The sequence below is a fragment of the Paenibacillus antri genome, assembly GCF_005765165.1.
GTDB lineage: Bacteria > Bacillota > Bacilli > Paenibacillales > YIM-B00363 > Paenibacillus_AE > Paenibacillus_AE antri.
Genome location: NZ_VCIW01000002.1, coordinates 228235 through 285905, shown reverse-complemented (window position 1 = coordinate 285905; position 57671 = coordinate 228235). Strand labels below are relative to the sequence as shown.

52 protein-coding genes and 1 tRNA gene (1 of these 53 running past the window's edge) are annotated in these 57671 nt (G+C 60.9%); 13 read left to right on the top strand and 40 right to left on the bottom strand.

The features are described from left to right. The 7 genes from FE782_RS04470 to FE782_RS04440 form a co-directional block, all read right to left on the bottom strand. On the bottom strand, window positions 1-319 hold the 5' portion of the coding sequence (locus FE782_RS04470; RefSeq protein ID WP_138192849.1) for a septum site-determining protein MinC. The gene continues 338 nt to the left of window position 1, outside the view; 319 of the gene's 657 nt are visible here — the first part of the coding sequence; the start codon lies at window positions 317-319; its stop codon lies off the left edge, out of view. Between the two features lie 70 nt (window positions 320-389). Beyond that, on the bottom strand, window positions 390-935 hold the full coding sequence (gene mreD, locus FE782_RS04465; protein WP_158299253.1) for a rod shape-determining protein MreD: 546 nt from the start codon (window positions 933-935) through the stop codon (window positions 390-392). Further along, on the bottom strand, window positions 928-1791 hold the full coding sequence (mreC, locus tag FE782_RS04460) for a rod shape-determining protein MreC (RefSeq protein WP_138192847.1): 864 nt from the start codon (window positions 1789-1791) through the stop codon (window positions 928-930). The genes mreD and mreC overlap by 8 nt, the downstream gene beginning before the upstream one ends. Window positions 1792-1849: 58 nt before the next feature. Then, complete coding sequence (locus FE782_RS04455) at window positions 1850-2887, bottom strand: rod shape-determining protein (protein ID WP_138192846.1); 1038 nt, start codon at window positions 2885-2887, stop codon at window positions 1850-1852. Between the two features lie 760 nt (window positions 2888-3647). After that, complete coding sequence (radC, locus tag FE782_RS04450) at window positions 3648-4331, bottom strand: RadC family protein (RefSeq protein WP_138192845.1); 684 nt, start codon at window positions 4329-4331, stop codon at window positions 3648-3650. Between the two features lie 123 nt (window positions 4332-4454). After that, complete coding sequence (locus tag FE782_RS04445; RefSeq protein WP_138192844.1) at window positions 4455-5051, bottom strand: Maf family protein; 597 nt, start codon at window positions 5049-5051, stop codon at window positions 4455-4457. Between the two features lie 19 nt (window positions 5052-5070). Next, a complete protein-coding gene (locus tag FE782_RS04440; protein WP_138192843.1) occupies window positions 5071-5313 on the bottom strand; it encodes a DUF4321 domain-containing protein in 243 nt (80 codons plus the stop codon). 156 nt (window positions 5314-5469) lie between these two features. Between FE782_RS04440 and FE782_RS04435 the strand changes: the two genes are divergently transcribed. Further along, the gene (locus tag FE782_RS04435; RefSeq protein ID WP_138192842.1) at window positions 5470-6777 is read left to right on the top strand and encodes an N-acetylmuramoyl-L-alanine amidase; all 1308 of its coding nucleotides are present in this window, start codon (window positions 5470-5472) and stop codon (window positions 6775-6777) included. 426 nt (window positions 6778-7203) lie between these two features. On the opposite strand, the gene FE782_RS04425 is transcribed toward FE782_RS04435, so the two are convergent. From FE782_RS04425 to FE782_RS04410, 4 genes are all read right to left on the bottom strand, one after another. Continuing rightward, window positions 7204-8679 carry an SPOR domain-containing protein gene (locus tag FE782_RS04425; RefSeq protein ID WP_138192841.1) on the bottom strand — a complete coding sequence of 492 codons (1476 nt, stop codon included), beginning with the start codon at window positions 8677-8679 and terminating at the stop codon, window positions 7204-7206. Between the two features lie 88 nt (window positions 8680-8767). Continuing rightward, on the bottom strand, window positions 8768-10156 hold the full coding sequence (gene murC / locus FE782_RS04420) for a UDP-N-acetylmuramate--L-alanine ligase (RefSeq protein ID WP_138192840.1): 1389 nt from the start codon (window positions 10154-10156) through the stop codon (window positions 8768-8770). Between the two features lie 5 nt (window positions 10157-10161). Continuing rightward, window positions 10162-11505 carry a bifunctional folylpolyglutamate synthase/dihydrofolate synthase gene (locus FE782_RS04415; RefSeq protein ID WP_138192839.1) on the bottom strand — a complete coding sequence of 448 codons (1344 nt, stop codon included), beginning with the start codon at window positions 11503-11505 and terminating at the stop codon, window positions 10162-10164. Between the two features lie 5 nt (window positions 11506-11510). Next, window positions 11511-14186 (bottom strand): valine--tRNA ligase, encoded by a 2676-nt coding sequence (locus FE782_RS04410; RefSeq protein ID WP_138192838.1) that lies wholly within the window; start codon window positions 14184-14186, stop codon window positions 11511-11513. Between the two features lie 465 nt (window positions 14187-14651). On the opposite strand from FE782_RS04410, the gene FE782_RS32540 reads away from it, so the two are divergent. After that, a complete protein-coding gene (locus FE782_RS32540) occupies window positions 14652-14816 on the top strand; it encodes a YszA family small membrane protein (RefSeq protein ID WP_202914473.1) in 165 nt (54 codons plus the stop codon). A gap of 84 nt (window positions 14817-14900) precedes the next feature. Here the strand turns inward: FE782_RS32540 and FE782_RS04405 are convergent, their stop codons facing one another. Continuing rightward, entirely contained in the window at window positions 14901-16037 is a 1137-nt protein-coding gene (locus tag FE782_RS04405) for a LysM peptidoglycan-binding domain-containing protein (protein WP_138192837.1), read from the bottom strand. A gap of 454 nt (window positions 16038-16491) precedes the next feature. Continuing rightward, complete coding sequence (gene hemL / locus FE782_RS04400; RefSeq protein WP_138192836.1) at window positions 16492-17790, bottom strand: glutamate-1-semialdehyde 2,1-aminomutase; 1299 nt, start codon at window positions 17788-17790, stop codon at window positions 16492-16494. 77 nt (window positions 17791-17867) lie between these two features. Between hemL and FE782_RS04395 the strand changes: the two genes are divergently transcribed. Continuing rightward, window positions 17868-18539, top strand: coding sequence for a Crp/Fnr family transcriptional regulator (locus FE782_RS04395; protein ID WP_138192835.1), 672 nt, complete (start codon window positions 17868-17870; stop codon window positions 18537-18539). On the opposite strand, the gene hemG is transcribed toward FE782_RS04395, so the two are convergent. The 12 genes from hemG to FE782_RS04335 all read right to left on the bottom strand — a co-directional run bounded on the left by hemG (window position 18514) and on the right by FE782_RS04335 (window position 30553). Next, entirely contained in the window at window positions 18514-19983 is a 1470-nt protein-coding gene (gene hemG / locus FE782_RS04390) for a protoporphyrinogen oxidase (protein ID WP_138192834.1), read from the bottom strand. The two genes, FE782_RS04395 and hemG, sit on opposite strands and share 26 nt — an antisense overlap. Further along, window positions 19983-20948, bottom strand: coding sequence for a ferrochelatase (gene hemH / locus FE782_RS04385; RefSeq protein ID WP_138192833.1), 966 nt, complete (start codon window positions 20946-20948; stop codon window positions 19983-19985). The genes hemG and hemH overlap by 1 nt, the downstream gene beginning before the upstream one ends. A gap of 2 nt (window positions 20949-20950) precedes the next feature. Next, window positions 20951-21997: a uroporphyrinogen decarboxylase gene (gene hemE, locus FE782_RS04380; RefSeq protein ID WP_138192832.1), complete on the bottom strand. Its 1047-nt coding sequence runs from the start codon at window positions 21995-21997 to the stop codon at window positions 20951-20953. A gap of 4 nt (window positions 21998-22001) precedes the next feature. Beyond that, the gene (gene hemB / locus FE782_RS04375) at window positions 22002-22997 is read right to left on the bottom strand and encodes a porphobilinogen synthase (protein WP_138192831.1); all 996 of its coding nucleotides are present in this window, start codon (window positions 22995-22997) and stop codon (window positions 22002-22004) included. Further along, window positions 22998-24548 carry a uroporphyrinogen-III C-methyltransferase gene (cobA, locus tag FE782_RS04370; RefSeq protein ID WP_138192830.1) on the bottom strand — a complete coding sequence of 517 codons (1551 nt, stop codon included), beginning with the start codon at window positions 24546-24548 and terminating at the stop codon, window positions 22998-23000. 4 nt (window positions 24549-24552) lie between these two features. Continuing rightward, the gene (gene hemC / locus FE782_RS04365; RefSeq protein ID WP_138192829.1) at window positions 24553-25494 is read right to left on the bottom strand and encodes a hydroxymethylbilane synthase; all 942 of its coding nucleotides are present in this window, start codon (window positions 25492-25494) and stop codon (window positions 24553-24555) included. A gap of 24 nt (window positions 25495-25518) precedes the next feature. Beyond that, window positions 25519-26178 (bottom strand): precorrin-2 dehydrogenase/sirohydrochlorin ferrochelatase family protein, encoded by a 660-nt coding sequence (locus FE782_RS04360; protein ID WP_138192828.1) that lies wholly within the window; start codon window positions 26176-26178, stop codon window positions 25519-25521. 15 nt (window positions 26179-26193) lie between these two features. After that, window positions 26194-27015: a cytochrome c biogenesis protein CcsA gene (gene ccsA / locus FE782_RS04355; RefSeq protein WP_138192827.1), complete on the bottom strand. Its 822-nt coding sequence runs from the start codon at window positions 27013-27015 to the stop codon at window positions 26194-26196. Window positions 27016-27057: 42 nt separating this feature from the next. Continuing rightward, the gene (gene hemA / locus FE782_RS04350; protein ID WP_138192826.1) at window positions 27058-28419 is read right to left on the bottom strand and encodes a glutamyl-tRNA reductase; all 1362 of its coding nucleotides are present in this window, start codon (window positions 28417-28419) and stop codon (window positions 27058-27060) included. Between the two features lie 165 nt (window positions 28420-28584). After that, entirely contained in the window at window positions 28585-29109 is a 525-nt protein-coding gene (locus FE782_RS04345) for an S-adenosylmethionine decarboxylase (protein ID WP_138192825.1), read from the bottom strand. 127 nt (window positions 29110-29236) lie between these two features. After that, on the bottom strand, window positions 29237-29638 hold the full coding sequence (gene speD, locus FE782_RS04340; RefSeq protein ID WP_138192824.1) for an adenosylmethionine decarboxylase: 402 nt from the start codon (window positions 29636-29638) through the stop codon (window positions 29237-29239). A 324-nt stretch (window positions 29639-29962) separates the two neighbouring features. Next, entirely contained in the window at window positions 29963-30553 is a 591-nt protein-coding gene (locus tag FE782_RS04335) for a non-ribosomal peptide synthetase module (RefSeq protein WP_138192823.1), read from the bottom strand. A gap of 313 nt (window positions 30554-30866) precedes the next feature. Here FE782_RS04335 and FE782_RS04330 point away from each other — a divergent pair, with 313 nt between their 5' ends. The 5 genes from FE782_RS04330 (at window position 30867) to FE782_RS04310 (ending at window position 36971) form a co-directional block, all read left to right on the top strand. Continuing rightward, window positions 30867-31223: a hypothetical protein gene (locus tag FE782_RS04330; protein ID WP_138192822.1), complete on the top strand. Its 357-nt coding sequence runs from the start codon at window positions 30867-30869 to the stop codon at window positions 31221-31223. After that, window positions 31171-33192, top strand: coding sequence for a helix-turn-helix transcriptional regulator (locus FE782_RS04325; protein ID WP_138192821.1), 2022 nt, complete (start codon window positions 31171-31173; stop codon window positions 33190-33192). The genes FE782_RS04330 and FE782_RS04325 overlap by 53 nt, the downstream gene beginning before the upstream one ends. Before the next feature lie 189 nt (window positions 33193-33381). Further along, a complete protein-coding gene (locus FE782_RS04320) occupies window positions 33382-34374 on the top strand; it encodes an ABC transporter permease (protein WP_138192820.1) in 993 nt (330 codons plus the stop codon). A 19-nt stretch (window positions 34375-34393) separates the two neighbouring features. Next, window positions 34394-35281 carry a carbohydrate ABC transporter permease gene (locus FE782_RS04315; RefSeq protein ID WP_138192819.1) on the top strand — a complete coding sequence of 296 codons (888 nt, stop codon included), beginning with the start codon at window positions 34394-34396 and terminating at the stop codon, window positions 35279-35281. A gap of 127 nt (window positions 35282-35408) precedes the next feature. Continuing rightward, entirely contained in the window at window positions 35409-36971 is a 1563-nt protein-coding gene (locus tag FE782_RS04310) for an ABC transporter substrate-binding protein (protein WP_138192818.1), read from the top strand. 58 nt (window positions 36972-37029) lie between these two features. On the opposite strand, the gene yihA is transcribed toward FE782_RS04310, so the two are convergent. The 8 genes from yihA to FE782_RS04270 form a co-directional block, all read right to left on the bottom strand. Continuing rightward, window positions 37030-37614, bottom strand: a complete 585-nt coding sequence (gene yihA, locus FE782_RS04305) for a ribosome biogenesis GTP-binding protein YihA/YsxC (protein WP_138192817.1) — start codon at window positions 37612-37614, stop codon at window positions 37030-37032. Window positions 37615-37645: 31 nt separating this feature from the next. Beyond that, a complete protein-coding gene (gene lon / locus FE782_RS04300; RefSeq protein WP_138192816.1) occupies window positions 37646-40030 on the bottom strand; it encodes an endopeptidase La in 2385 nt (794 codons plus the stop codon). Between the two features lie 161 nt (window positions 40031-40191). Beyond that, on the bottom strand, window positions 40192-41907 hold the full coding sequence (gene lonB / locus FE782_RS04295) for an ATP-dependent protease LonB (protein ID WP_138192815.1): 1716 nt from the start codon (window positions 41905-41907) through the stop codon (window positions 40192-40194). 136 nt (window positions 41908-42043) lie between these two features. After that, window positions 42044-43156 carry a flavodoxin-dependent (E)-4-hydroxy-3-methylbut-2-enyl-diphosphate synthase gene (gene ispG, locus FE782_RS04290; RefSeq protein ID WP_138192814.1) on the bottom strand — a complete coding sequence of 371 codons (1113 nt, stop codon included), beginning with the start codon at window positions 43154-43156 and terminating at the stop codon, window positions 42044-42046. 90 nt (window positions 43157-43246) lie between these two features. Beyond that, entirely contained in the window at window positions 43247-44512 is a 1266-nt protein-coding gene (gene clpX / locus FE782_RS04285) for an ATP-dependent protease ATP-binding subunit ClpX (RefSeq protein ID WP_138192813.1), read from the bottom strand. A gap of 13 nt (window positions 44513-44525) precedes the next feature. After that, window positions 44526-45116: an ATP-dependent Clp endopeptidase proteolytic subunit ClpP gene (clpP, locus tag FE782_RS04280; RefSeq protein WP_138192812.1), complete on the bottom strand. Its 591-nt coding sequence runs from the start codon at window positions 45114-45116 to the stop codon at window positions 44526-44528. A 167-nt stretch (window positions 45117-45283) separates the two neighbouring features. Continuing rightward, window positions 45284-46573 carry a trigger factor gene (gene tig, locus FE782_RS04275; RefSeq protein WP_138192811.1) on the bottom strand — a complete coding sequence of 430 codons (1290 nt, stop codon included), beginning with the start codon at window positions 46571-46573 and terminating at the stop codon, window positions 45284-45286. 68 nt (window positions 46574-46641) lie between these two features. Beyond that, window positions 46642-47553 carry a hypothetical protein gene (locus tag FE782_RS04270; protein WP_138192810.1) on the bottom strand — a complete coding sequence of 304 codons (912 nt, stop codon included), beginning with the start codon at window positions 47551-47553 and terminating at the stop codon, window positions 46642-46644. A gap of 139 nt (window positions 47554-47692) precedes the next feature. Here FE782_RS04270 and FE782_RS04265 point away from each other — a divergent pair. The 3 genes from FE782_RS04265 to FE782_RS04255 all read left to right on the top strand — a co-directional run bounded on the left by FE782_RS04265 (window position 47693) and on the right by FE782_RS04255 (window position 49407). Beyond that, window positions 47693-47766 (top strand) — tRNA-Arg (locus tag FE782_RS04265). A gap of 466 nt (window positions 47767-48232) precedes the next feature. Beyond that, window positions 48233-48904, top strand: a complete 672-nt coding sequence (locus FE782_RS04260) for a hypothetical protein (protein WP_138192809.1) — start codon at window positions 48233-48235, stop codon at window positions 48902-48904. Between the two features lie 74 nt (window positions 48905-48978). After that, window positions 48979-49407, top strand: coding sequence for an EamA family transporter (locus tag FE782_RS04255; protein ID WP_138192808.1), 429 nt, complete (start codon window positions 48979-48981; stop codon window positions 49405-49407). Here the strand turns inward: FE782_RS04255 and FE782_RS04250 are convergent, their stop codons facing one another. Then, window positions 49408-50262 (bottom strand): S1C family serine protease, encoded by an 855-nt coding sequence (locus FE782_RS04250; protein WP_158299252.1) that lies wholly within the window; start codon window positions 50260-50262, stop codon window positions 49408-49410. A gap of 162 nt (window positions 50263-50424) precedes the next feature. Then, window positions 50425-50769, bottom strand: a complete 345-nt coding sequence (locus FE782_RS04245; RefSeq protein ID WP_138192806.1) for a hypothetical protein — start codon at window positions 50767-50769, stop codon at window positions 50425-50427. Window positions 50770-51033: 264 nt separating this feature from the next. Between FE782_RS04245 and asnB the strand changes: the two genes are divergently transcribed. Continuing rightward, complete coding sequence (gene asnB / locus FE782_RS04240; protein ID WP_138193084.1) at window positions 51034-52881, top strand: asparagine synthase (glutamine-hydrolyzing); 1848 nt, start codon at window positions 51034-51036, stop codon at window positions 52879-52881. Window positions 52882-52930: 49 nt separating this feature from the next. Here the strand turns inward: asnB and FE782_RS04235 are convergent, their stop codons facing one another. The 3 genes from FE782_RS04235 to FE782_RS04225 all read right to left on the bottom strand — a co-directional run bounded on the left by FE782_RS04235 (window position 52931) and on the right by FE782_RS04225 (window position 55528). Next, window positions 52931-53560, bottom strand: a complete 630-nt coding sequence (locus FE782_RS04235; RefSeq protein ID WP_138192805.1) for an XTP/dITP diphosphatase — start codon at window positions 53558-53560, stop codon at window positions 52931-52933. Beyond that, complete coding sequence (rph, locus tag FE782_RS04230; RefSeq protein ID WP_274388704.1) at window positions 53553-54323, bottom strand: ribonuclease PH; 771 nt, start codon at window positions 54321-54323, stop codon at window positions 53553-53555. Before rph ends, FE782_RS04235 begins: the two co-directional genes overlap by 8 nt. A gap of 161 nt (window positions 54324-54484) precedes the next feature. Beyond that, a complete protein-coding gene (locus tag FE782_RS04225; RefSeq protein WP_138192804.1) occupies window positions 54485-55528 on the bottom strand; it encodes a GerMN domain-containing protein in 1044 nt (347 codons plus the stop codon). Between the two features lie 157 nt (window positions 55529-55685). Between FE782_RS04225 and FE782_RS04220 the strand changes: the two genes are divergently transcribed. Continuing rightward, a complete protein-coding gene (locus FE782_RS04220) occupies window positions 55686-56219 on the top strand; it encodes a phosphatidylglycerophosphatase A family protein (RefSeq protein WP_138192803.1) in 534 nt (177 codons plus the stop codon). Between the two features lie 9 nt (window positions 56220-56228). Here FE782_RS04220 and FE782_RS04215 read toward each other — a convergent pair whose 3' ends face one another. Further along, on the bottom strand, window positions 56229-57221 hold the full coding sequence (locus FE782_RS04215; RefSeq protein WP_138192802.1) for an MBL fold metallo-hydrolase: 993 nt from the start codon (window positions 57219-57221) through the stop codon (window positions 56229-56231). 165 nt (window positions 57222-57386) lie between these two features. Continuing rightward, window positions 57387-57611 (bottom strand): helix-turn-helix domain-containing protein, encoded by a 225-nt coding sequence (locus FE782_RS04210; RefSeq protein WP_138192801.1) that lies wholly within the window; start codon window positions 57609-57611, stop codon window positions 57387-57389. Window positions 57612-57671: the final 60 nt, after the last annotated feature.

The following is a 57671-nucleotide window of genomic DNA, read 5'->3' as shown; positions in this document are numbered from 1 at the left end:
CCGTAATCGTCTTCATCGCCGGCAAAAGCGGCAGAGCCGCGGACGATTCCTGCGAATCGCTTACGATCGACTGAACGAGTAAATTGCCGCGGAAGGCGAACGCCTCCTTCAACGCGGCTTTCGTCTCGTCGGTCGACGGGCGCTTGCCGAGCCTGACATGCACATGCACGATCGGGCCCGTTAAAAATTGGCTGTGCGTATGCTCCAGCTTATGACTTAAGTCCGACAACACGTCCGGTAACGGAGCCGCGTCGTCGAGCACGAAAAGCAGGCCTTCTTTAACCCCTTTGATCGTAACGAGCGATTTTGTCGTGGACATATGAGACGGCGAGCCTCCCTTTCAACCTATACCATTTCTGCTTTTGTTCGCGAAACTCCTGCCCGGCTCGCTATTCTTCGTCGGAATCCCGTTCCGACCTCGGAGCTTCGAGCCACTTTCGCGCAGGAATGTAGAGCGCTAAAGCGAGAAACAGGCTGATTAAGATGCTAGGGAGCATCCCGTGAATGAACGTCCAACCGAAATCGCTGTCCGTCACGCTGAAGAGCCGATATATGGCGTACGTCGAAGTCTCGTATAGCAGCAAAGCGGATAATTGAATGAGAAATACGGAAAACAAGCTTACGAGATTCGGCCGAATCAAGAGGCCGGCCACGTAAGCCGCGAGCCCGTAAGCGAAGGCGTTCACGCCGATCATATGCCCGTAAAACTGAACGTCCTGCAGCAAGCCGAACGCAAGACCGTACGCCAAGCCGATATGGCGGTTCGTAAAGACGGATATATACACGGCCGATATAAGCACCAGCTTCGGATAAATCGACAGTTCGCTGCGCCACTCTAACGGCGTAATCCAAGGCAGCAGCGAACTCTCGAGCAGAAAGAAGACCAGCAGCGTCAACGTCAGCAGCACCCACTTGAGCGTCGAAGCGTTACTCAAGGCCCGGCACCTCGACGACGAACACTTCCCGAAGATGGCTGAATTGCGCGGCCGGCTCGATCGTAGCGGTGTGCGTCAATCCGAAATCGCCGACCTTCCGGTCGATGACGGTGCCGATGACGATGCCTTCCGGGAACAGCTCCCCGAGGCCGGACGTCACGATCACGTCGCCTTCCTTCAGCTCGTCGTTCTGATCGATCTTCGTCATGAGCAGCGTCCCCTCCTCGGCATTGTAGTTTTCCACGATGCCGAACGATTCGCTCTCCCTGCCTTGCACGGTCGCGGCGAAGCCCCTGACGCCGCCCTCTTCTCCGTTCAGATCGGTGATGAGCTGCACGTTCGAGGTGAACGGCGTGACGCGGACGATGCGTCCGATCAGTCCGTCGACCGTCATGACCGCCATGTCCATCCGAATGCCGTCGCGCTCGCCGAGATTGATGCGGACGACGCGATTATACCGATCCGGACTTTCCGAGATGACCTCGGCGATCCGGTATGTATACTCATGCGACCGCTTCTGCCGTTCCGTGAATTCGAGCGCTTCCTTCAAGCGTGCGTTCTGCGCCTCGAGGTCGTTCAGCCTTGCGGTGTCGCGGGCGTATTGCGAAAGCGTCAGTCGCAGCGCCTGATTTTCTTCGTACACGGTCTTGAGGCGCCGAACGTCTTCGAAGAAGCCGGCGACCGAACGAACCGGTTTATACACGAGGCCTTGCCCGAACGCCACCGTGTCGGCGACGAACTTCTCTGGCCAGGTGGCGCCCCCTCTCACGCTGAGACTGAACCCCATTATCGCGATGAAAAACATAATCGCGGCAAGCAGCAAGAACAGCCGCTTATTCCCCATAAATTTAAACATCGTTCCCCATGCATCCCCTCACCGCTTGGCCGTGCGTCGCCAAGGAACGGCCGACGCCCTATCTGCGCGAACGGGAAGTCGGCCCCGACCTTGTTTTGAATAGATGAATGTTTTCGAGCGCCTTCCCGGTGCCGATCGCGACGCAATCGAGCGGATTCTCCGCGACGACGACCGGCATGCCCGTCTCCCTGGCGAGCAGCTTGTCGAGATTGCGAAGAAGCGCTCCGCCGCCCGTAAGCACGATGCCGCGGTCCATAATGTCGGCCGACAGCTCCGGCGGACACTTCTCGAGCGTTACCTTGACCGCGTCGACGATCGCCCCGACCGTGTCCGCCAGCGCTTCCGTCACCTCGTCGGCGGAGACGCTGATCGTCTTCGGCAAGCCCGTCACGAGATCGCGGCCGCGAATTTCGATCGTCGGCGGCGGCTGCATCGGCAGCGCCGAGCCGATCTCCATCTTCATCTGTTCGGACGTCCGCTCCCCGATCATCAAGTTATAAGTTCGCTTAATGTACTGGATAATCGCGTCGTCCATCTCGTCGCCGGCGACGCGGATCGACCGGGACGTGACGATGCCGCCGAGCGAGATGACGGCGACCTCCGTCGTCCCCCCGCCGATGTCCACGACCATGCTCCCCGTCGGCTCCCATACCGGCAGGTTGGCGCCGATCGCCGCCGCGAACGGCTCCTCGATCGTGTACGCTTCCTTCGCGCCGGCTTGCCGCGTCGCGTCCTCCACTGCGCGCTTCTCCACCGCCGTAATGCCGGACGGCACGCAAACCATGACGGACGGATGGCGCGGGAACAGCGAGCGCTGCTTCTGCGCCTGACGGATGAAATATTTAATCATCGTAGCCGTCGTGTCGAAGTCGGCGATGACGCCGTCCTTCATCGGACGCACCGCGCGAATGTTGCCGGGCGTCCGGCCGATCATGCGCTTCGCTTGCTCGCCGACGGCTTCGATCGTTTTCGTATCGGTGCGCAGGGCGACCACGGAGGGTTCCCTAACGACGATTCCTTTGCCTTTCACGTACACGAGCGTGTTCGCTGTCCCGAGATCGATCCCGAGATCCTTCGTGCTCAAACCGCCGAACATGTAGGTAACTCCCTTCTACTCCACCCGAAGTAAGACAATCTTTTTAATTATAACATTAGGGTGCCTAGGCTTTGCAAATGGCCGAAGCCGCACCTTCGCTCCCTGCACGTCCAGTCGGACTTTCTCCGACGATTTCGCCATCGAGGCGCCCACGCTGACGTTTAGTCGGACTTTCTCCGACTATCCCGCTTCCTGGGCGCCCGTGTTACCGTCCAGTCGGACTTACTCCGTCTATTTCGCTGCCGAAGGCGCCCACTCTGCCGTCCAGTCGGACTTTCTCCGACTATTTCGCCGCCGAGGCGCCCACGCTGACGTCCAGTCGGACTTTCTCCGACTATCCCGCCTCCTGGGCGCCCGTGCTGCCGTCCAGTCGGACTTTCTCCGACTATCCCGCCTCCTGGGCGCCCGTGCTGCCGTCCAGTCGGACTTTCTCCGACTATCCCGCCTCCTGGGTGCCCGTGCTACCGTCCAGTCGGACTTACTCCGTCTATTTCGCCATCGAGGCGCCCACGCTGACGTTTAGTCGGACTTTCTCCGACTATTTCGCCGCCGAGGCACCCACTCTGCCGTCCAGTCGGACTTTCTCCGACTATCCCGCCTCCTGGGCGCCCGTGCTACCGTCCAGTCGGACTTTCTACGACTATTTCGCCGCCGAGGCACCCCCGTTGCCGTTTAGTCGGACTTTCTCCGACTATCCTGCCGCCGGGGCGTTCCAGCGCGCATGCAACAGCCCCCCGATTTCCCTCGCGATGCCTCCTCCCTACAGATCGCCTCGCTCTTTCATACTGACGTACCGACGGTCTCCGATGATCACATGGTCCAAGACTTCGATACCTATAATATGACCCGCCTCGGACAACCGATTCGTCAATTGAACATCTTCGGGGCTCGGCGTCGGGTCGCCGCTAGGGTGGTTATGCACGCAGATGACCGAAGCGGCGCTTCGCTTCACCGCCGCGCGGAACACCTCGCGCGGGTGGACGATCGCCGCGTTCAGGCTGCCGACCGACAGCGTCTCCCGTCCGACGACGCGGTTCTTCGTGTTCAGGAACAACACGACGAAGTGCTCCTGCTGCAAGTACCGCAAGTCTTCCATGACCAGCGTCGACACGTCCTCCGGCGACCGAATGATCGGCGAAGCCTCCAGCTCCGTGCGCGCCATGCGCCTCCCCAGCTCCAACGCCGCGAGCAGCTGCAGCGCTTTGGCGGGTCCGACGCCGCGCCGCTCGCACAACTGCTCGACGGTGCGGTCGGCCAGCCCCCGGAGGCCTCCCGATTCGATCAAGAGCCGCTGCGCCAACGTCACGGCGGACTCGCTGCGCGTACCCGTCCGCAGCAATATCGCGAGCAGCTCGCTGTTGCTCATGCCCGACGCTCCGTTCCGCAGCATTCTCTCCCGCGGCCGCTCGTCTTCCGGCACCTCCCGCAGCATCATCGTCTCCATGATCCGCATCCCCTTCCCTCGCAAAAAAGTACCCAAATTATAAGAGAGGGAACGCCGAAGAACAATGGCGCGCGACGGTTAACGGAAAAACTTTCCGTTATCCGCGCGCGCCGACGAAGCGCCTTACAATACGCGCCACCCGAAGTCGCGCTCCAACAGATCCGCCGCGAGCGACACCGGCAAGCCGACGACCGTAAAGTAGTCTCCGTCCATCCGTTCGACGAGCGAAGCGCCGAAACCTTGGATGGCGTACGCCCCCGCCTTATCGCTCGGCTCGCCGGTAGCGATATAATTCCGGATGCGCCGCTCGTCCATCGGCTTCATCCAGACGCGCGTCATCCTATGCGCCACGGACCGGCCGCCCGTCGTCGCATCCACCAGCGCCAACCCGCTATACACTTCATGCGGCCGCCCTTGCAGCGATCTCAGCATGTCCGCCGCGTCTTCTTCGTCCCGAGGCTTCCCCAGCGCGCGTCCGTTCGAAACGACGATCGTATCCGAGCCGACGACGATGCCGCCGGCTCCGTCAGGAAGACGTTCCAACACGGCCAACGCCTTGCGAAGCGACAGCTCCTCCACGATTTCCGCCGGCGTCCACCCGTCTTCGACGCTTTCGTCGGCGTCGCTCGGCACGACCTCCACCGGATAGCCGAGCAGCCGGATCAATTCTTGCCGTCTCGGCGAGGAGGAGGCCAAAATCAACGTTTTCCGCTCCGTCATAACTCCGTTCCGCCTCTCCTTATACTTTTCGATAAATCCAAAACGCGCCGGCCAATCCGAGAATGCTCGCCAAGTTTAGTGTAACCGCAAATTTCAAGTCGTATCGAACGACTTGCAAATCGGCCTTCGGCTCCCAGCGAATTTCCGCGGACTTCGTCAGGAACGACAGCCACGGCACGTCCGCGAGCAGCCGAGCCAAAATCGTGCCGGCCAACAAACCGACGATCAAAAACACGATCAAGGTGAGGTTATTCTTTTTCATGCGTCCACCGTACCCTCCGTCTCTATAGCGTCTATTATATCTTGATCGGGCGGCGCAAGAGAACAAAAAGCGACGAAGTATCGAGATAAATAGTACATCTTACCTGATTACAACCGATACTTAACCTATTAAAATAATGGGCGGGAGGGATTTTACTTGAAAAGATTCATAGCCGCCGTGGCGGTCGCCGCCAGCCTCTTCGCCTCTCCGTACATAGGACAGGCCGCCAAAGTCGTCGTCGATCCCGGCCATGGGGGAAGCGATCCCGGCGCCGTCGGTATTAACGGATTATACGAGAAATCGGTCAATAACGAAATCGCCTACCGATTGAGAGACATATTGATAGAAAAAGGGTACGAGGTCGTCATGACGCGCAACACGGACAAGACGCTGTCGCTGCAAGCGCGCGTCGAGATCGCCCGCGCCGCCGACGCCGATCTGTTCGTCTCGGTTCACGCGAACGCGCACCCGTCCAAGGACGTCCGCGGCACGATGGTGCTCTATCACGACGCCGCGAAGCCGAACCCGGATTATCCGGCCAGCGACGAAATGAAGGCGCTCAGCCCGCAGAGCCGCCACCTCGCGCAGCTCGTCCTGTCGTCCGTGCTCGAACAGGTGCCGAACACGGACCGCGGCCTGCTGCAGAGCTCCGCTTACGTCGTGCGCATGGGCAACGTCCCGAGCGTGCTCGTCGAGACGGCGTTCCTCTCGAACGCGCAGGACGCAAAGCTGCTGTCCTCGTCCTCCATCCGGGCGAAATACGCTTCAGGCATCGCGAACGGCATTCTGAAGTTCTTGCCGCCGACGTTCAGCGACATCGGCAAGCATTGGGCGAAGGATTCGATCATTCGCCTCAACGAACAAGGCATCGCCGACGGCTATAACGGAAAATTCAACCCGGACCAGCCGCTGACCCGCGCCGAGCTGATGGCGTTCGCGGAGCGCGCGTTCGGATTCGCCGGAGCGAAATCCGAGGTGACGCTGGCCGAGTTCGACGGTTCGGTCACGGTGACCGAATCGGTCTACGACGAAGAAGGCTCGTCCGATCTGCCGGCGACCGGCTCGCCGGACACGCCGGCGGTTCCGGAAGAGACGACGCCCTCGTTCGGCGACCTGCCGGATTGGCATTGGTCGTACGCCGTCATGAAGGAGGCGGCGAAGAGCGGCATCCTCCGCGGCTACCCGGACGGAACGATCCGCCCGGACGCCCCGGTGTCCCGCGCGGAGGTCGCCGTCGTGCTCGATCGGCTGATCGGCGCGTCGCAAGCCGGCGGAAGCCCGAGTTCCTCGTTCAAGGACGTCACTTCGAAAAACTGGGCGTATTCGTCCATCATGCGCCTCAGCGGCCTCGGCATCGTGAACGGCGTCGCCGAGCGGATGTACGGTCCCGACCGGAACGTGACCCGGGCCGAGATGGCGACGATGGTCGACCGCCAGCTGTCGCGCGGCCATCTCGAAGAATAAGAAAACCATCCCCCTATGAAAAACTTGAAAACGGTCGGTCAGGATTGGTCTATTCCTGACCGACCGTTTTCACTTTTTGGCTTATTGCTGTTCGCTTAAGGAGGTTATGGGCGAGTGAAAGCCACCCGACCTTCAAGCTCACTTTCGGCAAGCTTCGAAGCAGGAAACGCCGGAATCCCCGGTTATTTTTCATTTGCCCAAAGTTGGTCCATGTTATATTGGATGTACAAAGAAATCGCTGTTTTTCTCACATTTTCTTGCTGTTCCAATTGGGTGTAATGACGACAGGCGGCTCATTCGGTTTTACAGAAGCGCGAGCCGGAACCCGTACCCTCCCGCTAAGAGCATGATCGTAAAAAGAAGGAGCCGCCCCTAAGTCGTTTTACGACTTTCGGGACAGCCCCTTCCGTTATGCTCCATACCCGCCTACATCGTCGCGATCGTCATCAGCAGCTGCTTCTCGGCGATCACGTAATCCATCAACGCGCTCTGCGCGCTCCACAGATAAGCGTGATCCGGATGCGCCGCGTATTCCTCGACGGCGACGATCGCGTTCCGCACGGCGTCGTCCATTCGCTTCAGCATCGGCTGCGCATCCGCCGGCAGTCCGGCCGCGGCCGGAGAAGACAGCTTCGACAACGCCAGATGCTCCGATTGAAGCTTCTCCAGCGTAGCCTTCTCGGGTGCGACCGGCGCATCGCCTTCGAGATGTACCATCGTCAAGTCGCCGATGATGCGCACCATGTCGCTTCCCTTCGTCACGTAGTCGCCCAACGCTTCGGCCGAGCCGTCGGCCCAGCGCACCTGCGCGACCTTCGGCAGCTCATAAGGCTTTACGTACACTTCGACGCCCTGCGCCTGCAGCTTGACGCCCGCCCGAAGCGCCGAGTCCCGGTCCGACGAGACGCCGGCATAGACGAAAAATCCGTCGCCTTCCTCGATCGTCGCGGCGAGCCCCTTGCTCTTCATATCCGCGGCGAGCGTGCGCGCGGCTTCGAGCGTCTCGAACTTGCCGTTCTGCAGCAGGAACATGCGGCGCTCCGGCAGTTGGACATCGGCGGTCGCCGTCTCGACGACGCCGCCGGCGTCGCTCGTTGCCGGCGTTTCGCCCGCATCCGTCCCTTCGGCGGGGGCGCCGTCCGCCGGAGCGCCCGCGCCTTCCTGCTGGGCGGCGCCGGACTCGCCGACGCCCGGGAGCGCGGTCGACGGCGGATCGCCGACGAAGAAGTTCAAGACGAACGAACCGAACAACACCCCCGTCGCGATCGCCCCGACGACCGACGCCGCGACCTTCCACCACGCCGGACCGTCTTGGGTCCGGCGGCGCATCGCGGACGCCCTCGCGGCGCGTGGCGGCGGCTCGGAGACGCCGGGCCAATAGCCCGCTTCCCCGTCGACCTCCTCCTCGTCCCGCGAGAGACGCTCGTACAACCGCCGAGCTTCCTCGGGCGAGTACCGCGGCGGGGCTGCCCGGCCCCGCTCGCCGGACCGCCCGCGCGGCCGCTCCGGCTCGGGCTCCGGCTCGTACGCGTCGGTCTCGCGAATGAGCCGCTCCAGCTCGTCCGCCTCCGCGCTCGACGTATCGTTCCAAGCGCCGTAATCGTACGGATACTCGGCGTCGATCCGCCGCGCCGGAGGCGGCGAAGGCGGCATCGGTCGCTCTTCAAGCACGATCGGCTCTTCGGAAACCTGGAATTCGTAATGACGAAGCGGAATGACGTTGGAAGGCGGCTCCTTCGCCTCCCGCGCCGATCCGTTCTTCGCTTCCTTCTCCGGCTCCGCCGCGGCGTCCGTTTCCGGCGCGACGAGCTCCCGATGTCGATCGATCGGCGCTTCGCCGGCTTGTCCCGCCGCCGCGCGCCGCGTATTATCAAAACGAAAAGTCATTCTCGCTTTACTCATAACGTCTCGCTCCCTTGTCCATTCTCCCTACCAACATATGATAGAGGGAGCGAGATTATGAGCTTTTTCTTCGAACGAGAACGCGGAATTATTTCGATTCGGCCCGTTTCCGCAGCGTGGCCGAAAGCTCCTTCGCGACCTTCCAAATATCGCCCGCGCCCATCGTCAGTACGAGATCGCCCGGCGCGACGGTACGCTCCAGATGCTCGAGCACCTGCTCCTTCGTCGAAATATGGGTGACGTTCGCGTTGGAGTTTGCTCGAATGAGCTCCGTCAGACGCGCGGCCGAAACCCCTTCGATCCGCTGTTCGCCGGCCGGCGAATAGATGTCGACGATAATGACCTCGTCGGCTTCGGAGAACGAGCGGCTGAACGCGTCGAGCAAATAAAACGTCCGCGTATACCGCTGCGGCTGGAATACGGCCACGATTCGCTTGCCGGTCGCCTTCGCCGCGGCGATCGTCGCCACGATCTCCGTCGGATGATGCGCGTAATCGTCGATGACGAGCACGTCGTTCACGTCGCCGAGCACCTGGAACCGCCGCTTCGCTCCGCTGAATTCGGTCAGCGCCGCCGCCGCTTCCGCGAACGGCACGCCCGCCTCGAGACAGACGATGAGCGTCGCCAGCGCGTTCAGCACGTTATGATGACCGGGCACGCTGAGCGTGACGCGGCCGAGCGCCGCGCCGCGGCGCAGCACCGTAAACTCGGCCTTCCGGTCGCCGAGCGAGATGTCCGTCGCCCGGAATTCCGCGTCCAGGTGCGTTCCATAGGTGACGAGCTCCGCCGATACGTCGGGCAGCAGGCCCGCGAGCTCGGGATCGTCCAAACAGACGACCGCCTTCCCGCCTTCCTTCACTTGGCTGAGGAAGCGAGCGTAAGCGGCTTTCAGCTTGGCGAAGTCGCCGTCGTAGTTTTCCAGATGATCCGCTTCGATGTTGGTGACGACCGCAAGCGTCGGATAATATTGTAGGAACGATCCGTCGCTCTCGTCCGCTTCCGCGACGACGAAATCGCCCTTGCCCGCCTTCGCGTTGCTGCCGACGTTCATGATTTCCCCGCCGATGATGTAAGTCGGATCGACGCCGGTGCTCTCCATGACGAGCGCGATCATCGACGACGTCGTCGTCTTGCCGTGCGCGCCGGCGACCGCGACGCCCTTCTTCGCGTTCAGGAGCCGCGCGAGCATCTGCGAGCGGTGGATGACGGGAATGTTCAGCGATTCCGCGGCGACTCTCTCCACGTTGTCCTTGGACAGCGCCGTAGAGTACACGACGAGATCCGCGCCTTGCACATGCCCGGCCTCGTGGCCGATGAACACCTTCGCGCCCTTCTGCGCCAGCTTCTCCGTCAATTCCTGCTCCGCGACGTCGGAGCCCGACACGCGATAGCCCATTTCCAGCATGACTCTGGCGATGGCGCTCATACCGTACCCGCCGATCCCGATGAAATGCACATGCTGCTCGGATGTACTCATGTGTCTCACCAACCTTTTTCGCTGTTCGGCAAATTCAAAACCCGGGAGCGGGCGTCCGACAAAAAGTACAACGAGCCCGATACCACGATCAAATCTTCCGGTCCGGCTTCCCGCGCGGCGCGGTCAAGCGCCGCCTTCCAGTCCGGCTCCGCCGTCACGGAGAGCGCCGCGCCGGACGCGTCGCGCCACGCCGCAGCCGCCTCCGCGAGCTCGACGGCGGGCATTTTCTTGAAAAATTCCGGTTCCGTTACAATCAGTGTATCCACAATAGGTAGTATATGCCGTAAATATTCCGGATGATTCTTGTTCCGAAGCATCCCGAGCACAAATACGATCTTGCGATACGTATAGACGGTCCGCAGCGTGTCCGCCAGCGTCTTCGCCCCGTCAGGATTATGCGCCCCGTCCAGCAGGATGCGCGGTTCGCGCGAAACCATCTCGAGGCGGCCCTTCCACGCCGTGCGGGCGAACGCCGCGTACAAGTCCTCGTCGTCGACGATGATCGCGTAATACTGGCGGAGCACCTCCAGCGTCATGAGCGCGAGCGCCGCGTTCGCCTGTTGGTGCAAGCCGTCCATCGTAATCGCGACGTTCGGCAGCGTCCGGAACGGGCCTTCGAAGTCGAACGTCTGCCGCCCCTCCTGCACCTCGCGCGTCTCGTATCGGAACTGCTTCCCGACCTCGTACAGCGTCGCCTTCCGCGCCGCCGCCGTCTCCCGAACGACCGCCGCCGCTTCCTCGTTCGCCGCCGTCGAGATGACCGGCACGCCCGGTTTAATGATGCCCGCCTTCTCCCGCGCGATTTCCGGAATCGTCTCGCCCAGCACGTCGGTGTGGTCGAGCCCGACGTTCGTAATGACGGACGCGAGCGGCGCTACGACGTTCGTCGAGTCGAGGCGTCCGCCCATGCCCGTTTCCCATACGACGAGATCCGGGTACGCTTCCGTCGCGAAGTATTGAATCGCAATCGCCGTGCTGAGCTCGAACATGCTGAGCGCGCCGTGCAACGGCTCCAGCTCGTCGGCGAGCGGCTTGATCCGATTCGCGATCGCGAGCACCGACGCCTCCGGAATGTCTTCCCCGTTCACTTGAATCCGGTTCGTGTATTTCTCGAGATAAGGCGACGTGAACGTTCCCACCTCGTATCCCGCGCTTTGCAGCGCCGAGGCGAGGAACGCGCACGTCGAGCCCTTGCCGTTCGTCCCCGCGACGTGAATGAACTTCAATCGGCGCTGCGGATGGCCGAGCTTCTCGAGCAGCGCCTCCGTCCGCTCGAGTCCCGGCTTGATGCCGTGCAACGGCATCAGCTTCGTGATCCATTCCAACGCTTGCTCGTAACTATCGAACATCGCCGTTACCCCTTCAGCTCGGCGATTCGCGCGAGCACCTTATCGCGCTTATCCGCGTAGTCGTTCATCTTCGCCTTCTCTTCCTCGATAACGGCCGCCGGCGCCTTCGCGACGAAGCCCGGGTTGGCGAGCTTCTTCTCGACGCGTTCGACTTCCGCGTTCAACGTCTTAAGCTCCTTCTCGAGCCGCGCGACCTCTTGCTCGATGTCGATGAGACCCGCGAGCGGCAGAAACATCTCCGCGCCCGTCACGATCGCGCTCATCGCCTTCTCCGGGGCCGACGCCTCCATCGAAATCGCTAGAGACGACGTGTTGCAGAACCGCTCGACGTAATGGCGGTTCGCCTCCAAGATGCGTGACGTCTCTTCGGAAGCGGGCTTGACGATCATCTCGATCTTCTTGCTCATCGGCACGTTCACTTCGGCGCGCACGTTGCGGATCGAGCGGATCATCGCCATGAGGAGCTCCATCTCGGCGACTTGCGACGGAGCTTCCCACTTCGCGTCCGGCGCCGGCCATGCGGCCAGCGTAATCGTCTCGCCGGCTTCCGGTCCATGCGGCAGATGCGACCAAATTTCCTCGGTGATATACGGCATGAACGGATGCAGCAGTCGCAGCGTCTGATCGAGCACATACGCGAGCACGGTCTGCGTGCGGGCTTTCGACTCCGCGTCGCCGCCGTACAACGACAGCTTCGCGAATTCGATATACCAGTCGCACAGATCGTCCCAGATGAAATCGTACAGCGCGCGGCCCGTCTCGCCGAATTCGTAGGCGTCGAGGAGGCGCGTCACGTTCGACGCGGCGTCGTTCAAGCGATGAAGTATCCACCGGTCCGCCGTGGACAGCTTCGCGATCGTCGCTTCGTCGAGCGGCTGCGGTTGGAAACCCTCCAAGTTCATCAACGCGAAGCGCGACGCGTTCCAGATCTTATTGGCGAAGTTGCGGGCTTGCTCCACGCGCTCGAAGCGGAAGCGCAGGTCTTGACCCGGCGTAATGCCGGTCGACAGCATATACCGCATGGCGTCGGCGCCGTATTGGTCGATAACCTCAAGCGGGTCGACGCCGTTGCCGAGCGACTTGGACATCTTCCGTCCTTCCGCGTCGCGTACCAGCCCGTGAATAAGCACGTCCTTGAACGGATTGCGATCGGTGAACTCCAATGCGGTAAAGATCATCCGAGCGACCCAGAAAAAGATAATGTCGTACCCCGTCACGAGCACGTCCGTCGGATAATATTTCTTGAAATCCGGCGCGTCCTTGTCCGGCCAGCCGAGCGTCGAAAACGGCCAGAGCCCCGAGGAAAACCAAGTATCGAGCACGTCGTCGTCCTGCTCGAGCTTCGTTCCGCCGCAATGAGAGCACGCGGACGGGTCGTGCGAAGCGACCGTCGGCTCCCCGCAGTCTTTGCAGTACCAGGCCGGAATGCGGTGTCCCCACCAGAGCTGGCGGGAGATGCACCAGTCGCGAATATTTTCGATCCAGTTGAGGTACGTCTTCTCGAAGCGGTCCGGCACGAAGTTGACGCCTTCGCCCGACTTCTGCTGCGCGATCGCGCGCTCCGCGAGCGGCTGCATCCGCACGAACCATTGCGTGGACAAATACGGTTCGACGACGGCGCCGGAGCGCTCGCTGTGTCCGACCTGATGCATATGCTCTTCGATCCGCAGCAGCACGCCGAGCTCCTTCATGTCCGCGACGATCGCTTTCCGGCATTCGAATCGATCCATGCCGTCGTACTTGCCCGCGTTCGCGTTCATTTTGCCGGATTCGTCCATAACGAGAATCTGCGGCAGATCGTGTCGCAGGCCGACCTCGAAGTCGTTCGGATCGTGCGCCGGCGTAATTTTGACCGCGCCGCTGCCGAACTCCTTCTCGACGTACTCGTCGCCGACGATCGGAATTTCGCGGCCGATAATCGGCAGCACGAGCGTCTTGCCGATCAGGTGCTTGTAGCGTTCGTCCTCCGGATGCACCGCCACCGCCGTATCGCCGAGCATCGTCTCCGGACGCGTCGTCGCGACCACTAGACTCCCGGAGCCGTCCTTCAGCGGATATTGCAAGTGATAGAGGGCGCCTTGCACTTCCTTATATTCGACCTCGATATCCGACAGCGCCGTACGCGCCGCCGGGTCCCAGTTGATGATTTTCTTGCCGCGGTAGATGAGCCCCTTCTCGTACAGACGGACGAACACCTCGCGCACCGCGTTCGACAAGCCCTCGTCCAGCGTGAACCGCTCGCGGGAATAGTCCAGCGACAATCCCATCTTGCTCCACTGGTAGCGAATCGTCTTCGCGGACTGCTCCTTCCACTTCCATACTTCCTCGAGGAACTTCTCCCGCCCGAGGTCGTACCGGGTGACGCCTTCCTCGCGCAGCTTCGCCTCGACCTTCGCCTGCGTCGCGATGCCCGCATGGTCGGTGCCCGGCAGCCACAGCGCGTCGTAGCCTTGCATCCGCTTCGCGCGCACGAGGATGTCTTGCAGCGAGAAGTCGAGCGCGTGCCCGATATGCAGCACGCCCGTCACGTTCGGCGGCGGGATGACGATCGTATACGGCTTTGCGTCCGGCCGTTTTCCCGCTTCGAAATATCCTCTCTCGATCCATCGATCGTACCATTTGCTCTCCGCCGTCTTCGGATCGTACGTCGTCGGCATGCCTTGATTCGTCGTTTCGCTCATCCGTAAACTCCTCCTTGAATCGTACCCGTCTCGCGTCGAAATAAAAAAACCTTCCGCCCCTGATTTCTCAAGGACGAAAGGTTCGCTTCCGTGGTACCACCTTAATTCCGCGCCACCCGCCGCGCATCCGGACGCGAAAGTCCGTACGTGCGTACGCGCCGGCACGGCGCTCTGTCCGAGATAACGGTCGGGGACCGGCCGGCACTAGCCTTATGCGGCGTCATGCAAGCGACTCCGGGGCGACTTCGGCAGCGCGCGGATCCCTGCGGAACCTTCCAGCGAATGCCGGCTCCGCTCTCTGAAGGGGGCTGACTGCGTACTCCTCCCGTTCCAAGTCATTCGGTTCATGTCATGTTCTTCGGGAATTGCTCATATATTCCATATGATACCCGCTAATCAAGCCGGAGTCAAATCGCGAAGCGGGACGGAGAGACTCGCCGCGCGCGAAGGAAAGGGGGGACGCCCGTGCCTCGTTGGTGGTGGAAGGTGCGTTACGGCGTGAAGTCGGTCATGCTGCCGCTGATTTGCATCCAATTCGTGCGAACGCTCATTTTGCCGAACCCGCTCGATGTTTTCATTCTATTCTTGTTTTTCATGGCGTACCTGGGCTTCCTGCTTAACTTTTATTGATCCTTATGGGCTGTGGAAAACGAAACGAAGCCCCCCGCCGCCGGCTCTGCGAGCGCGATGGCGAGGGGCTTCGTTTCGGCTCGCCTACGGAATGTAGACGATCTGCCCTTCCTGTAAATATTGATCGTTGATGCGGTTGTACAGCATCAGCTCGCGGACGTTCTTCTGATACCGATCCGCGATCGTCTCGATCGTGTCTTCCTTCTGGGCGATGCACATGCGTACCTTGCGGAACGACGTTTCGTCGGCGCTCGACTGCAGGAACAGCTTCTTCCACTCGAGGCGGTCCTTGCCCTCGGCGGTTTCGGCCGCCGCGGCCGGCTGCGGCGGCGGCTCCTGCCGTTTCTCCGCTTGAGTCGCTTGAGTCGCTTGAGTCGCTTGGGCCGCTTGGGCCGTTTGGGCCGCTCCCGCGCCGGCCATCGACATGATCGCGTTCACGCCGATCGGCGCTTGCGGGCTCTCGGACGTCTTGCCGGAGAAGGCGATCTTGATCTCCTGCTTCTCGGGCGCGGGCGCCGCTTCGGGCTCTTGCGCGGCTTCCAATGCCTCCGCGGCCTCGGGCTCCTCGTTCGGCTCGGCGTTCTCCGCAGCCGAGATCGTCGCCGGCGCTTCGGCTTGCGGCTCGTTCGCCTCCGGGAGCGCCGTTTCGGGCTCGTTCGCCGCAGAGACCGCGGCCACGTTCGGCGCCGAAATCGGGATCGGCTCGGGCTCCGGCGCTACCGCCTCGGCCGCCATGAACGGCGCAGGCTCAGGCGTCGGCGGTGGAGCCGGCGTCGGCGTCGGCGGGCTCTGCTCCACGCGATGCGTGAAGACGACCTCCTCTTCTTCGCGCCAAGCGGGCTCCATCGGGCTCGCCGTCTCGATGCCGCCAAGCGATAGAACGCCCGTCACGTTAAGGCTTCTTGGGGATAACAAGTCCACGTCGAAATTTTCGATTTCGACCCGGATGTCGTTCACGTTTTCCACTCGGCTGAGCGGCAGCGTAATTTCCACCGGAATGCGATGCGTCAGCCGCTCCTCCTCGTTCCGCGTCTCGCCCTCCCCCGCGTATGTACCCGACAACACCAAATACCCCTTCAATACCGCCTGTTCTCCTTGCGCGACAACACTGATTTCCGGCGTCAGCTCGATGCCGTTGATTTCCTTCACGCCGACCGTATTGTCAGGAAGATGAACGCGTTCGTAAATGTCGAACCGCAATCCGGATGCCTGTTGGGACAAGATGTTTCCTCCCTTCGCAAAATGACTCATCACTATGTATATGGGCCAAGCGATGCCGTCATGCCTGAAAAAGTAGAAATCCCGTCCGTTCCGTCTCGCAAACGGCCGCTCGCATGCTTATCGGATTGCACGATTTTGGAAATACTGAGAGCCATCTTGTTCGCAGGCAGGCGACCCGCTATGTTTTCGACCGCGTTAGAAAATAATCGAAGACTTCTCGAGTCCGTCTTTTCGAATTGTCGCGATGTCGTCTTTCTTCCATGGCGATTCGGGGAAGGTCGTTCGCCGCGCTCCCGTTCCTGATCATCGCAGGCGCAAGCTTGCTCCGAAGCCGCTCCGGCATGCGAAGCGACAGCCCCCCTTCTCGAAATGAATCTTAATGTTTTCAATAAAAAAAACCTGCAGCCCCGATTCCGAGAGGAATGGTCTGCAGGCCGAACCGTCGTATCCTTCGCTATTCCAGCTTCAAAGCCTCGTAATGCGCTTCGATCGTGCGGTCGATGTCTGCGTCCGAATGCGCCAGCGACACGAACATGCCCTCGAACTGCGACGGCGCGATGCTGACCCCGCGGTCGAGCAAGCGGCCGAACACGCGGGCGAACCGTCCGAGATCCGACGTCTTCGCCGTCTCGTAATCGACGACCTTCGCCTCCGTGAAGAACGGGCATACCATCGAGCCGACGCGATTGATCGTGCTCGGGATGCCGAGCTCGCGGGCGTTGCGCGCGAGACCTTCCTCGAGGCGCGCCGACTTCCGTTCCAGCTCCTCGTAGACGCCCGGCTGCCCCAACAGCCGCAGCGTCGTCAGCCCGGCCGCCATCGCCAGCGGATTGCCCGACAGCGTCCCCGCTTGGTAGATCGGACCGCTCGGCGCGATCATCTCCATAATGTCGCGCCGGCCGCCGTACGCGCCGACCGGCAGGCCGCCGCCGATGACCTTCCCCATGCACGTCAGATCCGGCGTAATGCCGTACAGCCCCTGCGCCGAGTTCAGATGCACGCGGAAGCCCGTCATGACCTCGTCGAAAATGAGCAGCGCCCCATACTGCGTCGTAATGGAGCGGATCTCCTCCAGAAAGCCCGGCAGCGGCGGAACGACGCCCATGTTGCCGCCGATCGGCTCGATGATGACGGCCGCGATCTGTTCGCCGTATTTCTCGAAGGCGAGCCGCAGCGACGCCGCGTCGTTATACGGCACCGTGATCGTATGCTCCGCCACGCCGGCCGGCACTCCCGGGCTGTCCGGCAGACCGAGCGTGGCGACGCCGGAGCCGGCCTTAATGAGCAGCGCGTCGGCATGGCCGTGGTAGCTGCCTTCGAACTTTACGATCTTCGGACGATTCGTGAAGCCGCGGGCGAGCCGCAGCGCGCTCATCGTCGCCTCCGTGCCGGAGTTGACCATGCGCACGACTTCGACGGAAGGCATCCGTTCGCAGACGAGCTCGGCCATGGCCGTCTCGCGCTCCGTCGGCGCGCCGAAGCTCGTCCCGCGCTCGGCCGCCTCGCGAATCGCCGCGAGCACCTCGGGGTGGGCGTGTCCCAAGATGAGAGGCCCCCAAGAACCGACGTAATCGATGTAGTCGTTGCCGTCGATGTCGTAGATGCGCGAGCCTTCGCCTCGATCGACGAAGAACGGCGCGCCGCCGACCGATCGGAACGCGCGGACCGGGGAATTGACCCCGCCCGGAATGATTCGCTTCGCCGCTTCGAACGCCGCCTGCGACCGGGACGTACTTCTGGATTGACCGTTCATGCCGAAATCCTCCTATCCTTTCCTGAACCGCCTATGGTAAAATAATACCGACTTTCTAAACCAGAGGAGCATTTCCCATGTTATCTCTTTTGCACCAAGTGCCGCTGTTCAAGCATCTCTCCGACGACCAGCTGACGCGCCTCTCCGAAATTTGCAGTCGCAAGGGCTTCAAGGCCGGGACGGTGTTGTTCCGCGAGAAGGAGCCGGGAGACGTTTTCTATATCATTGTATCCGGTTCGGTCAAGGTGTTCACGTCCAATTCGGGCGGCGAGGAGAAAATTTTATCCGTCTTTCAAGCGGGCGACAACTTCGGCGAGTTGTCTTTAATCGACGGCAAGCCGCGTTCGGCGAGCGCGCAGGTGCTCGAAGACAGCATGTTCCTCACGCTGCGGGGCAGCGACTTCATCCAACTGCTTCGAGCGCTCCCGGACATGTCGCTCACGATCATGCAGGAGCTGTGCCGCCGCATCCGGGAGACGAACGATCACGTGTACGACCTGACGTTCGTCGACGCCCGCACGCGCGTGCTGAAGAACCTGATCATCTTCGCCAACCGGAACGGTATTCGCAGCGGCAACACGATTCAAATTCGAATCGCCTTGAACTACGACGAGCTGGCGCGGATGGCCGGCGTGACGAAGTCGGTGCTGATGGAAGTCGTTCGCGATCTCGAACGCATCCACATACTTAACGCCACGCCGCAAGGCTTCTCGCTCGACTTGTCTAAGCTTCGCTCCGGCGGCGCGTGAATGCGACCGCCTGCTCCGCCGCTTGCTTGCCTTGATGAATGCAATCCGGCAATCCGACGCCTTCGAATCCAGCCCCCGCCGCGAACACGCCGGGGGCTTTCTTCATGAGGGCGTCGCGCAGCGCCCGAACCTTGTCCAGGTGGCCGACCTCGTATTGCGGCATCGACTTCTCGAGGCGGGTGATGTCGAGAAACTCCGGCTCGACGTCGATGCCGATCAGCTCGGCCACCTCCCGCTTCACCGCGGCGCCGAGCGCCGCATCGTCCATCGTCCGCCACCGCTCGTCGTCGATGCGCCCGACGTAACACCGGATGAGCACGTTCTCCCGCGGCGCCGTGTGGAGCCACTTCTCCGACGTCCACGTGCAGGCTGTAATGAATCGCCCTTCCGTGCGCGGAATGACGAAGCCGGCGCCGTCGAGCGGCACCCGGATCGCGTCCCGGCGGTACCCGAGCACGACGTTGGCAACCGACGCGTACGCCATGTCGCGGAACAAGGACGCCTCCGGCACGCCTTGGAGCAGCTCCCCGAGCGCCGAAACCGGCGTCGTGACCGCGACGGCGTCCGCGAGCAGCGCGTCGCCGTTCGCCAGCGTAACGACGGCGCCGCCGCCCCGCTCCGGCGTCACGGCGCGCACGGGCTCGCCCGTAAGCAGCACGGCGCCTTCCGCCTGCAGCGTCTCCGAGAGCCGCTCGACGAGGGCGGACAAGCCGCGGCGGTAGCTGAGGAACGCGCTGCCGCGGGCGTGCGGCGGGATATGGTCCTCGCCGGCGGCCCCGCTGCGCGTCGCGCCGGCGCCGCGTCCGAGCCCGATCATGAGGCTGCGGTACTTGCGCTCCGCCGCGCGAAACTGCGGGAACGTCGCCAGCAGGCTGAGCTTGTCCGCATCGCCGGCATAGATGCCGGAGAGCAGCGGCTCGGCCACGAAGTCGACGACTTGGTCGCCGAGCCGCCGGCGGAGAAACCCGCCGAGCGATTCGTCCGCGTCGCCGCGGGCCGCGGGCAGCACCCAGTCGAGCGCCGCGCGCAGCTTGCCGGACAAGCCGATCAAGCCGCTCGTCACGAACGGCTTCCATTCGGTGGGCACGCCGAGCACGAGGCCCGGCGGGATGCGGTGCAGCTTGCCGCCGCGCAAGATGTACGTCTTCTTCGTCGCCGGGTTCAGCGTGACGAGCTCCTCCGCGAGGCCGAGCTCGCGGGACAGGTCGATGATCGGGCGCTTGCGGGCGAGGAACGAATCCGGTCCTCGTTCGATCACGAAGCCGTCCCGCCGCATCGTTCGAATTTTCCCGCCGAGCCTCTCGCTCCCCTCGATCAACGTCACCTTGAGCCCGAGCCCTTCGGCTTTCGCCTGCCGGATCGCATAGAACGCCGTCGTTAGACCCGTAATCCCGCCGCCGATGACGACGAGATGCGGATCGGCCTTCCCTCGTTCGTTCTCCATTACGACCCGACTCCCGCTTCGACGACCTTCCCGCGAACGACGTCGGCGAGCGTCTCCATGTAGAGCGGCTCCGTATTCAACATCTCCGTGCGCTCCAGGTGGAGCCCCAGCTTCCCGGCGAGCGCCTGCGCTTCGATATCGAGGTCGTACAGCACTTCCAGATGGTCGGAGACGAAGCCGATCGGACAGACGAGCGCGTAATCGACGCCCTCCTCCGAATGAAGCCGCTCCAGCTCCTCCAGAACGTCCGGACCGAGCCACTTCTCGCCGGTCTGGCCGGCGCTCTGCCAGGCGAACTGCCAATCCGTCACGCCCGTCCGTTCCGCGACCGCGCGGGACGTCTCGAGCAGCTGCTCCGGGTACGGATCGTTCATTTGCAAAATCCGTTCCGGCAGACTATGCGCCGTGAACAGCACCTTCACCTCTTCGGCGTCGACCTCGGTGAACTTCTTCAGCGCCCGCCGGACGCGGTCCGCGAGCGCCTCGATCAGCTTCGGGTGTAGATGATAGCTCTCTACGAACGACATCGCGACGCCGACTTCCTCGGCGGCCGCCTGCGCTCGCTTTACGTAGCCGCCCACGCTCATCGAAGAATAATGCGGCGCCAGCACGACGCCGACCGCCCGCGTAATGCCGTCGGCCGCCATGGCGCGAACGCCGTCCTCGATGAACGGGGCCGCATGCTTCAGACCTTGATAGCACACGAACTTCAAATCCGGATACTCCCGATCCAGGGTCGCCTGCAACGCCTCCACTTGGCGGTCCGTGTTGCGGCGCAGCGGGAAGAAGCCGCCTACGATTTTCTCGTAGCGGCGAACCAAGTCGTCCAGCTGCTCCGCCGTAGGCGGCTTGCCTCGGCGGATGTGCGTGTAATACGCCTCGACCTGGTCCAAGCTTTCCGGCGTGCCGTAGGACATGACGAGGACGCCGATCGCGTCCGATCCGTACTTGCGTTGGTCTTCCATAGTTAGATGCTCCTTTGTCGTTCGGAATACCGATGAACGAATTCGGTTAACGACTTCAGCTTCTCGAGAGACGCTTCCGGGAACAGGCCGTGGCCCAAGTTGAAAATATACCCCGGCGCTTCCATCCCTTCGTCCAAAATCGCCGCCGCCTGCGCTTCGATGACGTCTTGCGACGCCGTCAGCACGTACGGGTCCAGATTGCCCTGCACGGCGAACCGATCGCCGAGGCGCCGGCGCCCTTCGCGGACGGACACGCGCCAATCGAGGCCGATCACGTCGGCTTCGACGCCGCCGAGCAACGGCAGCAGCTCGCCGGACGCGACGCCCGGGAAGTAAATTTTCGGGTGCGGGATGTCCGACAGCTCGCGGAAGATGCGTTCGATGACCGGCAGCACGTACGCGCGGAAGTCGCGCGGCGAGAGCGCCCCGACCCAGCTGTCGAACAGCTGAACCGCCTTCGAGCCGTTAGCGAACTGCGCGCGCACGTAGGCGACGATCATATCGCCGAGCTTGTTCATGAGCGCGTGCCAGACGTCGGGCTCGTTGTACATCATCGTTTTCGTTAAAATATAGCTCTTCGACGGCCGTCCTTCGATCAAGTAGCTCGCGATCGTGAAGGGCGACCCCGCGAACGTGATGAGCGGCACCTTCAGCTCTCGGTCCAAAATCCGAATCGTCTTCAAAATATGGGACAAGTCGCCTTCGACGTCGATCGGCCGGAGCGCCTCGACGTCCGCGCGGGTGCGCACCGGGTTATGGATGACCGGCCCGATGTTCTTCACGATATCGAAGTCGATGCCGATCGAAGCGACCGGATTCATAATGTCGGAGTACAGAATGGCCGCGTCGACGCCGAGCTTCTTGACGGGCATCAACGTCACTTCCGCCGCCAGCTCCGGCTGCTCGCAAATTTCCAGCAAGGAGTACTTCTCTTTGATTTTCCGATATTCCGGATCGTACCGTCCCGCCTGGCGCATGTACCAGACCGGAACGCGTTCCGTCGTCTCCCCGCGGCACGCCCGCAGGAACAAATCGTTATATGCGCTCATCGGATCAAACTTCCTTCAGCCATCTCGCCGCGTCCTTGGCGTGATAGGTAATGATGATGTCGGCGCCCGCCCGTTTCATGCCGGTGAGCGTCTCCAGGACGATCGCTTTCTCGTCGATCCAGCCGTTCGCGGCGGCCGCCTTCGTCATGCTGTACTCCGCGCTCGTGTTATACGCGACGAGCGGAAGCTCGAACTGCTCGCGCAGCGCCCGAATGACGTCGAGGTACGCGAGCGCCGGCTTCACCATCAGGAAGTCCGCGCCTTCGATGACGTCGGACTCGGCTTCGCGGATGCCCTCGCGCACGTTCGCCGGGTCCATCTGATACGTCTTGCGGTCCCCGAACTGCGGCGCCGAATGGGCCGCGTCCCGGAACGGACCGTAGAAGGCGGATGCGTATTTCACGGAGTACGACATGATCGGCACGTGCGACAAGCCGCTCTCGTCGAGACCGCTGCGGATCGCCGCCACGAAGCCGTCCATCATGTTCGACGGCGCGATAATGTCGGCGCCCGCCTTCGCTTGGGAGACAGCCGTCTTTACGTGCAGCTCGAGCGACGGATCGTTCGCGATTTCCGCTCGGTTCGTATGCTTGTTATGCTCCACGATGCCGCAGTGGCCGTGGCTCGTGTATTGGCATACGCATGTGTCCGCGACGATCAGGAGCTCCGGATCGAGCTGCTTCAGCTTGCGTATGGCCTGCTGGACGATGCCGTTGTCATCGTACGCGGACGAGGCGACCTCGTCCTTGGCGTCCGGCACCCCGAACAGCAGGACGGAGCGAATGCCGAGCTGCCGCAGCTCGGCGACCTCCGCTTCCAGCAAGTCGAGCGAGTAGTGGTACACCCCCGGCATCGACGGAATTTCGTGTTTAACGTTCGTGCCGGTCGTGACGAACAGCGGGTAGATCAGCTGCTCCGCCGAAATCCGCGTCTCCCGCACCAACGCGCGAATCGCCGCGCTTCCTCTTAATCTTCTATGTCGAACGCGATCGTAGCTCATTTACGCGTTTCCTCCGTTCTTGATGTTATGAGCGACCAACGCGCCGATCAAGCCGTCGATGGTCGCCTCCTCCGCTTCGGCGGCGACGGCGATGCCCGATCGTCTCGCGGCGTCCGCCGTGACGGGACCGATACAGAACGCAGGCACCCCGGCGAGCGCCTCTTCCGGATGCTCCCAACCGTTCTTGCGCAGCAGTTCCAACGTATTCGTCACCGTGGACGAGCTTGTGAAGGTGACGGCGCCCAGCTTGCCTTCTTTCAGCAGCTCGAGCGCCTCCTCCGTCCCTTCGTCGGACAGCAGCGTCTCATAGACCGCTAGATCGTCCACGATCGCCCCGGCGGCGCGGAGCGCCTCCGGCAGCCCGGCGCCGGCGACGCGCGCGCGGGCGAGCAATACGCGCTCGCCCGGCTTCGTTAACGACGCCAGCGTCTTCCCGAGCTCGTCTCCCGTATACGCGGACGGCAGCGCCTCCGCGAGCAGGCCTCGTCCCTTCAGCGCTTCCGCCGTTTTCGGCCCGACGGCGCCGATGCGCGCCCGCGCGAACCGCCGGACGTCGACGCCCGCCGCGACGCATGCGTCGAAGAAGAAGCGGACGCCGTTCGCGCTCGTGAAGACGAGCCAATCGTACGCTTCAGGCGACGCGAGCGGCCCGACCGCGGCGTCCACGGGAAGCGGCACGGTGCGAATGACCGGCCACTCGAACGCATCGCCGCCGAGGTCGTCGATGCGTCCGGCCAGCTCGCTGGCCTGCTCCCGAGCGCGCGTCACGAGCACGCGCATCCCGAACAGCGGCCGCTTCTCGAACCAGGCGATCCGCTCTCTCAGCTTCACGACGTCCCCGACGATGATGACGGCGGGCGACGAGAAGCCGCTCTCCGCCACCTTGGCGGGGATGTTCTCGAGCGTCCCGACGAGCGTCCGCTGTTCCATCCATGTGCCCCATCGGATAAGGGCGACGGGCGTCTCCGGGTTTTTCCCGCCGCGAATGAGCGCCTCGGAAATATTGCCGATATTGGCGACGCCCATGAGAAACACCAACGTCCCGGACGCCTTCGCCAGATGATCCCAATCCACGCGTCCGTACGTCTTGTTCGGATACTCATGCCCCGTGACGATGCTGAACGACGACGTGAAGTCGCGGTGGGTCACCGGAATGCCGGCGTACGCGGGCACGGCGATCGAAGAGGTGACCCCCGGAACGATCTCGAATTCGATGCCGTTCTCCGCCAGCTTCTCCGCTTCTTCGCCGACGCGCCCGAAGACGGAAGGGTCTCCTCCCTTCAGCCTCGTCACGACGCGACCGGACGAAGCCAGATCGACGAGAAGCTGATTGATTTCCTCTTGCTTCAACATATGCTTGTCCGGCAGCTTGCCGACGAACACCTTCTCGGCGCCCGGCTTCATATGCCGCAGCAGCCTGGGGCTTGCCAGCCGGTCGTAGACGACGACGTCCGCTCTGGCGATCGCCTCCATGCCCCGCACCGTGATCAGCTTCGGGTCTCCCGGACCCGCGCCGACGAGAAACACTTTCCCCGCCCGATTCTCCCCCACGCGTCTATTCCTCCCTTGCTTCCTCCAGAATGCGGGCCGCGCCTCGCGCGAGCAGCGTCTCGCCTACGGCCGTCCCGAGCTTCGCCGGATCGCGGCCGACCGCCGTCTCCCGCAGCAGCGTCGAGCCGTCCGGGGTGCCGACGAAGCCCGTCAGCGTCACGTCGCCGGCGGCGTCGATCGTCGCGTACGCGCCGATCGGCACTTGGCAGCCGCCGTTCAGCCGGCCGAGGAACGCGCGCTCCGCCGCGACCGCGACGGCCGTCCGTTCGTGGTGGAACAGCTTCAGCAAGGCAAGCAGCTCCTCGTCGCCTTCGCGGCACTCGAGCGCAAGCGCGCCCTGACCGACCGCCGGAACGCAGACGTCGGCCGATACCGGCTCCGTGATGCGGTCTTCCCAGCCCATCCGTCGCAGGCCGGCCGACGCAAGCAGAATCGCGTCGAATTCTCCGGACTCGAGCCGCTTGAGCCGGGAGTCGATGTTGCCGCGGAGCGGCTCGACGACGAGATCGGGCCGGCGAAACTTCATCTGGCTGCTCCGGCGAAGGCTGCTCGTGCCGAGCCTCGCGCCTTGCGGAAGCGTCTCGAGCGTCCAGCCCGCCTTCGCGACGAACGCGTCCCGAGGGTCCTCCCGCTCGGGCACGCAGCCGACGATCAACCCTTCCGGAAGCGCGGCGGGCATGTCCTTCATACTATGTACGGCGAAGTCGATCTCCTTGTCCATCAGCGCTTGTTCGATCTCTTTCACGAACAAGCCTTTGCCGCCGACCTTCGACAGCGTCACGTCGAGGATGCGGTCCCCCTTCGTGACGATCCTCCGCACCTCGAACTCGCAAGGCATGCCGTGCCGGCGTCCGAGGTCCGAAAGCGCGTCGAGCACTTGATTCGTTTGCGTCAGCGCCAGCGCGCTTTGCCGCGAGCCGACGATCCATTTCCGTTTGCTAGTCATAGGTTCCTGCCTTCCGTGCGTCGCTTATGTATTTTGCAGCTTGCTTTGCAGCAGCTTCATGCAATCCGCTTCCACTTCCGCCGGCGGAGCGCCCGCGCGCAGCCGTTCCAAGGCGTCCGTCTCGAGCAGCTCTCCGAGGGCGAGCAGCTTCCGTTCGGCGTCCGCTTCGCTCGAGAGCACGCGGCCCCGCAGCCGATCGAGCAGCTCCGTATAGGCCTCGTACTCCGGGCCGTACGTTCGCTCCCACTCCCCCGCGATCCGCCTCGCGAGCTTAGGGCTCGCCCCGCCCGTCGTGACCGCAAGAATCAACCGCCCCCGTCGAACGACCGAAGGCACCAAGAAGTCGCCTTGATCGGCGCCGTACGCGGCGTTCAACAGCACGCCTTCGCGCCTCGCTTCCTCGCGGACCGCCGCGTTCGCGGCTTCGTCGTTCGTCGCGGCGAACGCGAGCGCCGCTCCCGCCAGGTCGCCGGGACGGAAGCGCCGCCGGTGCCAGACGAGCTTGCCGTCTCTCTCCGCGGCCTCCAGCGCCGGCACGCCGTCCGGCGAGACGACGACGACGCGGGCGCCGCAATCGAGCAGCCCCGCGATCTTGCGCCAGCCGATCGGCCCGCCGCCGACGACGACGCACGTCGCATCCGCCACGTCCGCCATGATCGGATAATACATCGGGTGCTTATCCAAACCGCGCGCCCTCCCTTACATCCAAGGATGAAATTCGGAAAAGTCGTTCGCCACCGCGAAATTCAGCAGCAGCCATAGGAACGTGCCGACGTTCCACCAAGCGAGCCGAAGCCCCGGCCGGCGAAGCCGAAACTTCATGACGAACAGCCACCCGTACAGGAGCAGGATCGACGCGGTCGCGTACAGCTTCGCATCCGTAAATAAAGCCGTTACCGGACTGTCGAAGGAGAGCCATACCGCGCCGAGCGACAACGACAGGATGAGCGTCGGGGTACCGACCAGCGCCGCTTGCAGCGCGTGCCGCTCCAGCGACTCCAGACTCGGCAGCCGCCGCAACGCGTTCGTCCATCGCTTCTGCTTCAGCCGAAGATGCAGGAACAAGTAGAAGCCCGAGAGAATGGCGGACACCGCGAACGCCGCGTAGCTGGCGATCGCGAGCGCCACATGGAGCGAGAGGACGCCCGTCGACAGCTCGCGGGTCAGCGGAACGACGCCGGGATCGGTCAGCAAGTTCAAGACGAGCACGGTGAAGCCGAACACGTTCACGAAGAAGACGACGAACTGGAGCTTGAAAAACCGGCTGGCAACCAGCGAGACGGTCACCAAGAGCCACGAGAAGAAGAACATCGTCTCGAACCTCGTAAACATCGGAATGTACCGGTGCTCGTACATCCGAACGAAGAAGAAGCACGTCTGCAGCACCCAGACAAAAACAAGGAGCCCTTCGCCCATCCGCTTCGCGCCGTCGTTGCGCGCAACGGCGTCCGCGAAGTAAAACAGAAGGCTCAGGGCATATATATAGATAATAATATCGTACAGCCAAAACTTCGTAACCATGTAGCCCTGGACACCTCCCGCAGTCGCGCAGACGCTAAAGCTTTAAGCCAGCGACAAGCTGCCGTGCTGCAGCGGGAGTCGATCCTCCTTCGGCTCGCTCGGTTGTTTCTCGCCCTTCGGCGTCGGCGGAACGCGGGTCGCCTCTTCCAAGGCGAACAGCTTCGTGAAATACTCGAGCGCTTCGTCGCCGTGCCGGCTCGGCGCCAATTCCTTCACGCGTTGAATCGGCTCGTGCATCATCTGGTTCAACATGCTCTTGGTCAGCTTATGAATGATCTTCAGCTCTCGATCGGTCAGATCCGGCAGCTTGTTGCGCATGCTGTCCATCGTCTCGAGGTGAATTTCCTTCGCCTTCTCCTGCAGCGCTCGAATGACCGGACCGACGCCGAGGGAACGATACCATTGGTCGAACGCGGACAACTCCTCGTCGATCATCGCTTCGATCCGGGTCGACTGCTGGCGGCGCAGCTCGAGATTCGCTTCGACGATCCCTTCCAGATCGTCGATGTCGTATAAATATACGTTCGGTACGTCGTGAATGTCTGGATCGAGATCCCGCGGCACGGCGATGTCGATCATGAACATCGGCCGCCCGGACCGCTCCCGCATCGCCGCTTCCATGTCCCGCTTGGACAGGATCGTAGCGTTCGAGCCCGTCGACGAGATGACGACGTCCGCTTCGGACAACAGCGACGGCAGACGATCGAACGGATACGCTTGTCCGCCGAACTTGCCGGCGAGCTCTACCGCCCGTTCGTACGTCCGGTTCGTCACCGCGATGCGCTCCGCGCCGCTGGCGGACAAGTGCTTCACGGTCAGCTCGCTCATCTTGCCGGCGCCGACGATCAGCACGCTCTTGTTCCGGTACGAACCGAAGATGCGCTTGCCGAGCTCGATAGCGGCGTACGACACGGAGACGGCGTTCTCCCCGATGCCGGTCTCCGAATGGGCCTTCTTCGCGACCGTGACGGCCTGCTTAAACAACATATTGAATAGGGTCCCCGTGGCGCGCTCCTGCTGCGCCAGAAGGAATGCGTCCCGCACTTGTCCCAGGATTTGCGTCTCGCCGAGCACCATCGAATCGAGTCCGCAGGCGACCCGGAACAGGTGCCGCTTGGCCTCTTCGTCTTCGTAAGTATATAGGTATGGAGCGAATTCGTCTTTAGCGATGCCGAACCACGAAGCCATGAAGTTGCGGACGTGCTGCGGGCAGAAGCTGTCGCGATCGACGACGGCGTACAATTCCGTACGGTTGCAAGTGGCGACGATGACACATTCGAGAACGCTCTTCCAGCTCTTCATCTCTCGAATCGCTTGAGGGAGCCGCTCCGGCGCGATCGTAAAGCGTTCCCGGACTTCCACGGGAGCCGTACGATAATTGAGTCCGACAACGACAATGTGCATCGCGTTCACCGCCTTCTTTATAATAATTCTAAACTAGAATATCATACATTGCATTATATCACAATTCGACAGATTTCGGTCCAAGCAAAAATGACTCAAAAATGACGAAATCATGAAAGTAGTGTTCCCGATTTTCATGGCCCCGATACCAAGATTCTCCCGCGCTTACTTTCCCTCGCGCTCGAGCAGGGCCGCGATCTCTTCGTCCGCGAGTCGGATTCGTTCCGCCGCGGCGGCGTCCAGGGCGCCGTCTTCGGCGAACAGCTCCGCGTATGCGTCGTGCAGCTCGCTAAGGTACGGAGCGGCCGCGGCGAGCACCTCCGCTTCCTCGGCCTTCAGCTTCCGCTCGCCGCCGATCTGCAGGCGCACGAGAAGCTCCATCAAGACGCCGGCCGACCGAAGCTCCGGTACGCCGCGCCCGAGCGCGTCCGAGAACCGCGCGTGCGTATATTCGACCGAATAGGCCGCTTGCTTCAAGCCGTCGAGCTCTCCCGTCGAGCCGGCCGACGCGGCTTCCGCGGCATGTCCCGCCAGCAACTCTACTTGAAACAGGGACGCCTCGAACAGCATCCGTCTCGCGTCCGCCTTCGGCGCCTCTCCGTCTCCGAACGCCGCGATCCATTGGAAGAGCGTGACGAGCGCCATCCCGATCACGACGGACCACAACAACAGCTTCGGACCTTTCCGCACAGCCCCCGCCTCCTATGCCTGTACTCGTAACTTCTATGTACATCCTATGGGGGGCCGGACAAATAAATGACCATGGAACTGTTCGCTCCATGGTCTGATCGTTATCCATATTCGTTTGCCTTGCTGCTTACTTCGCCGCGACCGCCGTCTTCATCGCCGGTTCCACGACTTGGAGTTCCCCGAGTCCGCGGATCAGCTTCTTCGCATGCGTCGTCTCCGGCTTCAATACGTCCACCAGGTAGTCGATCGCGACTTGCGGATCGACCGTCTCGCCGCACGTATAGCAATCGATGGCGGCAAAGCCCTTCTCAGGATACGTATGGATCGAGAGGTGGCTCTCGGACAAGAGCACAAGCACCGTGGCGCCTTGGGGTTCGAATTGTTTGGCTTGGACCGACAGCACGCAAGCGCCGCTTGCTTCCGCCGCTTCAACCAATTGGGATTGCAACCATTCAGCGTTGTTGAGTTTCTCGAAGTCTACGCCCCAAGTGTCAACGGCAACATGTCTACCGAAAGTAGAGTATTCCATCTTTCGGGTTCCCCCTTCCTAGGAATAAAATGTGTAACCAAATTTCATCCGCTAGGACCTACGTCATTCACTGCTCTAGGGGATCAATCTCGCGATTATCCATGTCCTGAGTGAATCCTGGTTCCTATTAATTTTTTCAACGATGTTAAAAGTAACATCATTCGAACCGAAATGCAATACTTTTTTTAGGGAAAACGCCCGGACGGCGAATTCTTAACATTTCCAAGGCTCACACCCCTTACCGTATGCGTTTCGCGGGCGGCGAGAGCTTGCTTCGCATAAAAAAAAATCCGCTCCGAAGAGCGGATTTCCTTACGATTCTTATTATGCCTCCAACACGAACAACCGATGCGACAATCGCTTCAGCTCCGCGTCGATTCGGGCGATCTCCGCCGCGTTCGCGAGGCCGTTGCGCCGGTCGAGCCATTCGTTGATCTCTAGGCGCAGCACCTGAATTTCGGCTTCCGCCCCGACGCCTCGGAACGTCCGAGCAAGCTCGCCGATCGTGTCCTTATGCTCGTACACAAGCCGCTCTCCGCGCTTCGTCAGCTCCGTAATGCGGACGACCGCGCCGGCGCGATATCGGTACTGAACCGTATAATATTCATAAATTCGATTGACGACCGCATCTCCCTTATATTGGGACACGGCCTTGCGCATCGCGTTCGCGAGCTTCAGATCGGTGAAGCGGCAATAGCCCTCAAGAACGTACTTGCCGAGCCGCCGTTCGAACGTCAGCGCGAGCGAATCCGCCCCGGAAGCGTTCTCGAACACGACCTCTTGGTCGCCGTTCTCCATCACTTTCACTTTAAACGCGAGGTTATGATTCTGAAAAAGCAGCAGGAGTTGGGACAATTCGGCTTCATCCAAGACCAGACAGGTATTGACGTATTCAGTCGCTAACCGCTGAGCCATACCAAGATCTCCTCAATTCTTCAAGGTTAGGAAACGCAGGTTTCGGTCCCCGTGTATACATTATACACCAAAGCAGAATCGAAATGCCTGCCGTTCGTTCTTGAATTTCGGGCAAAAATCGAGAAAATCCGGGATATGGCGAAGAGAGGCGGGAAAATTCCATGACTTCCTCGCTTTCGTGCGGGGCGTTCTCCTCATCCCTCCCGCGAATGGGGATTTCCTCGAGCCGATTCCAAATTAGGGTTGCGCTCGTTTGCGAAACCGTTTACAACTATATATTAACAGTCCAGTCCTTAGAAGAAAGGTCGATGTCATGAAAACCTTCGGCTTCTTTAAATCCAAAAAGTATTTCCAACGCGTCACGGTTTCGATCATGCTGTCGATGACGCTGATCCTGACGGGCTTATCGGTAGCGAACACCTACATCTTGGAGCGATCGGTCAAGCGCGCGCAGGAGGATTCCAACCTGAAGGTGTTGACGCAAATCCAATATAATCTATCCTACATGCATGAAATCATCGCCCACCTCTCCTCGTTCTCGCTGAAGGACAATTATTTGATGCCTCTGATGTTCTCCGAACCGACCGAGATGGAAATACATACGAGGGTACCTGAAAATGCGGCAGCTTATGGAATCGTCCTCCTTCCTTCAAGATATCGCGGTTTATAACGCCGCCGAACGCGAGCTTTACGGCTCTTCCACTTCGTTCCTGATCGACGGCGGAGTCACGAAAGCGATGACGCTCGAATGGCTGCTTCATCCGCCCCGCCCGCATCCGATCATGCAGCTCATACCGGTCAGCATCGCCGAAGGCGACAGCCGAATCCACGCGTTCGCGTTCATTGTTACCGACGCGTACGTCCCGTTCGACGAACATCGATCGGCCATCGTATTTTTCGTCGATTCCGATTGGGTGTTCGACAGCCTTGAGAACATGAACGGCATCGGCGGCGAGAACCGCGGGGACATCTACATCCGTACGTCCGACGGCACGCTCTTCTTCGGGGAGGGCCGGGGTTCTCCGGAGGGCCTCGACCATAACGAGGTCGCCGCTTTAGTGGAACGGGATCGGGCCTCCTTCGGACGGCAATCGGGGTTCGTCGTCGGGAATACGGGACGAGAAAAAAGCATGGTCACCTACATGGACGGCATCGGGGATTGGACGATTCTATACCTGCAGCCCTATGAGAAATTAATGAAAGAGGTGACGGATGCGCGATCGACCTCGCTCTTGATCTCGGGCGCCTTCCTGCTGCTGTCCGTCGCCGTCTCCGTCCGGCTGTCCTATAAGCTATACGGTCCGATCGAGACGATGCTCAGGCGTCTAAGACCCCATGTCATGGACGAAACCGAAGCGGCTCCCGCGGTCGAAGGCACCGAGCTCGATCTCATGAGCGACAACGTCCTCCGCTTATCCGAGAAGCTGCAAGAAATCAGCTCCGAACAAATCGTGAACAAATATTATCTTCGGAAGTTTCTCACCGACAGTCAGATGTTTTCCCATCGCGACGCGGAGCGGCTCATCGAACGGCACGACCTGCGCATCTCGACGCGCGAGCCGATCTCGGTCTGCGCGCTTCGCATCGACCGGTATGCGGCTTACGACCGCGGCGCTTCCGGGGCATCCAAGAAGTTGTACGCTTTCGCGATCGTCAACATCGCGCAGGAGATCATGTCCCGCTCCTTCCGATGCGAGACCGTCGATATGCAGGCGAACCACGTGGCGCTCGTCGTATCGGGAACGGCGGAGGACGGCGCGACGCCGCGTCTTCATGCGTCGATTCGAGACATCCAGAACACGATCGAGCAATATTACGGCATCTCGTTGTCCTGCGGCGTCAGCGGGGCCGTCACGCAGTTTCCGCAGCTCTCCGCCGCCTATCATCAAGCGTATCAATTAAGCCTATACTCGTTCGCGTTCGGGTATCGCTCGATCGTCTGGCCGGAGGATATCCGGGATAACGCCGCCAACCCGACGAAATATTTGCCGCACGAGATCGAACGGAAACTGTCGGAGGCGTTGAAGAAGGGGCAACTGACGGAAGCGGGCAGCGAGCTCGAGAAAGCCTTCTCCCTATTGATCAAGTTCCAGTACGAGGACATGAGGCGGGCGATATCCGATCTGGCCTGGGTGCTCCAAAATACCGCGGCGGACATCGCGAACAACCGCATCGTCGCGCTTTCCGTCGACATGGATTCGATCCATAAAATCCCCAACGAGCAAGAGACGCTCGAGGAGATGTACCTGTCCTTCCTCGCGGTATGCGCGAAAATATGCGAAGGGCAGCGGCCCGCCAGCGTCGAGCGGAACGAATGGATCGTCGAAACCGTGAAAGAATTGATCGAACAGAAGTTTCCGGACATCAACTTAAGTCAACAAACGATCGCGTCCACCGTCAAGCTGACTTCGGCTTACCTCGGGAAGCTGTTCAAGGAAAGCTCGGGGGTGACGGTAACGGAATATATCAACGACGTCCGGCTGCGCCACGCGCAGGAGCTGCTGCTTCGAACGGATCATCCGATCGCGAAAATTATGGAGAAGTGCGGTTATGCCAACCAAAGCTACTTCTTCAGACTGTTCAAAGGGAAGTTCGGCTGCACGCCGAAAGAGTTCCGAATCAAACGCGCCTTGTCTTAGCGCCATGTCGCCGGCCCGAAGCCGTCTCCGTCCTCGTATCCCCGAGCGGAGGCGGCTTTTCGTATTGATTTTCTATATGAATTCGAGGATTTTACACCCCCGGCAGGCAGTTTTTCGCGGTTAACACTATAGTTCCCCGCTCGGGCGCCATGGCATGATGGGGGCAAGACACGGATGGAGGAGATCAAGATGAGGAAGACGGAGCCGTCTAGACTAGGCGCGAACGGAGGCGACGCCGCGGTCCGGCCGCGGCCTTCGCCCTTGGGCTGGATTCGGGACGAATTCAGACATATGCGAAAAAATAGAGAGCTGCTGCTGCTCGCTTTGCCTGGCATCGTATTTAAATTCGTTATCGCGTACCTGCCCATGGTCGGATTGATTTTAGCCTTCAAATATTACAGGTACGATCAAGGCATTTTCGGAAGCAAGTGGGTCGGTCTGCAAAATTTCGAGTTCCTCTTTAAGGCGCAGGACGCGATCCGAATCATTCGCAATACGCTGCTGTACAACTTTACTTATATCATTCTCGGAACGGTCGCCGCGCTGCTGCTCGCCCTGCTGATGAACGAATTGACGGGCCGTCTCATTAAGATTTACCAGACGACGTTGTTTTTGCCGTTCTTTATTTCTATGGTGCTCGTGGGCTATATCGGGAACGCCTTCCTCGATTTCGAGAACGGGTACCTGAATACGATGCTCGCATGGTTCGGACTGGAGCCCCGGAGCTGGTATCTGGAGACGACGCCTTGGATTTTCCTTCTGCCGTTGGCATCGCTGTGGAAGGGCATCGGGTTTTCTACGCTCGTGTATTACGCCGGCATTACGGGGATCAGCACCGAATACTACGAGGCAGCCAAGCTGGACGGCGCGACCCGGGTGCAGATGATGACTCGCATCACCCTTCCGCTGCTTAAACCGCTGGTCGTCATTTTGTTCATTCTCGGGTTAGGCAACATCTTCCGCGGCGACTTCGGTCTCCATTACTTCCTGCCGAACAACGTCGGCATGAACTTCCCGACGACGGACGTCATCGACACGTACGTGTACCGGGCGCTGACGAAGCTGGCGGATATTAACTCCGCGGCGGCGGTCGGCTTCCTGCAGTCCGTCGTCGGCTTGATCACCGTCGTATCCGCCAACGCCCTCGTCCGGCGAATCGATAAAGACAGCGCATTGTTCTAGAAGAAGGAGGCGAACCTCAATGATCGCGAAACCGAATCGGTTGCCCAATTTATTCATTAACGTTTTCTTCATCGTCGTTTGCTTGCTCATCGCCTTGCCGTTCGTCTTGGTCATCTCGATCTCGCTCAGTTCGGAGACCAGCTTGCAGCAGCTCGGATACCGGTTCATTCCGTCGGAATGGAGCTTCGAGGCGTACCGGATCGTGTTCGAAAAGCCGGAGACGCTGCTGCGCGGGTACGGCGTCACGATTTTGATCACCGCGCTGGGCACGGCGCTCTCCTTGTTCATGACGGCGCTGATGGCGTATCCGATCTCGCGTACGGATTTCCGGTACAATCGCCCGATCACGTTTTACGTGTTTTTCACGATGCTGTTCAACGGCGGACTCATCCCGTTCTATATTTTGATGACGCAGTATTTACATTTGAAAAATACGCTCGCCGCCCTCATTATTCCGGCCGTGATGAGCCCGTTCAATATCATGATCATGAAAGGGTTCCTCGATAAAATTTCCAAGGAAATCATCGAATCCGCCAAGATGGACGGCGCGAAGGAGTTCCGCATTTTCCTTACGATCATTCTGCCGTTGTCTACGCCCGCCCTCGCCACCTTGGGCTTGTTCATCGCGTTCGGCTATTGGAACGAATGGTTTTACGCGATGCTCTTCCTGGACGGCGACAAGTACATCCCGCTGCAGCTGCTGCTCGTTCGCATCTTGTCCCAAGCCGAATTCCTCGCGAATTCGCCGATGGCGGAGGTGGCCGACAAGCTGCGCTTCGCCGAATTCCCGACGTTGTCGGTGCGCATGGCGATGGCGATCGTCGCGGGCGGACCGATGCTGATCGTCTTCCCGTTCTTCCAAAAATATTTCGTGAAGGGCATTACCGTCGGTTCTTTGAAGGGGTAATGGGGTCGGGGCGTCGTCCGCGGTCGAGCGAATACGGAAGGGGGTGGTCGATTCGTCGGGACATCCGGTCAGTCATTCGCAGGAAAAGAGCAGCATTCATGGAATTATACAATTGGAGGGTTCAGAGATGCACAAAGCCAAGAAATTCGCGATGCTTCAGCTTTGCTTGTCGTTATTCCTCATCAGCGTATTAGCGGCCTGCAACAACGATGCCGGATCCGAAACCGCGGAAGAGACGCCCCCCGCCGCCGAAACAGAAACGAAGCAAGAGCCGACCGCGCAAGAGCCCGCCGAGCCGGCGCTGCCCGAAGCGAAGCTGACGTTCCTGTATCCGGTCGCGGCGAACCCCGGCCCGGACCAAGACTTGGTCAACGAGGAAATCAACAAGTATATCAAAGAGAAAATTAACGCGACCGTCGAATTGGTGCCGCTCACCTTCGACGAATACGAGCCGAAGCTGAACGCCATGCTGGCGGCCGGCGAAAACTTCGACATCGCATGGAGCTCCAAGGGCTGGTTGGGCAACTATCAGCCTTACATCGACCGGGGCGCCTATCTCGAGCTTACGGACGAGATGATCCAAGCGAACATGCCGGAAGCCCGCGCCAATATCCCCGATAAATTTTGGCCGGATATGTTCGCCGCGGACGGCAAGGTGTACGGCTTCCCGATTTATCAAGTCGCCGCCAAGCAGGTGAGCTTCGTCGTTCAGAAGCGGTTCATCGACAAATACAATCTGGACGTAAGCGCGATCCGAACGTACAAAGACCTCGAGCCGTTCCTCAAGACGCTCAAGGACAACGAACCCGACGTCATTCCGCTCGGTCTCGCGCAAAACTCCAACGGCTTCTATACGGATCGTTCGATGGTCGGCGCGCCGGGCTTGCCGGTTTCGTATAAGAAGGACGACCCGGAATATAAGCTCGCGACGACGATCGAGTCGTACGAAGCGAAGGCGGACTATTACCGTACGGTTCGCGCTTGGTATCAAGCGGGGTATATCAATAAGGACGCTCCGGTGCTCCAGAACATCAACGACTTGAAAAGCAAGGGCAATGTCGCGGTCGGCATCGAATTTACGTCGAAGCCGGGCGGCGAAATCGGCGAGAAAGCGATGAACGGCGGCAACGACGTCGTGTACGTCCCGATCGCCGACAGCTATTTCACCGGGATCGCCAGCGCGATGCACGTCATCAATAAAAGTTCCGAAAATCCGGAACGCGCGTTAATGCTGCTGAACTTGCTCAATACCGATGAGTACTTGTATAACCTGATCTGCAACGGGATCGAAGGGAAGCATTACAACAAGGTCGACGACCTGTACATCGAACCGATCGAAGGCTCGGGTTACGCCCCGAACGCGGACTGGGTGTTCGGCAATCAATTCAACGCCTACTTGAAGCCGGGCCAAGCGCCCGACACATGGGAGAAGACGATCGAGCTGAACGACAACGCAGTCGTGCCGGCGAGCAACGGATTCTCCGTGAACGAAGAATCGATCAAGGCGGAAATCGCCAACATCAATGCAGTGAAGAACGAATACGGCTCCGCGCTCGAAACCGGCGCCGTGGATCCCGATCAGGTGCTGCCGGAATTTCTGGCGAAGCTGAAAGCGTCCGGGATCGAGAAGGTCGATGCCGAAGTGGCGAAGCAATGGGAGCAATTCCTGAAGAGCAAAGGTCTGAAATAAACGGGAAAAGGGCTTCCCTCAAGCAGCGTTCTGCTTGAAGGGAAGCCCCTTCGCGTACTTAGGAAAGCTTTCCCTCGATCCAGCTCCATAACTCGTCCTTGCCGAGCCCCTCCTCGGAGGAGAAGACGACGAGCGGATGGTCCTTGGCCAGCTGCAGCTTCTCGCGAATGATCTTCACGTGCTGCGCGCGCTTGCCTTTCGGAATTTTATCCGCCTTCGTCGTCACCACGCACGTCTCGAGGCCGATATGGTGCAGCCATTCGCTCATCATGACGTCTTCGGCCGACGGCGGGTGGCGGATGTCGATCAGGTGCAGCACCGCGCGCAGGTTTCGCCGCTCCGTTAAATATTTTTCGATCATCTTGCCCCACTGTTTACGCTGCTCCTGCGAGACGCGGGCGAAGCCGTAGCCGGGAAGGTCGACGAAGTACATCTCTTCGTTAATCAAGTAGTAATTGAGCGTCTGCGTCTTGCCCGGCTGTCCGCTCGTGCGCGCCAGGTTTTTTCGTTGAATGAGACGATTGATAAGGGACGACTTGCCCACGTTGGAGCGCCCTGCCAGGGCGATCTCCGGCAAGGCGCTGTCCGGGTATTGCTCCGGTTTTACGGCGCTGATGACAAACTCCGTCGTGCGAATTTTCACTGGTTCGTTTCCGACCTTTCCCCGATCCCCGTCAATGCTGCGGTACTTCGACCCCTTCTTCTTCGGGGCGACGCTCCGCTATAGAGACGTCCTCGAGCGCGGCTAACGCATGCTTAAGCACATCGTCCATGTGGGACACCGGCACGAACTCGACTTCCTGCTTCACGCTGTCGGGGATCTCCCCCAAATCCTTCTCGTTGTCTTGGGGGAACAATATTTTTTTAATGCCGGCGCGATGCGCCGCAAGCGACTTCTCCTTCAGACCGCCGATCGGCAGCACGCGGCCGCGCAGCGTGATTTCGCCCGTCATCGCGACTTCCCGCCGCACCGGCCTCTCGGTCAGCGCCGAGATGAGCGCCGTCGCGATCGTAATGCCCGCGGACGGGCCGTCCTTCGGAATCGCGCCCTCGGGAATGTGGATATGAATATCCTTCTTCTCGTGGAAGTCCGGCGGTATGCCGAGCGAATCGGACTTCGAACGCGCGTAGCTGAACGCCGCCTGGGCCGACTCCTTCATGACGTCGCCGAGCTTGCCGGTGAGCGTCAGCTTGCCGCTGCCCGGCAGCACCGTCACCTCGATATGCAGCGTGTCGCCGCCGACCTCCGTCCATGCGAGGCCGCAGACGACGCCGACTTGGTCCTCTTCTTCGGCGAGGCCGAACCGGAACTTCGGCGGACCGAGATACTCCGGAACGTCCGCGGCTTCGACGGTCACCTTCCGCTCCGGATCGGCTACGATCGTCTTCGCGGCTTTCCGGCATAACGACGCGATCTGCTGCTCCAAATTGCGGACGCCCGCTTCGCGCGTATATTCCCGCACGACGCGCTGAATCGCCTCGCTCTTGATTTCGAATTGCTCTTCCGTCAGGCCGTGGTCCTTCCGCTGCTTGCTCACCAGATGCCGCTCCGCGATGTGCAGCTTCTCCAGCTCGGTATATCCCGGGATGTACAGCACTTCCATCCGGTCGAGCAGCGGCCTCGGGATATTATGCAGCGCGTTCGCCGTCGTCACGAACATGACCTTGGACAGATCGAACGGCGTCTCGATATAGTGGTCGCTGAACGTATTGTTCTGCTCCGGATCGAGCACCTCGAGCAGCGCGGACGCCGGATCTCCCCGGAAGTCCATCGCCATCTTGTCGATTTCGTCTAACAAGAATACGGGATTATTGCTGCCTGCGTTTTTCAAGCCTTGGATGATCCGCCCCGGCATCGCGCCGACGTACGTGCGGCGATGACCGCGAATTTCCGCTTCGTCGCGCACGCCGCCGAGCGAGATGCGGACGAACTTCCTCTCGAGCGACTTCGCGATCGAACGCCCCAGCGACGTCTTGCCGACGCCCGGCGGTCCGACCAGACAAAGGATCGGTCCCTTCAGCTTCTTCACGAGCTTCTGCACCGCAAGATACTCGAGGACGCGTTCCTTCGGCTTCTCCATCCCGTAATGGTCCTCGTCGAGAATGCGTTCCGCCTTCTCGAGGTCCAAGTCGTCTTCGGTCGTCTTGTTCCAGGGCAGCGCCAGCAGCCAGTCGACGTACGCGCGGATGACGCCGCCTTCCGCCGACGTCGCCGGCATCTTCTCCAGTCGATCGATTTCCTTCTCGACCTTCTCGGCCACCGCCTCCGGCACGTCCGTCTCCTTCAGCTTCGCCCGCAGCTCCTCGACTTCCCCCGCGCGGCCTTCCTTGTCGCCGAGCTCCTTCTGGATCGCCTTCATCTGCTCGCGCAAGTAATATTCCTTCTGCGTCTTTTCCATCTGCTTCTTGACGCGCTGGTTGATTTTCCGCTCGAGCTCGAGCACTTCCCGCTCGTTGTTCAGGAAGCCCAACAGCTTCTCCAGCCGCTGACGAACGTCGATCGTCTCGAGGATATCCTGCTTATCCTTGATCTTCAGCGACAAGTGACTGCAGATGACGTCGGCGAGGCGCCCCGGCTCGTCGATGTCCGTTACGGCGGCCAGCGTCTCGGGGGTGACCTTCTTCGAGAGGTTGATATAATGCTCGAACTGCGCGAGCACGGTCCGCATTAACGCGTCGATCTCGGAATCCGCCGTCTGCTGCTCCGGCATCTCCCGAACCGATACCTCGTAATACTCCGCGTTCGGTACGTACTCGACGATTTCCGCTCGGACGACGCCTTCCACCAATACGCGGATCGTGCCGTTCGGCAGCTTCAGCATCTGCCGTACCTTCGAGACGGTGCCGATCTGATAAATATCGTCCTGCGACGGCTCCTCGATGTTGACCTCGGACTGCGTGCAGAGCAAAATCATGTTGTCCTCGATCATCGCCTTCTCCAAGGCTTTCACCGATTTCTCCCGGCCGACGTCCAAGTGGAGCACCATGCTTGGGTATACCAAGAGCCCCCGTAAAGGCAGCAGCGGCAGGCGCCGTCCCTTCGGTTTATTCAAGCCCATCCTGTGGCACCTCCAAGAGACTCTTATCCGTTATCGCTTCACATCAGTAAAATGACTGTATTTCATTCTACCAAACCGCAAATCAAATTACCAATTGACAAGCGGGCAGGAGGGAAGGCTCCGGATGGATCCCGCCGGAGCCTTCCCTCGGGCGTCGCGCCTTACCCTCTCTTCTCCGATGCTTCCGCGTGGAGCACGGACACGGCGTGCGACGCCGACTCCCCCGCGAACGGCGGCAGCTTCGACGCGAACGTCTCCCGCTCGATGCCGAACAAGTCCGCGAACAGCTCGTCGATGTGCTCGAGCGGTACGACGGAGAGCCCGCCTCCGAGCCCCTCGAAGATCGCCTGCCAGTTCTCCTTCGGAATGTACACCCGCGTCGCACCGGCTTGGAACGCCGCTTCCGCCTTGGCGACGACGCCTCCGACCGGCTTCACCTTGCCGTGGATGCTCACCTCGCCGGTCATCGCGACGCGGTTGTCGACCGGAACGCCTAGAATCGCCGAAGCGATCGCCGTCGCCATCGCCACGCCCGCGCTCGGCCCGTCGATCGGAACGCCGCCCGGGAAGTTGACGTGCAGGTCGTAATCATGCGGGCGAAGTCCGAAGCGGCGGAGCACCGTCATGACGTTTTCGACGGAGCCTCGCGCCATGCTCTTGCGCCGCAGCGTCTTCGAGCCTCCGCCGAGCTCCTCCTCGTCGACGACGCCGGTAATGTTGATGCGGCCCGCCCCCTGGGATTCCGCGACGTTCGCCGTCACTTCGATTTCGAGCAGCGTCCCCATATTCGGACCGTATACCGCGAGCCCGTTCACGAAGCCGATCATCGGCTCCGCCGGGATTTTCTTCTCCGGGCGCGGCGTCATTTGACTGGAGCGCGCCACCCATTCCACGTCGGCGGCGGTCAGCTCGCTTCGTCCTTCCGTCAAGGCGACGCCTGCGGCCAGCTGGACGATGTTCACCGCTTCGCGTCCGTTCGTCGCGAATCGCTTCACGACGTCGATAGCGGCCGCGTCGGGCTCCATGCCGACCTTCTTGATCGCGTTCTCTGTAATTTCCCCGACCTCCTCCGGCAGGAGCGGGCGGAAGAAGATTTCCATGCAGCGCGACCGGAGCGCCGGCGGCAGCTCCTGCGGCGTGCGCGTCGTCGCGCCGACGAGCCGGAAGTCGGCGGGGAGACCGTTCTGGAAGATGTCGTGAATATAGCCGGGAATATGCGAATCTTCGGCGTTGTAATAGGCGCTCTCGAGGAAAACCTTGCGATCCTCAAGCACCTTGAGCAATTTATTCAGCTGGATCGGATGCAGCTCGCCGATCTCGTCGATGAACAAGACGCCGCCGTGCGCTTTGCTGACCGCCCCGGGCTTCGGCTGCGGAATGCCCGCGACGCCCATGGCGCCGGCTCCCTGGTAGATCGGATCGTGGACGGAGCCGATGAGCGGATCCGCGATGCCGCGTTCGTCGAAGCGGGCCGTCGTCGCGTCGATCTCCGTAAATTTCGCCTCCTGGCGGAACGGCGAATCCGGATTTTTCTTCGCTTCTTCCAGAATAACGCGAGCGGCCGCGGTCTTCCCTACCCCGGGAGGCCCGTAGACGATTACGTGCTGCGGGTTCGGTCCGCACAGCGCCGCCTTCAGCGCGCGCAGCCCCTCCTTCTGTCCGACGATATCGTTCATCGTCGTCGGCCGCGTCCGCTCCGCCAGCGGCTTCGTAAGCGAGATGCTGCGAAGCTTCCGCAGCTTCTCCATCTCCTTCTTCGATTCCCGATCGACGGCAACCTTGTTCGTCTGTTGATTGCGAAGCAAATTCCAAAAATATAAGCCGATGACCACGGCGAAGAACACCTGCACCAGCACTAAGACGAGGCTCAGCGTCACCGTACGTCCCTCCTCATGAAAAATCTGTTTTGTTACACCTAAGTATTACCTTCCTTAGGCCCCTTCATCCGGTCATTTTGGACAGAAAAAGCCCCGAGTCCGCCATGGACTCGGGGCAACTTCAAGCCGAATCGGCTCAGCTATGCGATTGATGCGTCTTCCGTCCCGGTATTTCTCCCGTACGGTTGTACGCTTCGACGATGACGTCGATTTCTTTCTTCAGCTCGGCGACGAGCTCCGCTTCCGGCACCTTGCGGATCATCTCGCCGTAGCGGAACAGCATCCCCTCGCCTCGGGCGCCGGCGATGCCGATGTCGGCCTCTCGCGCCTCGCCCGGGCCGTTCACCGCGCAGCCGAGCACGGACACCTTGATCGGGACTTTCACCTTTTCCAAATAGGCTTCTACCTCGTTGGCCACCGCGAACAGATCGATGTCGAGCCGCCCGCAAGTCGGGCAAGAGACGAGCGTCGCCGCGTTCGTAATCAGGCCGAACGTCTTCAGCAGCTCGCGGGCGACCTTCACTTCCTCGACCGGATCGGCGCTTAACGAGATGCGGATCGTCGACCCGATACCTAAGTTCAGCAGCACGCCGAGACCCGCGGCGCTCTTCACCGTGCCGGAGAACAACGTGCCGGCCTCGGTGATGCCGAGGTGCAGCGGGTAAGGAATCACTTGCGCCGCCTTCGAATACGCCGCGATCGCCATCGGGACGTCGGACGCCTTCAACGAGACGATAATGTCGTGGAAATCCAATTCCTCGAGGATGCCGATGTGGAACAACGCGCTCTCCACCATCGCCTCGGGCGTCGGATACCCGTATTTATCGAGCAGATGCTTCTCGAGCGAGCCGGCGTTCACGCCGATCCGAATCGGGATGCCGCGTGCTTTGCACGCCGCGACGACCGCTTCCACGTTTTTCCGGCGGCCGATATTGCCCGGGTTGATCCGCACCTTGTCGATGCCGTTCTCGATCGCCTTCAGCGCCAGCCGGTAATCGAAATGAATGTCCGCCACCAGCGGAATGTGAATGCGCTTCTTGATTTCCTTGATCGCATCCGCCGCTTCTTCGTTGTTCACGGTGACGCGAACCAATTGGCAGCCGGCTTCCTCGAGCCGATGGATTTCCGCGACGGTCGCTTCCACGTTGGCCGTCTTCGTCGTGCACATGCTCTGAATGAGCACCTCGTCGCTGCCGCCGATCGTAAGACCGCCGACCTTCACCGGGCGCGTATCTTTGCGATGGTACATTGTCGGTTTCCCCTCCCAAGGGATCTGAATCGCGAAACAAAGGAAGCACCCGCCTTAAGAAGACGGATGCTGTCGAACGCTGCGGAACGCTTATGCGCTCTCTTCCTTTTTGTTCTTCTTGTTGTCCGTCTTCGCGAGCGTCAAGGTCGGCACGATCTTGTTCGCCACGACGTCCTTCGTGATCAAACAATGATTGATGTCCGTCCGCGACGGCACGTCGTACATCACGTCGAGCATAATGCTCTCGATGATGGCGCGAAGGCCGCGGGCGCCGGTGTTCCGCTTGATCGCTTCGGCCGCGATCGCGACGAGCGCGTCCGGCTCGAACTCCAGATGAACGTTATCCATCTCGAGCAGCTTCTGGTATTGCTTCACGAGCGCGTTCTTCGGCTCGGACAGGATGCGAACGAGCGCAGCCTCGTCGAGCGGCTCGAGCGACGTGATGACCGGCAGACGTCCGACGAACTCCGGAATGAGGCCGTATTTCAGCAAGTCCTCCGGCAGCACCATGGACAAGTATTCGCCCGCTTTGAGATCCGCCTTCATACCGTCGGCGCCGAAGCCGATAACCTTCTTGCCGATTCGGCGCTTGATGATTTGCTCGAGACCGTCGAACGCCCCGCCGCAGATGAACAGAATGTTCGTCGTATCGATCTGGATGAACTCTTGGTGCGGGTGCTTCCGTCCGCCTTGCGGAGGAACCGATGCCACCGTGCCTTCGAGAATCTTAAGGAGCGCTTGCTGCACGCCCTCGCCCGATACGTCGCGGGTGATCGACGGGTTTTCCGATTTGCGGGCGACCTTGTCGATTTCGTCGATGTAGATGATGCCGCGCTCGGCCTTCTCTACGTCGTAGTCCGCCGCTTGAATGAGCTTCAGCAAAATGTTCTCGACGTCCTCCCCGACATAGCCGGCCTCGGTGAGCGAGGTGGCGTCGGCGATCGCGAACGGCACGTTCAAAATCTTGGCGAGCGTCTGCGCGAGCAGCGTCTTCCCGCTGCCCGTCGGTCCGACGAGCATGATGTTGCTCTTCGTCAACTCGACGTCTTCGTTCTTGCCCGTGGAGTTGATCCGCTTATAGTGATTGTACACGGCGACCGCGAGCGACTTCTTCGCTTGGTCTTGGCCGATGACGTACTGATCCAGGATTTCCCGGATTTGCAGCGGCTTCGGCACTTCCTTCAGATCGAGCTCTTCCTCGTGACCGAGCTCCTCTTCGACGATTTCCGTGCACAATTCGATGCATTCATCGCAAATATATACGCCAGGTCCGGCGACGAGCTTGCGCACCTGATCCTGCATTTTTCCGCAGAACGAACACTTCAACTGGCCCTTCTCTTCGTTGAACTTAAACATGGTCTTCCCTCCTTTATTTCAAGTCGCCCGGAGTGATCACCTTGTCGATCAATCCGTAAGCGAGCGCTTCGTCCGCACTCATGAAGAAGTCCCGATCGGTGTCGCGTTCGATTTTCTCGTACGGCTGACCCGTATGCTTGACGTAAATTTCGTTCAGCTTGCGTTTCGTCTGGATGATCCAGTCGGCGTGGATCTTAATGTCCGTCGCCTGACCGCGAACGCCGCCCAACGGCTGATGGATCATGACTTCGCTGTTCGGCAGCGCGAAGCGCTTGCCTTTGGCGCCAGCCGTGAGCAGAATCGACCCCATGCTCGCCGCCATGCCGACGCAAATCGTGGATACGTCCGGCTTGATATATTGCATCGTGTCGTAAATGCCCATCCCCGCCGTCACCGAACCGCCCGGGGAGTTGATATACAGATGGATATCCTTCTCCGAGTCGTCAGCCGCCAAAAACAGCAATTGCGCGATGACGAGATTGGCCACGTCATCGTCGATGCCGCTCCCGAGGAAGATGATGCGATCCTTCAACAATCGCGAGTAAATATCGTACGAACGCTCGCCGCGGTTTGTCTGTTCCACAACAATCGGGACTAGATTCATGGTTACCAACCTCGCTTCATGACAGATGGGGTTAACGTTATTTTATCACTTTCCGGGTGCGGTGTCATTTTTGCGGCGACGGTCCAAGGGTAAAAAAGGGGCACGCTTCTGAACTCGAACGTGCCCTTCTTTTTATAGTTATCCTCGTTGTAGCGTCGTTGCTCCGCTTACTTCGTCTTGCTGTTGTCGACCAAGAAATCGACCGCGCGCTTGATGGAAAGCTCTTCGCGGATATCGTCGATCCGGCCGTTCGCCGACAGGATGCCGCGGATTTCTTCGACCGAACGTTGGAACTGCTCGGCCATGCGCTCCAGCTCTTTCTCCAAATCTTCGTCGCTCGCTTCGAGACCTTCCGCTTTCGCGATCGCTTCGAGCACGAGGTTGTTGCGCACGCGCTTCTGAGCGTCCGGAAGCATCTGTTCTCTCAATGCGTCTTCGCTGGTGTTCGTGAACTGGAAGTACAGCTCCAGCGTCATGCCTTGCGTACGAAGACGGCTTTCGAACTCTTTTACCATATTATTCAGTTCCGTCTCCACCATGACTGCCGGAACGTCTACGGTCGCGTTATCCGACGCTTGGTCGACGACCGATTGTTCCTGATGGATGCGGAATTCGCGCTCTTTGCGAGCTTTGATTTTGTCGGACAAATCCTTCTTGAACTCTTCGAGCGTCTCGAATTCGGAGACGTCCTTCGCGAACTCGTCGTCGAGCTCCGGCAGGTTTTTCCGCTTCAGGTCTTGCAGCTTCACCTTGAACGTAGCCGCTTGGCCTTTCAGGTTTTCCGCGTGGTAATCTTCCGGGAACGTAACCTGTACTTCCTTCTCTTCGCCCTTCGCCATGCCGACGACGCCTTCTTCGAAGCCCGGGATGAAGCTGCCCGAACCGAGCTCGAGCGAATGCTTCTCGCCCTTGCCGCCTTCGAACGGAACGCCGTCCGCGAAGCCTTCGAAATCGATGACGGCGATGTCGCCGTTCTGCGCGACGCCTTCTTCCACCGGAACGATCTCCGCGTGGCGCTGCTGCAGACGGTTCAATTCCGCGTCGATCTCTTCGTCCGTCACGTCGTCGCTCTTCGCTTCGACTTCCAGACCCTTGTACTCGCCGAGCTGCACCTCCGGCTTCACTTGCACCTTCGCCGTCAGCTTCATCGGTTCGTTCTTCGCGAACTTCTCGATATCCACTTCCGGACGATCGATCGGCTCGATGCCGGTTTCCTGAAGCGCATATGTATAGGCTTCCGGCAAAATTATGTCAATCGCATCTTGGTACAGGCTTTCTACGCCGAACTTCGCTTCGAAAATTTGCCGCGGGACTTTCCCTTTGCGGAAGCCCGGGACGTTCACGCGGTTCGCGACTTTCTTGAACGCTTTGTTAATCGCCTCGTTGACTTGTTCCGCTTCAACTTCGATCGTCAGTACCCCGACGTTGCTTTCTAGCTTTTCCCAACTCGCCTTCATTCTATGCATCCTCCAAACTTTTCGCCCGAAAATATAACCATGCCATTATAACACATAACCTGTCCAATTCAAACGCGAACCCCCGAGACGTCTCGGAAGAACTTCGCGAGCGAGGCGTAAGCCCCTTCCCACGCCGGCAGCAGCGACTCCGTGATGCCGTAACGGTCCTGCAATTCCTCCGCGCTTCCGCCTCCGTACATCGCGTGCGCCACGGCCGTATGGAGCGCCGAAGCCCAGACGTCGAGCCCCTGCTCGTCCATCTCGTGCATGCCGTTGTACAGCGTCGTTCCATACGCGTAAACTAGAAATTCTTCCCATGTCTGCTTCGCGAACACCGATATCGTCGGGTCGTCGGTATCCGCCATTTCGCGAACCCGATCGGCGACGAAAGGCAGCGGCTCCGGAAATCGGTCCGGTCCGACCGGCGTTCGTTCGATATCGACGGTCACGATTTCCCCGAGCTTGCCGAACGTCGCCTCTCCCTCGACGCCGAGCTTCGCCAGCGTCTGCAGCAGCTTGAAGGCGACGAAAGGATGCACCTGCGGATCGGACAGCTTCTTAAGAAGCTGTCCCGCCGCGCTTTCGTCGTCGAGCAACGCAAGCTGCTCCAACGCGTGAAGCTGCGCTTCGAGCGAGCCGCGGGAGAGCGACTCCAACAGCCGCTTGGCGTATTGCTTGTCGCGAGCCGCCTTCTGCGACACGCGGCTTCGGAGCAAATCCGATTCCGCGATCGGCTCCTCGTCGTCGTCGCCGTCCTCGCCCGCGCGGGCCGCGTCCGGGAATTCGCTCCGCAGCCACTCGAGCAGCGTGCTCCATTCCTCGTTCGTCCGACCGTCGTCGGTTCGGCACGACACGAGAAACTCGAGCGTTCGAATGGCTTCCCCGTACGCTTCCTTCTCCAGCAGTTTCGTCAATTCGATCTGATAATAATCAATGGTTTTCGGGAAAAGGATCAGTTCCCCCCGCGCTTTGCCGTCCATCGGTTCCCCCGGAATCAAAAAATGTTTCTACATTGTAGCAGGTTTCGCGGGGAAATACGAACCGGGATGGAATTCGCACCCACCCATTGCGCGGGGACGTCGGTCCGTGATATAATTTCCGAGTCGCATTTTTTCTTGTGTCCCAGTAGCTCAGTCGGATAGAGCATACGCCTTCTAAGCGTACGGTCGGGGGTTCGAATCCCTCCTGGGACGCTCTTGTTACATAGTCCATCGGGGATGAGTACCTATCGGTTCGCCGGAGCATCCGCTTCGTCAGCCATGGCTTCGCAGTCTCGGCACGAAGTGCCGAGTATCCCTCCTGGGACGCACTTGTTACATACATTGGCCTTCGGAGTCGCGGACTCCGGGGGCTTTTTTGCGTGCGAACGGGAAAACCTCCCTCTAAATTAAGAGTTTCCCCTTCGAATTTTCGTTTTAGCGGGAAATCCTCCCTTTCATCGACCGAAATCGTCCCGACAAAGACGTTTTCGCTCGAATTAGAGGGAGTTTTTCCGGTTCAGGGTTTCGGGAAGCGTTTTCCGTACGAAAACAACGAGACGTTTTCCGCTTCATTATGCGGCCCCTTAGTTTCCTAAGTTTAAGCGGGATATGTAGCGACGTCTCGTCCCATCCTAAAGAGGTACGTCGAACTTACATCCTTCTAAGGAGTGAATTGAACGTGACCCAGACAACGACGCAACCGAAGTCGACTTCCGGCAGCACCTCGAACGTGCAGAAGGTCGCGCAGAACGCCGGCGTGGAAGTAGGAGCGGCCGTCGTCGACGCGGCGATGAAGGTGCAAAGCGCGATGGCCGAGCAGGTTAAGCAAGGGGCAAAAGCCGTGCAGCAGATGGCGCAGCAAGGTTCCAAGCAAGCCCAGCAGACGCTCCAACAGTCTATGCAGCAAGGCTCGACGTCTTCGAGTTCCATGACGTCCGCGACCATGACGAGCTCGACGACTCCGACGGCGGCTTCCGCGACTGCGACGGCGCAGCCGCAAAATACGCAGATGATGGTCGAGCAAATCACGCAGCAGGCGCAGCAAGTCGTCGCGGAAGCCCAGCAGCTGGCGCAGCAAGCGATTCAGCATGCGCAAAGCGCGGTGCAAAAGGCGACGCAAGCCCAGCAAATCCAGACAGAAGCCCAGAAGGTGCAAGGCCTGAGCGCGCAGCAGCTCCAGGAAGCGCAATTGCAGCAGCAGATGCTGGATCAGCAGATGCAAGCCGTGCAGCAGAAGGCGCAGCAAGCGCAGCAGCTCGCCCAGAAGGCGCAGCAGGCGCAGCAGCTGAGCGCGTCGCAGCTCCAATCGGCGCAGCAAGAGCTGCAGCAAGTCGAACAGACGCTGCACTAATTCGTACGCGAACGGACGAAGACGCCCGTCAAGGGCGTCTTCGTACCAATACATATATGAGGTGAACCCGAAATATGGCGCTCTGGTTCATATACGCCCTGCTATCCGCCGTTACGGCGGCGTTCGTGGCGATTCTAGGGAAGATCGGCCTCGAAGAGCTGGACGCCAACGCGGCCACGGCGATTCGCGCGGCCATCATGGCGGCGTTCCTCGTCGGCGTCGTCGCCGTACAGAGCAAGTGGTCCGCCGTCTTCGATATCCTGCATCAGCGCCGGGCGCTGACGTTCATCGCGCTCAGCGGCGCGGCCGGGGCGGCGTCCTGGCTGTTTTACTTCCTGGCCCTGAAGGTCGGCACCGTCTCCCAGGTGGCGCCGATCGACAAGCTTAGCGTCGTGTTCGCCGTCGTCCTCGCGTTCTTCCTGCTCGGCGAGCGCGTCACTTGGCTGAACGGCGCCGGCGTCGGGCTCATCGCGATCGGCGCGATTCTCGTCGCGTTGAAGTGATCACGGCGCGGGCGGCTCGGCCATCCGGCGATGCACCCAATCGATCGGCACCGCGAGCCCGATGCGCAGCTTCTTGCCGTCTCGTTCCATCGAGCTCGTCGCGTAGACGACGCCGATCACTTCCCCTTCTTCGGTAATGACCGGACTGCCGCTGTTCCCGCGGTACACGGGAGCGTCGATCGCCAGCATCGGCGGATCGCGGTCCGGGAGCAGCCCTCGCGTCACTCCTTCGTTCGCGATGCCGTTAAAGAAGAGCGGATTGCCGATAATGTAGACCGGCACGTCTTCCGCGCCGTCGTACGTCGCCGCGAGCGGCAGCGCCGGGACGCCCTCCGCGTCGATGTCGACGAGCGCCAAGTCCACCTCGTCGTCCGACCATAACACCCGCCCTTGATAGACGCTGCCGTCCGAGAGGTGAACGAGAGGCGTCTTGGACTCGTCCACCACGTGGCGGTTCGTCACGACGAGGCCGTCCTCCGACACGAAGAAGCCGGTCCCCTTCGAGCCGCCGGATCGGATCACGACCACGGACTCCTTATATTCCTGGATTTCGGCCGACTGCGACAGCTGCGCGGACACGGTCAAGAACCGCACCGCCGCGAGCGAAAACACTTGCGGCACGAGCGCCATCACCTGCGCGCACACCATCAACGCCAGCACGCCGGCGATAATCTTCTGGAACCGCGGCGACCGGAAAAACGGAGGCGGCGCTTCCCCTTCCTCGTCGGCCGCCTTGAACAGATCGGTCAGTTCCTCTTCCGTGAAATCGCGCCCGTATTCCCGGTCCTTGTAGCCGGTGAAGTCGGTCGGAACCTTGTCCCGCTCTACGTCTTCCTTCTTCTCTTGTTCCGCCAACCTTCGCCGCCCCCTTCGAAAATGCGCTCGGTCCGTCGCTTCGCGAACCTTTTCTACCATTATAACACGCAGTTTCGTCGTCGGGGTTTCGCTAGGGTTCCCGCCGCGCGCGAAAGCGCGGCGAATCGGGCCCGATCCGGCCGGGCGTTCGCCGCGCGAATATTAACCGCCGTAATAGAGCGTATCTTCGATCCGATCGCGAACGTCCCCGAATCGCAGCACCTGCTCCGCGAACGAGCGACGGGTCGTCTCTCCGTCCGAGCCCGCGCCGAACAGCCGATCCATCGCGCTCGGATACGCGTCGTGCAAGTTGTTGTCGTACCAATCCAAGTCGCGATCGTCCCGCTTCTCGGCGACGTTCGTCAGCGCGAAGGACCCGTCCGCCCCTCTCTTGAACGCGGCGATCAGCGGCGCGTCGAAGCCGGCCGCCTTCACTTCGACTTCGGCGAACGTCTCGTCCCCGCTGTACCCGAGTCGAACGAACGACGCATCTTGTATCTCGACCATACGCTTGTCACACCTCTCTTAGGCTTATCCTCCTATAGAATCCCGCAGGGACTTGCATCTTATCCTCGCTCCGCGCATACCTATAACCATAATCCGCTAATGGCACGCTTGAAACCGCCCGACGCGTTCTTCGGTCCTCGAGATTCTCCGTAAGGCAAACGAACAAACGCCGTGACAAAAAAAGGCCCGAGAGGCCTTTTTCTCGTCGAAGGGGACCGTCGGCGGGCGCTTGCGAGACACCCAGGATGGAAAGGGATGAAATCAATGTGTGGAATCACGGGATGGGTCGACTGGAACAAACAATTGACCAATTATCCGACCATTCTTGAAAACATGACGGAAACGATGGGCGCCCGCGGTCCGGACGCCTCCGGCACTTGGATTTCGGGCCATTGCGCCCTCGGACACCGCCGGCTGAGCATCATCGACCCGACGAACGGCGCGCAGCCGATGTATCGGAAATACGGCGGTCACACGTTCACGATCGTATATAACGGCGAGCTGTACAACACGCTCGAGCTTCGCAAGGACCTCGAAGCCCGAGGCCACGTCTTCAAGACGAACTGCGACACCGAGGTGCTCTTAGTTTCCTACATCGAATGGGGCCGGGGCGCGGTCGACCGGCTGAACGGCATCTTCGCCTTCGCCGTCTGGAGCGAGCGCGACCAAAGCCTGTTCCTGTGCCGCGACCGCGTCGGCGTCAAACCCCTCTTCTACTCCCACGCGAACGGCGCATTCCTGTTCGGATCCGAGCCGAAAGCGATACTCGCGAACCCCGTCTTCCAGCCGGAGATCGGTCCGGACGGCCTCGCCGAAATTTTCGCCGTCGGTCCCGCGCGTACGCCCGGCCACGGGGTGTTCCGCGACATGAACGAATTGAAGCCGGGACACTTCCTCGTCTATGATCGCAACGGCATCCGCATGCAGTGCTATTGGAAGGTCGAAGCGAGAGAACATACGGACGATCTCGAGACGACGGCGCAAACCGTCGGCGCGCTGCTGAAGGATACGGTCGAACGACAGCTCGTCTCCGACGTCCCGGTGTGCACGCTGCTTTCCGGCGGTCTCGACTCCAGCGCGTTGACGTCGTTCGCGGCGAAGCATTACGAAGCGAACGGGCTCGGCACCCTGCATACGTATTCGATCGACTACGTCGACAACGACAAGCACTTCAAGTCGTCGGCGTTCACGCCGAACCCCGACCGGCCGTGGATCGAGAAGATGACCGAATACCTCGGCACCGAGCACCACTTCATCGAATTCGATACGCCGGAGCTCGTCGCGACGCTCGAGGACGTCGTATTCGCGCGCGACATGCCGGGCATGGCCGACGTCGACGCGTCCCTGCTGCTGTTTTGCCGCGAAATTAAGAAGGGCGCGACGGTCGCGATCTCGGGCGAAGCGGCGGACGAAATTTTCGGCGGGTATCCTTGGTTTCATCGAGACGACGCGCTGAACGCGAATACGTTCCCGTGGTCGCTGTTCACCGGCGTGCGCGCGGAGCTGCTGAAGCCGGAGCTCGCCGAGTGGATTCGGCCCGTGGAATACGTCGAAGACCGATACGCCCAAGCGCTCTCCGAGGTGCCCCGTCTCCCGAACGAGAAGGAAGGCCGGCTCGGGCGGATGCGCGAGATGTCGTACCTCAACATTACGCGTTTCATGCCGACGCTGCTCGACCGTAAGGACCGCATGAGCATGGCGGCCGGTCTCGAGGTGCGCGTGCCGTTCTGCGACCATCGGTTGATCGACTACGTGTTCAACATTCCGTGGGAGATGAAGATGACGGGGGATAGGGAAAAGGGGATCCTCCGCAAGGCGCTCGAAGGCGCGCTCCCCGACGAGGTGCTCTACCGCAAGAAGAGCCCCTACCCGAAGACGCATAATCCGGCGTATTTGGCCGCCGTGCGGTCGTGGGTCGAATCGATCCTCGACGACAGCTCCTCTCCGATCCTTCAATTCATCGACGCCGGCAAGATTCGGCAGATGGCGAAGGGCGAGACGGACCAATTCGACATTCCGTGGTTCGGACAGCTCATGACGGGGCCGCAGCTGTTCGCGTACCTCGCGCAGGTCGACACGTGGCTGAAGACGTATAAGGTTACGGTAAGATAATATGGAAAACGGCGGCAGGGGACTTCACTCCCCCGCCGCCGTTCTTTCGTTACGTCCGCAGCTTCTCGGCCATCGCCCGTAGCGCTTGTCCGCGATGGCTCAGCCGATGCTTCTCTTCCGGAGTCGCCTCCCCGAACGTCTTCCCGAGCGCCGGCGAGTAGAAGAGCGGATCGTATCCGAATCCGCCCGCGCCGCGCGCCTCGTCGAGGATGAAGCCCTCGCACGCTCCTTCCGCGAACGTCGTCTCGTTCGTCTCGGGATCGTGCAGCGCGAGCGCGCAGACGAAGCGCGCCGCGCTCAGCGCGGCCGCCCCGGGCGCGACGTCTTCGCGCCGTTCGCCTCTTGCGGCGAGCTCGCGCAACAGCTTCTCGTTGTTGCGCGCGTCGTCCGCGTTCTCGCCGGCGTAGCGGGCGGAGTAGACGCCCGGCGCGCCGTCCAGCGCGTCGACGACGAGGCCCGAGTCGTCGGCGAGGGCGGGGCGCCCGAGCGCGGCCGCCGCCGAGCGCGCCTTCTTCTCCGCGTTCGCCGCGAACGTCGCGCCGTCCTCTACGACGTCCGGCGCCGCGCTGTCCGGCATGTCGAGCAGCGACAGCACCTCGTAGCCGAGCGGCGCGAGCATCTCGCGGAATTCGGCGGCCTTCCCCTTGTTCCGAGTGGCGACGACGATCGTCTTACGCATGGGGCGTCTCGCTCGCTTCCGGAATGGCGGCTCCCGCGGCGCCGAGCGCTTCTCGCTGCAAGGCGCGCATCCGCCGGATGCCCTGCTCCGCCACGTCGAGCATCGCGTTCATCTCCTGCCGCGTGAATGGCGCTTCCTCGCCCGTGCCTTGCACTTCGACCAGCTTCCCCGCGCCCGTCATGACGACGTTCATGTCGACGATCGCCTTGCTGTCTTCCTCGTAGTTCAGGTCGAGCAGCACGTGGCCGTTCACGACCCCGACGCTGAGAGAAGCCAGATAATCCGTGATCGGATGCTTACGCGTCTCCGGGATGTGGCCCGACGCCCGCAGCTTGTCCACCGCGAGGCAGAGCGCCACGAAAGCGCCGGTGATCGACGTCGTGCGCGTGCCGCCGTCCGCTTGGATGACGTCGCAATCGAGGGTGATCGTTCGCTCGCCGAGGGCGTGCAGATCGACGACCGACCGCAGCGCCCGGCCGATGAGACGTTGGATTTCCATCGTTCGTCCCGTCAGCTTGCCCTTCGCCGATTCGCGCTGGTTGCGCGCCTGCGTCGCCCGCGGCAGCATGGCGTACTCCGCCGTCACCCAGCCGCGCCCCTGCCCCTTCATGAACGGAGGCACCTTCTCGTCGACGGTCGCGGTGCATATTACCTTCGTCGCGCCGACCTCGATCAATACCGAGCCTTCCGCATATTTATTCACGCCTGTCGTCATCGTCGTCGGGCGTATTTCGTCCCATTGACGTCCGTCGGTCCGTATCATGTTGAGTTCGCTCCTTCTTGTGCTGCGCTTCGTCAGAATCCGCTTCTTCGGGTAGTGTACCAGATCGTTCCGGGAAAATCACTTTTCCAAGACGGAAGCCGCCCCTCGCTACGCGAGAAGCGGCTTCCTTCGAGTAACTTGGTTCTTCCGCTTGCGGAGGATTACAGCTCCAGCGGGTTGAGCGCCTTCGGGCGGGCGACCGGCTGCGCCCCGTAATCCTTGTCGTCGGTGGCGATCACTTGCGCCGCGCCGTCGACCGTAATTTGTACGCTCTTCGCCGGCGTCGTCTCGGTGAGCGACAGCACGACCGCTTGCAGCCCCTCGACCGGAAGCTTCGCCCCGGAACCCGCCAGCGCCGCGTCGAGATCGACGGCGACGTTGTCGCCCGTTAAGCTGACCGTGCTTTCGGCGCTTTCCGTCGGAAGGAAGACGGCTTCGAGCTTGCTCGTGTCGAGCGGGCCCTTGACGAGCTCGGCGACCGTCGCGCTTGCGACGTCGTCCGTCAGATCGATAAGGCGCGTGACCGGCACGTAGTACGTGAAGCTGTCCGCCGTCTGATTGAGGAAGTACAACGTAACCGGCGTCGCCCGGGAAAATTCCACCCCGGAAGCGCGCTCGACGTTGATCCCGAATTTCCGCGAGAGCGGCGCGGCGAGCGGCGTCTTCGCGACCGGCATCTCCTTGAGCGCCTTCCCGCCGACCCACAGCTGCACGTATTCGACGGACGGGTAGCTCGTCATCGCCCATGTAACGCCCTCGAGAATTTGACGCTCGTCCGCTTCGTCGTACGCGAGGAACGCTTCGTTGAAGTCGATCGTCGCCGTCTTCGTCGTCGTGTCGATATCGAGGGAAATAATTTCCGTCCCTTCGGGCAGAAGCGCGGAGAAACCTTCAGGCATCAAGTCTTCGCCCGGACCGCCCTTCACCATATATTGGAGCGTCCGCTTCGCCACGTCCGGCGTTTCGAACGGCAGCTTCACGCTGAGCGGGGCGACGTAGCCGTCCGCGTCGCGGGCGAACAGCGTAGCGTTGAACGAGGTCGCCGCTTCGGCCGACGCGGCGATCGCCGCCCCTTCGCCTTCGCCCGTAAGTTCTTGCGGCGGGTCGATCGGCGTCGATCCGGTCGTGCCGGACAGCGAGCAACCCGATAAGATGCCGACGGAAGCAATGATGCTGATCCAGCCAACTTTTTTATTACGATTCATGGTTCATGAGCCTCCCCAATGAGTTTGTACTATGTATACGAGCCTCCCCCGGTTTTATAACTACTTTTTGTCCCACTCGAAAAAAAGAGTTGACGAGCCCTCCCGAGGGCATAATACGGACCGATAGGTTTAATGGCGCAAAGGGGTCGGATAGCGGATGAAGTACAGCTTGGACAGCGCGAAGGTCGCGGAGGCGACGCGGGAATGGTTGAGGAAACGGAACGTTCGCACCGAGGAAATCGCGGAGCTGGTCATGTTTTTGCAGAATCAATACATCCCGGATTTGACGCTTGCGGATTGCAAGGAAAGCGTTGAACGGGTGCTCGAGAAGCGCGAGGTGCAGAACGCGATCCTCACGGGCATTCAATTGGACATCCTGTGCGAGCGCGGGGAGCTGTTCGCGCCGCTGCAGGAGATGGTGAAAAACGACGAGGGGTTATACGGGGTCGACGAAATTCTAGCGATGTCGATCGTGAACATCTACGGCACGATCGGGTATACGAATTTCGGCTATATCGACAAGTTGAAGCCCGGCATTCTGGAACGGCTGAACGACAAGAACGACGGATACATCCACACGTTCCTGGACGATATCGTCGGGGCGATCGCCGCGGCGGCGTCCAGCCGCATCGCGCACACGCGCACGGCGGTGCTTCCGCCTCGAGACGAGGCGGAGTCGCCGGCGCCGTAAGGGCCGCGGTCAGCGCCTACGCGCGACGAAAGACGCGACGCCCCGCTCCTCGGCCCGCGAGACGCGGCCCTGGTTTTCTAAGTAAACCAGATGCGCGATCGTCTCGGACAAGGCGAACCGCAGTTGATGGACGGACAGCTTGTCCCCGAACATCGCCCGGCACAGCTCGTAGCCGGTCATCGGTTCGATCAGCAGCGCCTCCATCTTCCGGAGGCGCTCGTCGTGATGCGTCCGAATCGCGCGCACGCGGTCGCCGTAATGCGCGAACGGCTCGCGGTGGCCCGGGAACGCGGCCGCGACCGGCAGGCGTTCGACTTCTTCCAGGGACGCTAAATAGATCGCCAGCGGATCCTCGTCGCCGAACGGGAGCAGCGAGACGTTCGGCGTAATGCCGGGCAGCACGTGGTCGCCGCAAAATAGTCGACCCTCGGCTTCGTTCCAGAAGCTCAGATGCCCGCCCGCGTGTCCGGGCGTATGGATCGCCTCGTATTCCGCGTCGCCCAACCGCACGCGATCCCCGTACCGAATCGTCTCGATCCGGTCCGGCTGCGGAGACACCATCGGCACGAAGCCGTCGAGGTGTTCTCGCATCGCGGGGCGCGCCGCCTCCGGGTAACCGTGGCGGGCGAACAGCGCGAGCGTCGCTTCCCCGGTTCGCTCGCGTTCGGCCGCTCCCCATAGGCGCTCCGCCGACGCCCTGGCGACGTCCGACATGAAGACGGGCGCCCCTCCGGAGCGCGCCTGCATCCACCCCGCCAAACCGTAATGGTCGGGGTGATGGTGCGTCAAGACGATCGCGCGGACGCGCTCCCAGCGAAAGCCGACGGCGTCGAGCGCTTCCGCCCAACGCGCTTCCGCGGCTTCGGTGCGCAGCCCCGGATCGATCACGTCGACGTCGCCGTTCGAACCGACGACGACGTACGCGTTCACCCACAATAACGGAAACGGAAGCGGCACCTTCACCTGCCAGATGCCCTCTCCGCGGTCGATGATCGTATTCATGCCTTCGCGCTCCTCTCGTGTCCCCTGCCGTCGCAACGCAAGAGAATCGTACGTATCATTGTACTAAGACGCACCCGAAAATTCAAAAACCTCCCGTCCGCTTCCCCCGGAGGGAAAGCGGACGGAAGGTCAAGAAGAGGGTTCCGTATGGAAAGAAGTCGAACGTCAAATGTTCAGTTCCCCGAGCCTGATCAGCTCCACAACCGCTTGAGAACGGCCTTTGACATTCAGCTTCTGCATCACGTTGGAAATGTGATTGCGTACGGTTTTCTCGCTGATAAACAGCTGCTGGGCGATGTCTCTGGTCGTCTTGTCTTGAACCAGAAGTTCGAACACCTCCCGTTCGCGGTTCGTCAACAGGAACTTGTTGCGATGGTCGTTACCCTTCAAGTGCGTCACCCCTCCTTGCTCGGGATTTGGTTTACAAGGTTAAGGGATACAGTCAACATA

Bases quoted from the DNA above. Each gene is read 5' to 3' on its own strand.
- mreC (WP_138192847.1), bottom strand. From the start codon at position 1,791: ATGTTTAAATTTATGGGGAATAAGCGGCTGTTCTTGCTGCTTGCCGCG.
- FE782_RS04455 (WP_138192846.1), bottom strand. From the start codon at position 2,887: ATGTTCGGCGGTTTGAGCACGAAGGATCTCGGGATCGATCTCGGGACA.
- radC (WP_138192845.1), bottom strand. From the start codon at position 4,331: ATGGAGACGATGATGCTGCGGGAGGTGCCGGAAGACGAGCGGCCGCGG.
- FE782_RS04445 (WP_138192844.1), bottom strand. From the start codon at position 5,051: ATGACGGAGCGGAAAACGTTGATTTTGGCCTCCTCCTCGCCGAGACGG.
- FE782_RS04440 (WP_138192843.1), bottom strand. From the start codon at position 5,313: ATGAAAAAGAATAACCTCACCTTGATCGTGTTTTTGATCGTCGGTTTG.
- FE782_RS04425 (WP_138192841.1), bottom strand. From the start codon at position 8,679: ATGAGTAAAGCGAGAATGACTTTTCGTTTTGATAATACGCGGCGCGCG.
- murC (WP_138192840.1), bottom strand. From the start codon at position 10,156: ATGAGTACATCCGAGCAGCATGTGCATTTCATCGGGATCGGCGGGTAC.
- FE782_RS04415 (WP_138192839.1), bottom strand. From the start codon at position 11,505: ATGTTCGATAGTTACGAGCAAGCGTTGGAATGGATCACGAAGCTGATG.
- FE782_RS04410 (WP_138192838.1), bottom strand. From the start codon at position 14,186: ATGAGCGAAACGACGAATCAAGGCATGCCGACGACGTACGATCCGAAG.
- hemL (WP_138192836.1), bottom strand. From the start codon at position 17,790: ATGAACGGTCAATCCAGAAGTACGTCCCGGTCGCAGGCGGCGTTCGAA.
- FE782_RS04395 (WP_138192835.1), top strand. From the start codon at position 17,868: ATGTTATCTCTTTTGCACCAAGTGCCGCTGTTCAAGCATCTCTCCGAC.
- hemG (WP_138192834.1), bottom strand. From the start codon at position 19,983: ATGGAGAACGAACGAGGGAAGGCCGATCCGCATCTCGTCGTCATCGGC.
- hemH (WP_138192833.1), bottom strand. From the start codon at position 20,948: ATGGAAGACCAACGCAAGTACGGATCGGACGCGATCGGCGTCCTCGTC.
- hemE (WP_138192832.1), bottom strand. From the start codon at position 21,997: ATGAGCGCATATAACGATTTGTTCCTGCGGGCGTGCCGCGGGGAGACG.
- hemB (WP_138192831.1), bottom strand. From the start codon at position 22,997: ATGAGCTACGATCGCGTTCGACATAGAAGATTAAGAGGAAGCGCGGCG.
- hemC (WP_138192829.1), bottom strand. From the start codon at position 25,494: ATGACTAGCAAACGGAAATGGATCGTCGGCTCGCGGCAAAGCGCGCTG.
- ccsA (WP_138192827.1), bottom strand. From the start codon at position 27,015: ATGGTTACGAAGTTTTGGCTGTACGATATTATTATCTATATATATGCC.
- hemA (WP_138192826.1), bottom strand. From the start codon at position 28,419: ATGCACATTGTCGTTGTCGGACTCAATTATCGTACGGCTCCCGTGGAA.
- speD (WP_138192824.1), bottom strand. From the start codon at position 29,638: ATGGAATACTCTACTTTCGGTAGACATGTTGCCGTTGACACTTGGGGC.
- FE782_RS04335 (WP_138192823.1), bottom strand. From the start codon at position 30,553: ATGGCTCAGCGGTTAGCGACTGAATACGTCAATACCTGTCTGGTCTTG.
- FE782_RS04330 (WP_138192822.1), top strand. From the start codon at position 30,867: ATGAAAACCTTCGGCTTCTTTAAATCCAAAAAGTATTTCCAACGCGTC.
- FE782_RS04325 (WP_138192821.1), top strand. From the start codon at position 31,171: ATGCGGCAGCTTATGGAATCGTCCTCCTTCCTTCAAGATATCGCGGTT.
- FE782_RS04320 (WP_138192820.1), top strand. From the start codon at position 33,382: ATGAGGAAGACGGAGCCGTCTAGACTAGGCGCGAACGGAGGCGACGCC.
- FE782_RS04315 (WP_138192819.1), top strand. From the start codon at position 34,394: ATGATCGCGAAACCGAATCGGTTGCCCAATTTATTCATTAACGTTTTC.
- FE782_RS04310 (WP_138192818.1), top strand. From the start codon at position 35,409: ATGCACAAAGCCAAGAAATTCGCGATGCTTCAGCTTTGCTTGTCGTTA.
- lon (WP_138192816.1), bottom strand. From the start codon at position 40,030: ATGGGCTTGAATAAACCGAAGGGACGGCGCCTGCCGCTGCTGCCTTTA.
- ispG (WP_138192814.1), bottom strand. From the start codon at position 43,156: ATGTACCATCGCAAAGATACGCGCCCGGTGAAGGTCGGCGGTCTTACG.
- clpX (WP_138192813.1), bottom strand. From the start codon at position 44,512: ATGTTTAAGTTCAACGAAGAGAAGGGCCAGTTGAAGTGTTCGTTCTGC.
- clpP (WP_138192812.1), bottom strand. From the start codon at position 45,116: ATGAATCTAGTCCCGATTGTTGTGGAACAGACAAACCGCGGCGAGCGT.
- tig (WP_138192811.1), bottom strand. From the start codon at position 46,573: ATGAAGGCGAGTTGGGAAAAGCTAGAAAGCAACGTCGGGGTACTGACG.
- FE782_RS04270 (WP_138192810.1), bottom strand. From the start codon at position 47,553: ATGGACGGCAAAGCGCGGGGGGAACTGATCCTTTTCCCGAAAACCATT.
- FE782_RS04255 (WP_138192808.1), top strand. From the start codon at position 48,979: ATGGCGCTCTGGTTCATATACGCCCTGCTATCCGCCGTTACGGCGGCG.
- FE782_RS04245 (WP_138192806.1), bottom strand. From the start codon at position 50,769: ATGGTCGAGATACAAGATGCGTCGTTCGTTCGACTCGGGTACAGCGGG.
- asnB (WP_138193084.1), top strand. From the start codon at position 51,034: ATGTGTGGAATCACGGGATGGGTCGACTGGAACAAACAATTGACCAAT.
- FE782_RS04235 (WP_138192805.1), bottom strand. From the start codon at position 53,560: ATGCGTAAGACGATCGTCGTCGCCACTCGGAACAAGGGGAAGGCCGCC.
- rph (WP_274388704.1), bottom strand. From the start codon at position 54,323: ATGATACGGACCGACGGACGTCAATGGGACGAAATACGCCCGACGACG.
- FE782_RS04225 (WP_138192804.1), bottom strand. From the start codon at position 55,528: ATGAATCGTAATAAAAAAGTTGGCTGGATCAGCATCATTGCTTCCGTC.
- FE782_RS04220 (WP_138192803.1), top strand. From the start codon at position 55,686: ATGAAGTACAGCTTGGACAGCGCGAAGGTCGCGGAGGCGACGCGGGAA.
- FE782_RS04215 (WP_138192802.1), bottom strand. From the start codon at position 57,221: ATGAATACGATCATCGACCGCGGAGAGGGCATCTGGCAGGTGAAGGTG.